This window comes from Ignavibacteriota bacterium, from assembly GCA_016212665.1.
GTDB lineage: Bacteria > Bacteroidota > Ignavibacteria > UBA10030 > SZUA-254 > FW602-bin19.
The window spans coordinates 115343-168258 of the sequence record JACREZ010000023.1 but is presented as its reverse complement, the minus strand read 5'-3'; the positions used below and the strand labels follow the sequence as shown (position 1 = coordinate 168258).

General features: G+C 45.0%; 54 protein-coding genes (1 of these 54 cut by a window edge). 33 read left to right on the top strand and 21 right to left on the bottom strand.

The genetic code is table 11. The features are described 5' to 3' along the window. The first annotated feature begins 240 nt into the window (after positions 1–240). From HY960_07730 to HY960_07655, 16 genes are all read left to right on the top strand, one after another. Positions 241–723, top strand: coding sequence for an adenosine-specific kinase (locus HY960_07730; GenBank protein ID MBI5215630.1), 483 nt, complete (start codon positions 241–243; stop codon positions 721–723). 206 nt (positions 724–929) lie between these two features. After that, on the top strand, positions 930–1319 hold the full coding sequence (locus HY960_07725; protein MBI5215629.1) for a deaminase: 390 nt from the start codon (positions 930–932) through the stop codon (positions 1317–1319). Between the two features lie 36 nt (positions 1320–1355). Beyond that, complete coding sequence (gene hutU / locus HY960_07720; protein MBI5215628.1) at positions 1356–3005, top strand: urocanate hydratase; 1650 nt, start codon at positions 1356–1358, stop codon at positions 3003–3005. Positions 3006–3068: 63 nt separating this feature from the next. Next, positions 3069–3530: a toll/interleukin-1 receptor domain-containing protein gene (locus tag HY960_07715; protein MBI5215627.1), complete on the top strand. Its 462-nt coding sequence runs from the start codon at positions 3069–3071 to the stop codon at positions 3528–3530. Positions 3531–3532: 2 nt separating this feature from the next. Further along, positions 3533–4060, top strand: coding sequence for a hypothetical protein (locus tag HY960_07710; protein MBI5215626.1), 528 nt, complete (start codon positions 3533–3535; stop codon positions 4058–4060). Positions 4061–4153: 93 nt separating this feature from the next. Beyond that, positions 4154–4249 carry a hypothetical protein gene (locus HY960_07705; GenBank protein ID MBI5215625.1) on the top strand — a complete coding sequence of 32 codons (96 nt, stop codon included), beginning with the start codon at positions 4154–4156 and terminating at the stop codon, positions 4247–4249. Between the two features lie 29 nt (positions 4250–4278). Then, positions 4279–5988: a hypothetical protein gene (locus HY960_07700; protein MBI5215624.1), complete on the top strand. Its 1710-nt coding sequence runs from the start codon at positions 4279–4281 to the stop codon at positions 5986–5988. Next, positions 5985–7106, top strand: coding sequence for a hypothetical protein (locus tag HY960_07695; GenBank protein MBI5215623.1), 1122 nt, complete (start codon positions 5985–5987; stop codon positions 7104–7106). Before HY960_07700 ends, HY960_07695 begins: the two co-directional genes overlap by 4 nt. A 74-nt stretch (positions 7107–7180) precedes the next feature. Continuing rightward, positions 7181–7654, top strand: coding sequence for a GNAT family N-acetyltransferase (locus HY960_07690; protein ID MBI5215622.1), 474 nt, complete (start codon positions 7181–7183; stop codon positions 7652–7654). A gap of 87 nt (positions 7655–7741) precedes the next feature. Next, positions 7742–8986, top strand: coding sequence for an imidazolonepropionase (locus HY960_07685; GenBank protein MBI5215621.1), 1245 nt, complete (start codon positions 7742–7744; stop codon positions 8984–8986). 86 nt (positions 8987–9072) lie between these two features. Continuing rightward, on the top strand, positions 9073–9678 hold the full coding sequence (locus HY960_07680; GenBank protein ID MBI5215620.1) for a leucyl/phenylalanyl-tRNA--protein transferase: 606 nt from the start codon (positions 9073–9075) through the stop codon (positions 9676–9678). A gap of 3 nt (positions 9679–9681) precedes the next feature. Then, on the top strand, positions 9682–10131 hold the full coding sequence (locus tag HY960_07675; protein MBI5215619.1) for a nuclear transport factor 2 family protein: 450 nt from the start codon (positions 9682–9684) through the stop codon (positions 10129–10131). A 16-nt stretch (positions 10132–10147) separates the two neighbouring features. Beyond that, positions 10148–11074, top strand: a complete 927-nt coding sequence (locus tag HY960_07670) for a phosphoribosylaminoimidazolesuccinocarboxamide synthase (GenBank protein ID MBI5215618.1) — start codon at positions 10148–10150, stop codon at positions 11072–11074. A 91-nt stretch (positions 11075–11165) separates the two neighbouring features. Continuing rightward, positions 11166–12338: a pyridoxal phosphate-dependent aminotransferase gene (locus HY960_07665; protein MBI5215617.1), complete on the top strand. Its 1173-nt coding sequence runs from the start codon at positions 11166–11168 to the stop codon at positions 12336–12338. Between the two features lie 113 nt (positions 12339–12451). Then, entirely contained in the window at positions 12452–13138 is a 687-nt protein-coding gene (locus HY960_07660; GenBank protein ID MBI5215616.1) for an ABC transporter ATP-binding protein, read from the top strand. After that, positions 13135–14598, top strand: coding sequence for an ABC transporter permease (locus tag HY960_07655; GenBank protein MBI5215615.1), 1464 nt, complete (start codon positions 13135–13137; stop codon positions 14596–14598). The genes HY960_07660 and HY960_07655 overlap by 4 nt, the downstream gene beginning before the upstream one ends. A 43-nt stretch (positions 14599–14641) precedes the next feature. Here HY960_07655 and HY960_07650 read toward each other — a convergent pair whose 3' ends face one another. From HY960_07650 to HY960_07610, 9 genes are all read right to left on the bottom strand, one after another. Beyond that, positions 14642–14815 (bottom strand): hypothetical protein, encoded by a 174-nt coding sequence (locus tag HY960_07650; protein MBI5215614.1) that lies wholly within the window; start codon positions 14813–14815, stop codon positions 14642–14644. Between the two features lie 66 nt (positions 14816–14881). Continuing rightward, positions 14882–15292: a hypothetical protein gene (locus HY960_07645; protein MBI5215613.1), complete on the bottom strand. Its 411-nt coding sequence runs from the start codon at positions 15290–15292 to the stop codon at positions 14882–14884. Positions 15293–15391: 99 nt separating this feature from the next. Continuing rightward, on the bottom strand, positions 15392–15973 hold the full coding sequence (locus tag HY960_07640) for a GNAT family N-acetyltransferase (protein ID MBI5215612.1): 582 nt from the start codon (positions 15971–15973) through the stop codon (positions 15392–15394). A gap of 6 nt (positions 15974–15979) precedes the next feature. Further along, positions 15980–16636, bottom strand: coding sequence for a hypothetical protein (locus tag HY960_07635; protein ID MBI5215611.1), 657 nt, complete (start codon positions 16634–16636; stop codon positions 15980–15982). Between the two features lie 88 nt (positions 16637–16724). Continuing rightward, a complete protein-coding gene (locus HY960_07630; GenBank protein ID MBI5215610.1) occupies positions 16725–18344 on the bottom strand; it encodes a CTP synthase in 1620 nt (539 codons plus the stop codon). A 4-nt stretch (positions 18345–18348) separates the two neighbouring features. Next, positions 18349–18975 carry a DUF502 domain-containing protein gene (locus HY960_07625; protein MBI5215609.1) on the bottom strand — a complete coding sequence of 209 codons (627 nt, stop codon included), beginning with the start codon at positions 18973–18975 and terminating at the stop codon, positions 18349–18351. Next, on the bottom strand, positions 18972–19754 hold the full coding sequence (gene kdsB, locus HY960_07620) for a 3-deoxy-manno-octulosonate cytidylyltransferase (GenBank protein ID MBI5215608.1): 783 nt from the start codon (positions 19752–19754) through the stop codon (positions 18972–18974). Before kdsB ends, HY960_07625 begins: the two co-directional genes overlap by 4 nt. Before the next feature lie 178 nt (positions 19755–19932). Continuing rightward, a complete protein-coding gene (gatC, locus tag HY960_07615; GenBank protein MBI5215607.1) occupies positions 19933–20220 on the bottom strand; it encodes an Asp-tRNA(Asn)/Glu-tRNA(Gln) amidotransferase subunit GatC in 288 nt (95 codons plus the stop codon). A gap of 1 nt (position 20221) precedes the next feature. Continuing rightward, positions 20222–20923 (bottom strand): 1-acyl-sn-glycerol-3-phosphate acyltransferase, encoded by a 702-nt coding sequence (locus HY960_07610; GenBank protein ID MBI5215606.1) that lies wholly within the window; start codon positions 20921–20923, stop codon positions 20222–20224. A gap of 279 nt (positions 20924–21202) precedes the next feature. Between HY960_07610 and HY960_07605 the strand changes: the two genes are divergently transcribed. Then, complete coding sequence (locus tag HY960_07605) at positions 21203–23119, top strand: hypothetical protein (GenBank protein MBI5215605.1); 1917 nt, start codon at positions 21203–21205, stop codon at positions 23117–23119. A 1-nt stretch (position 23120) separates the two neighbouring features. Next, positions 23121–23549: an ATP-binding protein gene (locus HY960_07600; protein MBI5215604.1), complete on the top strand. Its 429-nt coding sequence runs from the start codon at positions 23121–23123 to the stop codon at positions 23547–23549. A 63-nt stretch (positions 23550–23612) separates the two neighbouring features. Here HY960_07600 and HY960_07595 read toward each other — a convergent pair whose 3' ends face one another. From HY960_07595 to HY960_07560, 8 genes are all read right to left on the bottom strand, one after another. Continuing rightward, on the bottom strand, positions 23613–23948 hold the full coding sequence (locus HY960_07595; GenBank protein MBI5215603.1) for a hypothetical protein: 336 nt from the start codon (positions 23946–23948) through the stop codon (positions 23613–23615). 5 nt (positions 23949–23953) lie between these two features. Further along, positions 23954–24391 carry a Fic family protein gene (locus HY960_07590; GenBank protein MBI5215602.1) on the bottom strand — a complete coding sequence of 146 codons (438 nt, stop codon included), beginning with the start codon at positions 24389–24391 and terminating at the stop codon, positions 23954–23956. Then, complete coding sequence (locus HY960_07585) at positions 24388–25407, bottom strand: DNA-binding protein (protein MBI5215601.1); 1020 nt, start codon at positions 25405–25407, stop codon at positions 24388–24390. The genes HY960_07590 and HY960_07585 overlap by 4 nt, the downstream gene beginning before the upstream one ends. Before the next feature lie 167 nt (positions 25408–25574). Then, positions 25575–25970, bottom strand: a complete 396-nt coding sequence (locus tag HY960_07580; GenBank protein ID MBI5215600.1) for a hypothetical protein — start codon at positions 25968–25970, stop codon at positions 25575–25577. Between the two features lie 185 nt (positions 25971–26155). Further along, positions 26156–28672 (bottom strand): TonB-dependent receptor, encoded by a 2517-nt coding sequence (locus HY960_07575; protein ID MBI5215599.1) that lies wholly within the window; start codon positions 28670–28672, stop codon positions 26156–26158. A gap of 185 nt (positions 28673–28857) precedes the next feature. Further along, the gene (carB, locus tag HY960_07570; GenBank protein ID MBI5215598.1) at positions 28858–32094 is read right to left on the bottom strand and encodes a carbamoyl-phosphate synthase (glutamine-hydrolyzing) large subunit; all 3237 of its coding nucleotides are present in this window, start codon (positions 32092–32094) and stop codon (positions 28858–28860) included. A 136-nt stretch (positions 32095–32230) separates the two neighbouring features. Next, positions 32231–33319 (bottom strand): glutamine-hydrolyzing carbamoyl-phosphate synthase small subunit, encoded by a 1089-nt coding sequence (carA, locus tag HY960_07565; GenBank protein MBI5215597.1) that lies wholly within the window; start codon positions 33317–33319, stop codon positions 32231–32233. Continuing rightward, the gene (locus HY960_07560; protein MBI5215596.1) at positions 33316–34500 is read right to left on the bottom strand and encodes an aspartate aminotransferase family protein; all 1185 of its coding nucleotides are present in this window, start codon (positions 34498–34500) and stop codon (positions 33316–33318) included. Before HY960_07560 ends, carA begins: the two co-directional genes overlap by 4 nt. Before the next feature lie 71 nt (positions 34501–34571). Between HY960_07560 and HY960_07555 the strand changes: the two genes are divergently transcribed. From HY960_07555 to argH, 7 genes are all read left to right on the top strand, one after another. Continuing rightward, positions 34572–35636: an N-acetyl-gamma-glutamyl-phosphate reductase gene (locus HY960_07555; protein MBI5215595.1), complete on the top strand. Its 1065-nt coding sequence runs from the start codon at positions 34572–34574 to the stop codon at positions 35634–35636. Next, positions 35623–36837 (top strand): bifunctional glutamate N-acetyltransferase/amino-acid acetyltransferase ArgJ, encoded by a 1215-nt coding sequence (gene argJ / locus HY960_07550; protein MBI5215594.1) that lies wholly within the window; start codon positions 35623–35625, stop codon positions 36835–36837. The genes HY960_07555 and argJ overlap by 14 nt, the downstream gene beginning before the upstream one ends. A gap of 6 nt (positions 36838–36843) precedes the next feature. Then, on the top strand, positions 36844–37623 hold the full coding sequence (locus HY960_07545; protein MBI5215593.1) for a hypothetical protein: 780 nt from the start codon (positions 36844–36846) through the stop codon (positions 37621–37623). A 119-nt stretch (positions 37624–37742) separates the two neighbouring features. After that, the gene (gene argB / locus HY960_07540) at positions 37743–38534 is read left to right on the top strand and encodes an acetylglutamate kinase (protein ID MBI5215592.1); all 792 of its coding nucleotides are present in this window, start codon (positions 37743–37745) and stop codon (positions 38532–38534) included. Further along, positions 38531–38980, top strand: coding sequence for an arginine repressor (gene argR / locus HY960_07535; GenBank protein ID MBI5215591.1), 450 nt, complete (start codon positions 38531–38533; stop codon positions 38978–38980). Before argB ends, argR begins: the two co-directional genes overlap by 4 nt. Continuing rightward, positions 38977–40203 (top strand): argininosuccinate synthase, encoded by a 1227-nt coding sequence (locus HY960_07530; protein ID MBI5215590.1) that lies wholly within the window; start codon positions 38977–38979, stop codon positions 40201–40203. Before argR ends, HY960_07530 begins: the two co-directional genes overlap by 4 nt. A gap of 6 nt (positions 40204–40209) precedes the next feature. Then, positions 40210–41610 carry an argininosuccinate lyase gene (argH, locus tag HY960_07525; GenBank protein MBI5215589.1) on the top strand — a complete coding sequence of 467 codons (1401 nt, stop codon included), beginning with the start codon at positions 40210–40212 and terminating at the stop codon, positions 41608–41610. 106 nt (positions 41611–41716) lie between these two features. Here the strand turns inward: argH and HY960_07520 are convergent, their stop codons facing one another. The 4 genes from HY960_07520 to HY960_07505 are packed head-to-tail and all read right to left on the bottom strand — an operon-like array spanning position 41717 to position 44865. Continuing rightward, entirely contained in the window at positions 41717–42547 is an 831-nt protein-coding gene (locus tag HY960_07520) for a hypothetical protein (GenBank protein ID MBI5215588.1), read from the bottom strand. A gap of 58 nt (positions 42548–42605) precedes the next feature. Next, entirely contained in the window at positions 42606–43463 is an 858-nt protein-coding gene (locus HY960_07515) for a DUF4097 family beta strand repeat protein (protein MBI5215587.1), read from the bottom strand. A 47-nt stretch (positions 43464–43510) separates the two neighbouring features. Continuing rightward, complete coding sequence (locus tag HY960_07510) at positions 43511–44341, bottom strand: HEAT repeat domain-containing protein (GenBank protein ID MBI5215586.1); 831 nt, start codon at positions 44339–44341, stop codon at positions 43511–43513. Between the two features lie 2 nt (positions 44342–44343). Next, positions 44344–44865, bottom strand: a complete 522-nt coding sequence (locus HY960_07505; protein ID MBI5215585.1) for an RNA polymerase sigma factor — start codon at positions 44863–44865, stop codon at positions 44344–44346. 211 nt (positions 44866–45076) lie between these two features. Here HY960_07505 and HY960_07500 point away from each other — a divergent pair, with 211 nt between their 5' ends. The 8 genes from HY960_07500 to HY960_07465 all read left to right on the top strand — a co-directional run. After that, entirely contained in the window at positions 45077–45349 is a 273-nt protein-coding gene (locus HY960_07500) for a type II toxin-antitoxin system HicB family antitoxin (protein ID MBI5215584.1), read from the top strand. Next, entirely contained in the window at positions 45327–45557 is a 231-nt protein-coding gene (locus HY960_07495) for a type II toxin-antitoxin system HicA family toxin (GenBank protein ID MBI5215583.1), read from the top strand. The genes HY960_07500 and HY960_07495 overlap by 23 nt, the downstream gene beginning before the upstream one ends. Before the next feature lie 120 nt (positions 45558–45677). Next, a complete protein-coding gene (locus HY960_07490) occupies positions 45678–46832 on the top strand; it encodes a 1-deoxy-D-xylulose-5-phosphate reductoisomerase (GenBank protein ID MBI5215582.1) in 1155 nt (384 codons plus the stop codon). A gap of 9 nt (positions 46833–46841) precedes the next feature. Continuing rightward, a complete protein-coding gene (gene rseP / locus HY960_07485) occupies positions 46842–48158 on the top strand; it encodes an RIP metalloprotease RseP (protein ID MBI5215581.1) in 1317 nt (438 codons plus the stop codon). A gap of 113 nt (positions 48159–48271) precedes the next feature. Further along, positions 48272–49393, top strand: coding sequence for a hypothetical protein (locus HY960_07480; GenBank protein MBI5215580.1), 1122 nt, complete (start codon positions 48272–48274; stop codon positions 49391–49393). A 14-nt stretch (positions 49394–49407) separates the two neighbouring features. Further along, the gene (locus HY960_07475; GenBank protein ID MBI5215579.1) at positions 49408–50106 is read left to right on the top strand and encodes a FecR domain-containing protein; all 699 of its coding nucleotides are present in this window, start codon (positions 49408–49410) and stop codon (positions 50104–50106) included. Positions 50107–50158: 52 nt separating this feature from the next. Continuing rightward, on the top strand, positions 50159–52615 hold the full coding sequence (locus tag HY960_07470; GenBank protein ID MBI5215578.1) for a hypothetical protein: 2457 nt from the start codon (positions 50159–50161) through the stop codon (positions 52613–52615). A 79-nt stretch (positions 52616–52694) separates the two neighbouring features. Further along, on the top strand, positions 52695–52916 hold the 5' portion of the coding sequence (locus tag HY960_07465) for an AbrB/MazE/SpoVT family DNA-binding domain-containing protein (GenBank protein MBI5215577.1). It continues 21 nt past the right edge of the window; the window shows 222 of its 243 coding nt (coding positions 1–222); the start codon lies at positions 52695–52697; its stop codon lies beyond the right edge, outside the window.

The following is a 52916-nucleotide window of genomic DNA, read 5'->3' as shown; positions in this document are numbered from 1 at the left end:
GGTACTATTTGTATTCGCATCAATGTGAAAAGTTCTATTTTCCTGATATTTCACCCATCCGGTGAATTCGTCTAACAGTCATACGCGTTATTGTTCAATAGGTTACATGATTATTGGGGTGTCTATAGCGGGGATAAGGATCAAAAGTATTTTCTTTCGGGAATTTGTTTTTCGGAATAATTTGGCGAAATTTTCCCCCACACGCTTATACTGTTGAAAATCAATTCAAAAAGGAACGATATGGACATCAAACTTATCCCGGTAGAAAAACCTGCAGACATGAATTTCATTCTCGGTCAGTCGCATTTCATCAAAACCGTGGAGGATATTCATGAGGCAATCGTCTCAACGAATCCGAACATGAAGTTTGGCGTTGCGTTCTGTGAAGCGTCAGGTCCGTGTCTCGTCCGGTTTTCCGGCAATGATGAAAAACTGATTGCGCTTGCGAAGTCGAACGCGTTCTCTCTTTCGTGCGGACATTCATTTATCATTTTTATGGAGAGCGGGTTTCCGGTTAACATTCTTAACACCATCAGGAACGTTCCTGAAGTTTGTGGAATATTTTGCGCAACGGGAAATTCCGTACAAGTCATCGTTGCGGAATCAGAACAGGGACGCGGAATTTTGGGAGTAATTGATGGAGAGAAATCGAAAGGAATCGAAACGGAAAACGACATTAAGCACCGGAAAGAATTTCTCAGGAAGATAGGATATAAACTTTAAGCTGTGAGATGAGAGCGTAGGGCGTAGAGCAAAGAGCAGTAACTCTCTACTAACCACTCACTACTCACCAATCACAAATTACAAATGACGATTGACAAATGACATTAAACAAAATATTTCCATACATAATGATATGTGTGATAGTGATTGGATGCGCGCCGAGCAAACAACAAATTCAAGAGGTGATAAGAGAAGAACTTGCATCCATGATGGAGCAAAGAGCAATCACCGATGCGAAGACAATAGGACCGTACAGCCCGGCGCAGCAGGTCGGGAATTTTCTTTTTGTTTCAGGTCAGATTGCCTTGAATTCCGAAACAGGAAAACTCGAAACCGCCGACATCGAAACGGAAACAAAACAAGCATTACACAATCTGATGAATATACTGAAAAGCGCAGGCTACGATTCAAGCGATGTCGTTTCGACAACAGTTTATCTCAAAGACATCAACGATTTTGCAAAGATGAACGCTGTGTACGCCAAGCATTTTCAGGAAGGAAATTATCCTACACGTGCAACGGTGCAGGTTGCCGCGTTGCCAAAAGATGCGCGAATTGAAATTTCCGCCATCGCTTACAAATCAACCAGCAAATAACAAAGAATCAAAACTCAACACCCGAAACTCAAAACAATGAACAGAACAATAATAAGTCCGCGAGGAACACAACTCAATTGCAAGGGCTGGATTCAGGAAGCCGCCTTGCGTATGTTAATGAACAATCTTGACCCAGAAGTTGCCGAGAAGCCGGACGAACTCATCGTCTATGGCGGAACCGGAAAAGCCGCTCGCAATTGGGAATGTTTCGATGCAATTGTAAGCACACTGAAAAAGTTAGAGAACGACGAAACACTTCTCGTCCAGTCAGGAAAGCCGGTGGGCGTTTTCAAAACGCATACGGATGCGCCGCGCGTTCTTATTTCCAATTCGATGCTCGTTCCGCATTGGGCGACGTGGGATGAGTTTCGCAGACTCGAAGCGCTCGGTTTAACAATGTACGGACAAATGACCGCCGGCAGTTGGATTTATATCGGTTCACAAGGAATTTTGCAGGGAACCTATGAAACGTTTGCCGCGTGTGCAGAAAAATATTTCGGCGGCTCGCTTGCAGGGAGATTGCTCGTCACCGCCGGACTCGGCGGTATGGGTGGCGCACAACCGCTCGCCGCAACGATGAACGGAGCCGCATGTCTTGCCATCGAAGTTGACCGATCGCGTATCGAAAAGAGATTGAAGACAAAGTATGTTGATGCAATTGCTGAATCGCTTGATGAAGCGTTGGCGATTCTTCAAACAGCAAAAGAGTTGAAAGAACCGAAATCAGTTGCACTGCTCGGCAATGCGGCGGAAGTTCTTCCCGAACTTGCCGCACGCAATATTCATGTTGATGTGTTGACCGACCAGACATCCACACACGACACGTTGAACGGTTACGTTCCCGCTCACATGAAGTATGAAGAAGCGCTGGAACTAAGAAAATCAAATCCTGAACAATACAAGAAACTTGCACGAGCATCCATTGTTGAACATGTTCAGGCGATGCTTGCGTTGCAAAAGCACGGAGCGGTAACATTCGATTATGGAAACAATATTCGCGGCGAAGCATTGGCAAACGGATTGACCAACGCCTTCGATATTCCCGGCTTTGTGCCAGAGTATATTCGCCCGTTGTTCTGCGACGGGAAAGGTCCGTTCCGCTGGGCGGCTCTCTCAGGAGAAGCGGAAGATATTTACCGAACAGACAGAGCAGTGCTTGAAACATTTCCGGAAAACAAACCGCTGTGCCGTTGGATTGAAAAAGCACAAAAGGAAGTCAGTTTTCAGGGATTGCCGGCGCGTATTTGTTGGCTTGGTTACGGAGAGCGTGCAAAGATGGGAAAAATCTTCAATGAACTTGTTGCGCGTGGTGAAGTGAAAGCGCCAATTGTGATTGGTCGTGACCATCTCGATTGTGGTTCGGTTGCATCGCCAAATCGTGAAACGGAAAAGATGAAAGACGGTAGCGATGCGATTGCCGATTGGCCCATCCTCAACGCGTTGCTTAATGCTGTAGGCGGCGCAAGTTGGGTAAGTGTGCATCATGGCGGCGGAGTCGGAATCGGAATGAGTATTCACGCGGGAATGGTTGTCGTTGCTGACGGAACAAAAGAAGCGGAACGACGGCTCGATCGCGTATTAACGTACGACCCGGGAATGGGAATCGTTAGGCATACTGATGCAGGATATGAACGGGCGATTGCGAATGCAAAGAAGTTTGATGTGAATATTCCGATGTTAAGTTGAAAAAAGAAGCATTGTTTCTTAAATTGTCAATGAATATATTCAAGAGAAATAAGGATAAACTTGATGTCTTACACAACATTTATAAGCTATGATACTTCCCCGACAGAACAAGTTGTTGTTTATCGGCTCCAAACATTAGCATCTGTCAATGGAATAAATGTTCTGCTACCTCAGCGAAACGGTGTTCGAATAACGGATGAAACAAAACATCGAATAGACATTTCTGACAGTGTTCTGGTTTTTCTTACTTCCAAGTTTACACCGCAAGTAAGGGAAGAACTTGCTTATGCTGAAGGAAAGGGAAAACTCGTGATCCCTATTTATGAAAAGGGTGTAAAACTCTCCTCGGTGAAAAACAGAGACCAGTGGGTTGAGTTTAACCCAAACGAATTACAATTAGGAATTATCGAAGACCATATTGTACAACTGTTGAAAACGAAAAAGAAAAAAAAGGCAAATGAGCAAGCGTTGCTTTTGGCTGGACTCGGGATAGTGCTCTTTGCAATGTTAGCATCGAAAAAATAACCGTGGAGAAGAATCTACCGACTGCAGTCATTGATACCTCTGTACTTATTGGTCTTCATCATCTAAACCTTTTATGGGAGCTCACAAATCTGTTTCACAGAATTCATGTTCCTGTATCAGTTCGGAATGAATTTATCGAAAGGAACGAACGGACAAATCTTCGCGATGCGATAAGTGAATTGATTTCCGGGAAATTCTTTTTACCTTGTGATGATTATGATTCAGCAGAGGTCGAAATACTTCGTTTGGCAGGTTTGCACTATGGAGAATCTGAAGTCATTTCACAAGCGAAGCAACTTGAAGCAACAGTTATACTCATGGATGAGAAAAAGGGAAGAAAAATTGCCATGAGAGAAGGAAGAAGTGTGAAAGGAACAATTGGGCTCTTGGCGATATTTGAAACTCTCAAAATAATTGTTTTGAAAGATGCGGTGGAAAAATTGATTTCAGAAAAGAAGTTCAGAATCACTGAAAAAATAATCGAAGAAGCAAGAAGGGATGCACGTCGCTATTTCGATAACGAATCGTGAACCCTCGCGATGGACAACTGGTATTTAAATAAAATTATTTTGAGCAGATTTGGTCGTACAATTATTGTTTAAACAAAAAGAGAAGAAGCACGAATTCTTAACTATTTGAAAGCAACAGGTATGCGAGTAGGTTTACTTATCAATTTTGGAAGCACGGGGAGACTCGAATGGAAACGATTTATCTATTAAAACAAAAACTGACAACTTGGTGCCTCTTTGTGTCCTTTGTGGTTGCGGTTGTTTGCTCAGATGCACCCGCACAAGAACGGGTTTGGACGATGGTCGGAATGGAAAACGGAATGCACGAAGTACTTCGCAGTATAGATGGTTCATTCGGAGCGACAAACCTTCCATTCACAATTTCCATCTGGCTGTTTGATGCTGAATCAAAACAATTATATATACCGGAACAACTTCTATCAAGTGAATGTGTTGCCTCGTTGAAAAAAGGTTATTTACCAATCTCAATATTTTCTTATCCTGCCGGAAACTTCAGTGTCGAGACACATCTCTTTGTCAACTCGCACGGCGACGTTGATGAGGATGCAGTTGCCTATTGCCGTATCATCGTACAAAACAATTTACCGACCCAAGCAAATGCAAAACTTGTTCTTGTGCTTCGTCCGACCTTAGTAGATGGTAATGCGGGCGCAGTCAGTTCTGTTCTTTTTGATAAAACATCAATGTCGGTGAGTGTGAATGATTCGCTCACAATGTTGTTTGATGAAGCGCCGGATGTATTTTTTGAGTTGTCTCGGGACGACTCGTCAATGTTAAGCAAGGTGATACAATCAAACAAACGAAATGATTCTTTGCAGATAGAAACATTGAGTAGTCGGCAGAACAATGTTTCGTGCGCGTTTGTATTTCCTGTTTCCTGTTCGGAATCGAGAAGGCGCTGGCAAACGACAGTGCAAATTCCGATGTCGTTCAAAAAATCAAAAGAGGAAATGACGCGCCTGCGAAGGTTGAATGCTGAGTCGGAAGAAACGGATGTCGCACGATATTGGGAGCGGCGTTTGAGAAAGGATGCGGTGAATATTTCGTTGCCTGATGAACGTGTCGAAAACTCCTACTTCGTTTCGCTTGCGTATCTTCTGATTGACATGGACAATGAAATGTTGCAAAGCGGTCCCGTCCCGGATGAAAAAGGTGAAGCATTCGATTATTCACAGAGCCTTCAAGCGCTGCTGCAATCCGGCTTCAATGAAATTGTCAGGCAGAATTTGATGAACCCTTCTTTCCAATCAGAACAATACATTTCACAAGCGGCAACGTTTTATCGTTTCACACGGGACATAGATTTTTTGAAGTTGGCGTGGAAATCAATCCTCGCCGTTGCTGAACAACACCAAAACGATTCCCTGTTTATCAATGAATTACATGAGGCTGTATTTCTTGCGCGACAACTTGAGGAGCGGGACGATGTGAAACGATTTAAAAACGCACTCAAGAAATTGGAAAAACACGCTCCAACTGCCGACAAAACCAGCAAAATTGACACGAATTCAATCTATGCTACAAACGGTGTCATTCATTCAAGCAATGCGGCGGCAAGCACGATGTGCGTAATTCGCGCTTGTCTCTTGTATGAAGAAAAAGAACGGCTTATTCTTGGCGCGGGGATTCCGAAAGTATGGTTACATGCAGGAGAGAAAATTCAAATAGAAAACATGCCGACTCATTGGGGAACGATATCATATACAATTCTTGTTGGCAAAGACGGAAAGAAAATTTCGTTTAAACTTTCGGGCGATGTTGAACCACCGGATGGATTTGTTCTCCGGCTTCCGTTCAAGGAAAACGAAATTGAACGAGCGACACTCAACCGTCGCGAAACCGCTGTTGAAGATTCGGGTGACATCGAATTTGAAACAGGAACCCGCTCCATTAGCATTACGTTGAAGAAGCCGTTACCAAAACAGTGAACTATCTACATCCATATTTTTTTCTCAAGATTATTTCTTTTGTTGTTGTTGTTTCCTTAGCACAATCTCAGGAAGAACAATTTGATGTTGACCTGATGATTGATTACGCATCGGCGGAAGAATGTATCCGGTTGTACGAAGACCAGTTCGTGAACACGGGAGAGATTGCATCGCTACGCGGGAACACGATTGCAACATCCACAACGGGAATGATTGAATCGAAGGGAATCGGCGCGTATTTGTTGAAGAACAACCTCGACACGTTGAAACACCGTCTCTATTTTCAAACGGATGTTTATAATCTTGAAGACGCAAAACGAAACGTTACCGCAATCAGGGAGATGCTTGACGCTCTGAAACGGAGAAACTTCAGCAGGAGAGTTATGGCGACGGTTGAGCAAATTTTCCCGCGCGATGTGGAAGTTTCGGCAAGAATCCCGGTGTTCATTGTTGCGCTCGGACATGAAAATGTCGACGCGTATGTTCGAAGAATTGCCTGGGATGGTGATATGCCAAGGTTTGTCGGTGAGGATGAGGGTGAGTTAACAATTGTCATCAATCTTGCTCAGGCAGTAAAGTATTCTGATAATCTTGAAGAACGATTTATTGAACTGCTCGGCGTCGTTGCGCACGAAGTATTTCATGCGGCGTTCGGCGTGTATAAAGAAAATTCACCCACGTGGAAACTCTACGAACGAACTCACCAACGCCCAATTGATATTTTACTCGACCTGACACACAACGAAGGAATTGCGTATTATCTTTCGCTTGAGCAACAAGGTCGCGGACGCTTGCCGCACGATTGGGATTCGCGAATGCGTGAAGTCTTCATGACATTCAACAAGAACGCGAAAGAATTACTTTCTCCGCGCACGTCCGGCTCACGGTTATCCGAGTTGATTCGCTCGGCAAACCTGAGCGGCTTTTGGGAGAGTTACGGTTCGATGACAGGAATGTATATCGCAAGAACGATTGACAAAGAACTTGGCCGCTCATCTCTCATAGAAACACTCTCGCTCGGACCGATGGATTTTTTTTCCAAGTATATCGAATTGACAAAAAATAACGCGGCATTTCCGAATCTGAACGCCGCGTTGGAACAGGAAATCTCTAAATAAATTCGCGAAGATGAGTTTCCGACATCATGCAAATCATCCCTGAAACTGCAACCCGAACTACGGTACAACTAACCATGACAAAAAAAACATTACAATCAACCATTTACATTCGTCCGGCAACAAAGAGCGACAGCAAAATATTTCTCACACTTCTTGACGCGCTTGCAGACTACGAGAAACTCAAACGTCCGACACGCACGGCAAGGCTACGTCTCATCGAAGACGCGTTCGGAAAACGGAAACGCTTCGACGCGTTCCTAGCTTTTGTTGATGACAAACCTGTCGGCTACGCTATCATCTTTGAAACATATTCATCATTTCTTGCCAAGCCAACACTCTACCTCGAAGATATTTTTGTTCTCGAAGAGTACCGTCGTTTTGGCATTGGCAAAAAATTTTTCGACGTGTTGGTCAAAGAGGCGCGTAAACGAAAATGCGGTCGCGTGGAGTGGACGGTGTTAGATTGGAATACACCTGCAATTAATTTCTATGACAAACTCGGTGCGAAGCAGATGAAAGAATGGCTCTTGTACAGAATTGTGTTGTAACGGGTTGATTGTAAAACCTTTCCTTTTTCAGTATCTTTGCTCAGTTTTTAATCCGAAATAGAAAATTCGCAATCCGAAATCAAAAGAATGAATCTCGCTCTCACCAACATCAAACAACTTGTCACAGTCGCATCGCATGGAAAACGTGTAAAGATTGGTGCAGAGATGCGCGATCTCGGCATCATCGAAAACGGCGCGGTGCTGATTGAAGACGAAACAATAATCTGGGTCGGTCGGATGGAAGACTTTTCGACGGGAGACATGAAGGAAACGGATGTTGTTGATTGCACGAACATGGTCGTCATGCCCGGTTTTGTTGATTCGCACACACACCTTGTATTTGCGGCAAGCCGCGAAGAAGAGTTTGCGATGCGTTCTGCCGGAGCGACATATCAGGAAATTGCGGAACGGGGCGGCGGAATTCTCAACACAGTTCGTCGCGTTCGCGCCTCATCCAAAAAAGAATTGAAGAAACCCGCACGACGATACATCAACAATATGTTGAAGCAGGGAACAACAGTCGTCGAAATAAAGAGCGGCTACGGACTCGATATGGATAACGAAATCAAAATGCTCGAAGCGATTACCGAACTCGGCAGAGAAGAAGTGATGACCGTTGTTTCGACATTTCTCGGCGCACATGCAGTTCCGCCGGAGTTCAAAGAAAACAAAGGCGAATATATCCGGCTCATCACGGAAAAAATGATTCCGTACATCGCCGGACGGAACCTTGCTGAGTTTTGTGATGTCTTTTGTGAACGCGGATATTTTGATTTACAGGAAACGGAGACGATTCTTTCTTCAGCCAAGCAAGCCGGGCTGGCGTTGAAACTTCACGCGGAGGAACTTTCTCCTCTTGGCGGCTCGGAGTTGGCGGCACGGATGAACGCAATCTCCGTTGACCATCTCGAACATATTTCCGATACAGGCATCAAAGCGTTGGCGGATTCTCAAACGGTTGCTGTGTTGTTGCCCGGTGTTTCATTCTTTTTGAATCATCAATATGCGCCGGCAAGAACTATGATTGATGCAGGAGTTCCTGTAGCAATCGCTACTGACTTCAATCCCGGTTCCTGCATGTCGTACAGTATGCCCATGATGATGACGATTGCCTGCACACACATGAAGATGACGCCGGAAGAAACCATCACGGCGACAACACTTAACGCCGCCACCGCACTCAACCGTTCGCACGAGTACGGAAGCATTGAAGTTGGTAAGAAAGCCGATGTAGTGATTTTCGATATTCCCGATTACAAATTTTTACCGTATCACTTCGGTGAGAATCATGTGTATCGAACAATCAAGCATGGAGTTGTTCTTGAGTTTTGAGTTTTGAGTTTTGTGTTTTTTGTTGAACGAGATTACCAATGACCATAAACTAAAACTAGAAACTACAAACAAACAACTGACAATCAATGGCTACGAATACCAAACCCTCACTCAGGATTCTCGACCCTGAACTTTTGCTGAACGCATACGCGAAGGGTTACTTCCCGATGGCTGATTCCTGTGAAGGTGAAATCGGTTGGTACTCGCCTGAAGCGCGGGCGATATTCCCGTTAGACAAATTCAACGTGCCGCGAAGTCTCCGGCAAACAATCAATAAGAAGACATTTGAAATCAGAATCAACACACAGTTTGAAAAAGTAATGCAGTTGTGCAGCGAACGGAAGGAAACATGGATTTCAAAAGAAATTATTTTGAGTTACACACTGCTTCATCATCTGGGATTTGCACACAGTGTTGAAGCATGGAAAGAACATTCGCTCGCAGGCGGACTGTACGGAGTTGCGCTCGGCGGAGTGTTCTTCGGTGAATCAATGTTCAGTCGGGTGCGTGACGCATCGAAGGTCGCATTGGTTGCGCTCGTTGAGCGGCTGAATCAACAAGGATTTGAACTGCTCGATACGCAATTTATGACTCCACATCTCGCACGGTTCGGAGCAATCGAAATTTCGCGTAATGAATATTTGAGACTCTTGAAGAAATCCATTAACAAACAATGTAATTTTATTGAATAACGTATGAAGACTTTACCATTTCTCTTTCTTTTAATCGCGCTAACGACAGATGGTTTCTCACAAGGAAAGAAAGACGCAGAAGAACTTTCTTCCGTCCGCTCCGTTCTTGATGAGCAAGTAACCGCATGGAATGAAGGCGACCTTGATGGCTACATGCATGGCTACTGGAAATCAGACAGTTTGCTGTTCACGAGCGGAGGGAACATCCAACGCGGGTGGAAAGCAACAAACGAGAAGTATAAAAAATCGTACGACACAAAAGCGAAGATGGGAACGCTGAAGTTTTCCAATCTTGAATTCAATATGCTCTCGAAGGAAGCGGCGTGGGTGTTCGGCTCGTGGGAGTTAACACGTGAAAAGGACAATCCCAAAGGTGTCTTCACACTTGTGATGCGAAAGTTTGATGACGGATGGAAAGTCGTTCATGACCACACATCTTCAGTTCAAAAGTAAAAAGGAAAAAATTAAAATGTCAACACCCACATCTCATATCTCACATCTCACATCTAAGGGAACTGTGTACGAAACATCTTTTTCAAATCTTCAATTCTTGAAACGCGGGAAGGTTCGCGACATGTACGACCTCGGCGAGCATTTCCTCATCGTAGCAACGGACCGGCTCTCCGCATTCGATGTCGTGATGCCACAACCGATTCCTCTCAAAGGAAAAGTGCTGAATCAGATTTCCAACTTCTGGTTTGAACAGATGAAAGAAATCATTCCCAATCATCTTGTTGCAACGAAGGTTGAAGATTTTCCTTCCGAATGTCAACAGCATGCTGAAGAACTGCGTGGCAGAAGTATTGTCGTAAAAAAGGCGAAACCGCTTCCTGTTGAATGTATCGTACGCGGGTATCTTGCCGGTTCGGGTTGGAACGAATACAAGAAAACAAACACTGTTTGTGGAATTTCATTACCGCGGGGATTGGTCGAATCATCAAAATTGCCGGAGCCGATTTTTACTCCCTCAACAAAAGCAGATGTCGGGCATGACGAAAATATTAGTTTCGAGCAAGCCGTTTCGATGATAGGAAAAGAGACGGCGGAACTTGTGCGTGATATTTCTCTCGCCGTGTATCAACGAGCGAGCGAGATAGCGGAACAACGCGGCATTATTCTCGCCGATACAAAAATGGAGTTCGGTTTCTTCGATAACCGGCTCATCATTATTGATGAACTTCTCACACCGGATTCTTCACGTTTTTGGTCAACCACGAACTATCATCCCGGCAAATCGCAGGATAGTTTTGACAAACAATTTGTGCGCGATTACCTTCTCTCCATTAACTTTAACAAGCAACCTCCCGGACCAATAATGCCGGAAACTATCATTCAAAAAACTTCCGATTTGTATTGCGAAGCATTGATGCGGTTGACCGGAAAGAACGTAGAATAGTTACCCGTTACAGTTTTTTCTGTTAGATTTTACCGCAATGGATTGAGGTATCAGAATTGTTTCGTTACAACTTCCCCGTACGTTTGTGCAGATGAATTTTAGTACAAGAACAAACTGGCATCGCCAACCAAATGCTCTCCACCGTCTTCTGGAACAGAAGAAAACAAACGGAGAAACAATCCTTGACCTCACTGTTTCCAATCCGACAGAGTGCGGCTTCGTGTATCCTGAGCAGAAAATTCTTTCCGCACTTTCAGATGCTCGAACACTGAGTTATGAACCGGATGCACGCGGACTTCTTTCTGCCAGAGAAGCAATAGTTGAATATTATTCAGTCCGGGGCATTGCAGTTGACTCATCAAACATTTTTCTCACGGCAAGCACAAGCGAATCGTACTCGCTTCTTTTCAAGTTGTTGTGTAATGGAGGCGACAATGTTCTTGTTCCTCAACCATCGTATCCGTTGTTTGAGTATCTCGCGCAAATTAATGACGTACAACTTCGTCATTATCATTTGCATTACAACGACGATTGGATGATTGACATTCAATCAATCCGCGATGCTATCACTCCACAGACAAAAGTAATTGTCCTCATCAATCCGCACAACCCGACCGGGAGTTTTCTCAAACACCACGAGTTAGAATCAATCAAACAGATTGCACATGAACATTCCCTTGCATTGCTCGTTGATGAAGTGTTCATTGACTACCCTTTTCGTTCTGAACAAGAGATAATTTCAACAGCAGGAGAATCGGAAGTTCTCACGTTCACACTCAATGGAATCTCGAAGATGTGCGGACTTCCTCAAATGAAATTGGGATGGTTCGTGGTTGGCGGTTCGAGGTTCGATGTTAAAGAAGCAAGTGGACGGTTAGAAGTTTTATGTGATATGTTTCTTTCCATCAACACACCAGTACAAGTAGCGCTTCCAAAACTGCTTCAATGCGGTGAAACCATTCGTCAACAAATTCAAACCCGAATCAAATCAAACTATCGTTCTTTGCAATCCCTAACTAACCACTCACCACTCACTACTCACCAAAGCGAAGGTGGCTGGTACGGAATTCTCCACGTTCCTCAAACTAAGACAGATGAAGAATGGGCAATTGAGGTGTTAGAGAAAAGAAATGTCCATCTTTTTCCGGGTTACTTTTTTGATTTACAAACAGAGGGCAATCTCGTTGTAAGTTTGTTGGTTGAAGAACAAACGTTTCGCCGAGGCATCGAAGAGCTAAGAACTTATGTTACCTCCAATCTCTGATGATGCCTGAAACTTTGTTCTCAAATAGTCGTTTAGGTTAGAAAGCATTTTTCACTTTTAACTTTAAACTTTTAACTCCGTTCGCTATGTCGGACAACGCTTACCTTAAAACAATGAATCTCTGTCGTTACTACAAACGGGGAAGCCACGAGGTGCGTGCATTAGACGATGCTTCCATGATTGTCCAACGCGGAGAGTTTCTCAGCATCGTTGGTTCTTCTGGCTCAGGCAAAACTACCATGCTGAATCTCCTTGCCGGGCTCGATACGCCAACATCCGGCGTGGTCGAATTCGAAGGAATGTCGTTGACAGGAATGACGAGACGCGAACGTTCTGCGTACCGCGCACACAAAGTCGGGATGGTGTTTCAGTCATTCAATCTGATTGCCCACTATACTGCATTACAAAACGTGGAAATGGCGTTGCTCTTTAATGATACTCTGCCGAAAGAACGCCGCCGTCTTGCAATCAAAATTCTTGAACAATTGGGTTTGTCGGACAGAATCACACATCACCCTGCAGATTTATCCGGCGGCGAGCAACAACGTGTTGCGCTTGCCCGTGCAATCGTGAAGCAACCGGAAATTCTTTTTGCCGATGAACCAACGGGCAATCTCGATTTTGAAAACACTCAACAAATAATTTCTCTCCTCACCTCGCTGAACAAGAACGGCTTAACGATTGTGTTAGTCACACACAATCTTGAAATGGCGAAAGCAAATGCTCATCGCATCATCAGAATGCAGTACGGGAAAATCGTTTCCGATGAATCACAAACAGTACAAGGGGTTCAAGCATGACCTTCCATGATTTGCTGGTTGTCTCTTCGGGAAATATGTGGCGGATGAAACTCCGTACGATTCTGACAACGTCCGGCGTTCTCATCGCGATTGCCGCGTTTGTTTCTATGCTTTCCTTCGGCGCGGGAAATCAGGCGTACATTGAAAACGAGTTCAACAAACTCGGACTCTTCTCAACGATGCAAGTCTATCCGAAAGAGAAAGAAAACGGGACCGACACAGTACCTCCGGCAAAACTTGATAACGCGGCAATCGAGCGCATCGCCGCTGTTCCGGGCGTCAATCTTGTCTATCCGTACGATGCTTTCTCGGTGAAAGTTCACTGTAACGATACAACAGTTGAATCGAAAGCGCAGGCATTGCCAATCAGCGCAACACGGACAAAATTATTTTCCACCTTTGTCGCCGGTTCATCATTCAGCAGTGATAGTTCGAAACAAGCAATTATTTCGGATGAGTTGATGAAAGAGTTGGGATGGACTTCTCCCGAATCTGCAATCGGCAAATCCGTTACGGTCTCTGTCAGCGTCTCGGTTGTTGATAGCGGACTCGTTCATATTCTTGTTGATAATGGAGAAACTATCATTGACCGGCTAAAGCGGATTCATTTTGATTCGCTGTTTCACAGTCGCTACCGGAGTAACCTTATCAGGACGGAAGCAAACGAAGCGCTTCAACGATTTCTGAACGGCTTTCTCCACGCTCGGGAAACCATCAGCGACACGCTGACAATTTGTGGCGTGCGCGAACCGACACGCGGGCGTCGTCTGAAAATCGAACAGGTTATTATTCCGTCCGGCACCGCAACACGATTCAGCACCGGCGGTTTGGGTGGAAGTCCGACCGAAATATTTTCCGCAATGAGTTCCGGAACACTTTTTTCAAATCCTGAGAACACCGACGTAAAAACCTTTTCCAAACTCACGATTGATTTCGACCCGAAAGTCATGTACAAAACGCTCAGCGATTCGATAGAAGCGATGGGATTCAGGACATTCAGTTTTGCGGCAGAGTTTGAGGAAATTCAGCGAGCGTTTTTTTATTTTGATTTGGCTCTCGGTGTCATCGGATTGATTGCACTTGTCACCGCTTCGCTCGGCATTGTCAACACGATGTTCATGTCGGTGAACGAACGGAGGAAAGAAATCGGAATTCTGAAATCGCTTGGAGCTGATGAACGGGAAATCCGTTCGTTGTTTCTGGTTGAGTCAGGCGTCATCGGAATTCTTGGTTCCGCGGCGGGGATTGCGTTCGGCTGGGGAATTACGCGCGTCGTTTCCGCTGTTGCACAAAGTTATATGAAAGATGAAGGCATCACGCCAATTGATTTATTCGCGCTTCCGCTCTGGCTGATTTTGATTGCGCTTTCGATTGGAGTTGTCGTCAGTCTTCTTGCGGGATATTTTCCTGCTTCCCGCGCCGCTCGAGTTGACCCGGTTGCGGCGTTGCGGAATGAGTAACAGCATTTGAAACGAGCAATCAAAAAATACAATGTAAAAACAACTATGCCATTACTTCTTCTTTATTCGTTTTGATGGGGTTGTCTATCATAACCTGATCAATCCGGGCTTCTTTCTCTTTTGCTCTTTCAAAAATTTCCTTGAAATCAAAATGACTTTCTTCCTCTATCGTTAAACGAATTATTCGAACTTCTTCAACTATAGGATCTATTTGCATATTATATCTCCATTAATTCTTCCGGCGTACATAAAACGGGAGTGTGTAAATTACGTTTAGAGTTTATCAAAGAGAGTATTTTCTGTACCCGACCACTTGCGATATGTTTACAATTCCAACTGGCAACAAAATCAATTCGATACCACGATGCCATGGCAAGGTGTGCCGCATCAATTTTGCAGAACTCGGTATCTGAAGAATCTCAAAATAGATTGCCGCTAATTGCCGAATCTCTTCATTTGCCCGAAGCACGGTGGCTTCGTTAATAAATGATAATCTCCGTTTTGCAGATTCCTCATCGCCGCGTTCTATCTCCTGAACTACAAATGCAGAAATATAACAGTCATACTTAGGGCGTATATCTTGCCACCACTCATGAGTAATTTGTTGATGTCCTGCAATAATTAAATCTTTGCTCGGTTTTGATGCGAGGTAACTGAAAATCGTAGTTTCAATATATACAGACGGTTTCTGCATTTACTTTTTTGCTCTTGAAAAGTAACAAAAGCATATCTTAATTCCTAACTGAAGTTGGGCAACAGCGGAAAACAAGGTTGCGAGCCGGTGAGCGGCTTTCTATTTCATTTTCTCTTCAAGCTTCCGTTTTACATTTTGCCACTCGGTTTCGATGATGCTGAAATAGACCGAGTGCCGGTAACGTCCGCTTGGAGTTATCATGTGGTTACGAAATATACCTTCTTCCTTTGCTCCAATGCGAAGCAGTGCGTTGCGTGATTGTTGATTGAGCGAGTCTGTTTTGAATTCAACACGAATGCAACCAAGCGTTTCAAATGCGTGAGTGAGAAGAAGAAGTTTTGTTTCTGTATTGATTGATGTTCGTTGCCATTGCCTCGCAATCCACGTCCATCCGATTTCCAAGCGTCTGTTCGCTCTTTCAATATTTCCGTAGCGCGTACTCCCGATTGCCATGTTTGACTTCTTTTCAATGATTGCAAACGGCAGAGCAGTTCCTTCTGCTTGCCACTTCATCGCAGTTTCGATGTATGACTTCATATTGTCGGGAGTTTTCATCACAGTCATCGTCCATTTCCAGAGTTCATCATCCAACCCGATTTCACAAAGTTGTGAGTGATGGTACATTGAGAGAGGTTCAAGACGGACATGAGTGCCTTCAAGTGTAACAGTTTGAGTATTCATCCTTGACTAAAAATTCAAAGAAAGAGAAATGCTCGGCGAAAGGATTAAATGCCCGACAGAATCATAATTGTTAAGTTGAAATATTCCCGTCATTTCTGCATTAATCTGAAACACCGAAACTCCATAGAGAGCAACTCCTGCATTTGTGATGATCCCCAAGCCCCACGAACTATGCTTTTTTGATTCAGACGCGTACAAATTTCTAATGCCAATTGCCGGTCCTATTGCGGCATAAACTGAAACATGGTTAGAAGGTGGAAACCAAAAAATGACCGGCACCATACCGCCACCACCACCAACTTCTTTTTCATCCCAAACAAATCCTTCAATCGAACCCAAACCGATTCTCGTCGCGCTTGTTGAATCATTGAGCATGAAAATTGCACCAAATGATAACCCGCCTCTTCCTTTTGCAACATTATCAGAACCATCTTTCCAAATTCGTAATTGTCCCGATATTGAATTGCTGAATCCAAAGCGAGCCGTACCCTGTGTCCCCCAACTTATTTTCTGTCCTGCGTCATCAGGTCTCGTTTCTGGAAGTCCGATAAATCCATAATTCAACTGAATATTATTTTTCCCGACTGATTTTGCCGGCAAATCTAATGATGGACTGTACACAAAACTTGGCGCACAACCAGCGACCATTAGCACTATTGCCATCAATAAAAAATAACAACCTGGATTAATTTTATGAAAGTACTTCATGGTCAATTATTACTCCTCTTTTGATTTTCAATGTATATGTTACTTATTTCTTCCCCGCTTGATACACCAACGCCTCCAGCACAAATTCTTTAAACAGAGGATGCGGCTTTGTTGCGCGTGAGCGGAGCTCGGGATGAAATTGTCCGGCGACAAACCACGGGTGGTCGGGCAATTCGATTATCTCCACCAAATTATTTGTCGGGCAGATGCCGGTGAACATCATTCCGTGCTTCTGTAAAATTTCTTTGAACGCGTTGTTCACTTCGTACCGGTGGCGATGCCGCTCGTTGACAAGTTCTTTATGATACGCAGAGAACGTCTTTGTTCCTTTCACAATCTTGCAGGGATATGAACCAAGGCGCATTGTGCCGCCGTACGCTGTTACTTTTTTCTGTTCGAGCATGAGGTCAATTACATTTTGCTCGGTCTGGACAAATTCGGTGCTGTGAGCATTTGCCAATCCGCAGACGTTGCGGGCGAATTCAATCACCGCACATTGCAAGCCGAGACAAATCCCGAAGAACGGAATTTTATTCTCGCGAACATATTGCACCGCTTTGATTTTTCCCTCGATGCCCCGCTCGCCGAATCCCGGCGCAACGAGTAAACCACTACATCCGGCAATGTGTTTCTCAGCCCCTTCCTCTTCGATATCTTCTGCACGAATCCATCGGATGTTCACCTTTGCATTATTTGCCGCGCCCGCGTGGATGAACGATTCGGAAATACTTTTGTACGCATCCTGATGCTCGGTGTATTTTCCGCAAATGCCGATGGTGACTTCCCGTTCAGGATTTTTCAGGTTGTGAACATACTTTTTCCACAATGCGAGATTCGGTTTCGGGCAAGTCAAATCAAGTTTATCCAAAATAATTTCGTCGGTTCCTTCCTGATAAAATTGGAGCGGGACTTCATAAATCGTCGGAACATCGTGCGCGCTTGCCACCGATTCGACATCGAGATTGGTGAAGAGGGCAATTTTCTCCCGCACGTCTTTCGAGAGCGGCTGTTCGGAACGGCAAATCAACACGTCGGGCTGAATCCCGATTTCAAGCAGCGTCTTTACGCTGTGTTGCGTCGGCTTCGTCTTGATTTCTCCCGCCGCTTTGATGTACGGAACAAGAGTGACATGAACGCTCAGCGCATTCTTCTTTCCTTTCGAGTGCATGAACTGACGAATCGCCTCGAGGAACGGGAGACTTTCAATATCGCCGACTGTGCCGCCGATTTCCGTAATCACGACATCGTACTTTCCGGTTTTCGCCAGCGCTTCAATCCGCCGTTTGATTTCATCCGTGATGTGCGGAATGACTTGCACCGTCGCTCCCAGAAAATCTCCTTTCCGTTCGCGTGTAATTACTTCATGATAAATTTGTCCGGTCGTCGTGTTGTTCGACTTTGACATATTCTCGTCGAGGAATCGTTCGTAATGTCCGAGGTCGAGGTCGGTCTCCGCGCCGTCATCCGTCACGTACACTTCTCCATGCTGGAACGGGTTCATTGTTCCCGGGTCAACGTTGATGTACGGGTCAAATTTTTGAATCGTCACGCGAAGCCCGCGCGATTTTAAGAGTAATCCAATCGAAGCGGCGGCGATACCTTTTCCAAGGGAAGAGACCACTCCGCCTGTAATGAAAATATATTTTACTTTATCTTTTGCCATAATGTTATTTTGTCGTTAATGTTCCCGATGTAACAATTCCACCTGAAAGCACAAGTTTCAATCCTTCTTCCACACTCATATCCAATGTTTGAACGCTCGCGACCGGTACCAGTACCATCACGCCAGATGTCGGGTTTGGCGGGTTCGGAATATAAACGCTCGCCATCTGTTCCGCTACTGCTGTGCGTTTCACTTCGTGTTCATTTGTCATAAATCCAATCGTGAACATTCCTTCCCGCGGGTACTCGACCATCACGACGCCGCGAAACGATTGTCCCTTGCCGCCGATTTGAAACGCGCCCATTAAATCTTTCATCGAACTATAAATAGAGCGCGCTACAGGAATGGACGAAAGTATTTTTTCAAACAATCGAAACAAGCCGCGTGCAAGTAAATTCCCCGACAACGCACCGACAATAAGAATCAGCACAATCATCGTGATGAATCCGAGTCCGAGAATTTTTCTTCCGAGGATTTCATAATAAATCGGTCCCATGATTCCGTCCACCGTTTCAAAGAGAAAGCGAAGCACCCAAAACGTAATGACGACGGGAATCATCACAACAAGACCACGTGCAAACATTTGCCGTAACGCCTGCCAGATTGTTTCTTTTTGTTCAATGTTGCTCATAATTTTTCCTTTTGTTTGATGATGGTTCGAACTCGTTCAGCATCTTCGGCGGTATCAATCGGGATGCTGTCAAATTCCGTGACTGCCGCTTTGATACGAACGCCATGCTCTAGAATCCGTAACTGTTCAAGTTTCTCTGCCTGCTCAAGTTTCGATTCTTGCCATGAAGAATATTCAAGCAGAAACTCTTTTCTGAAAACATACAAGCCGATGTGTTTATAGTATTGATGCCGTGTGTGCCAATCATCCTTCGTCGTACTTTCGCGGAGATACGGAATCGGCGAGCGGGAAAAATAGAGCGCGAATTGGTTTTCATCAAGCACAACTTTGACAATGTTCGGGTTTAGCAATTCATCGGCAGTTTCGATTTTTCTTATAAGAGTTCCAACCTGAGTCGTTGAATCCTGAATCAGCGGGCGAACGGCTTGGTCAATCATTTCCGGCTCAATGAGCGGTTCATCCCCTTGTATATTCACAACAATGTCAGTCTCAATTTCCCGCGCAACTGCTGCAACGCGGTCGCTTCCCGAACGTAATTCGGGAGAAGTCATCATCACTTCGCCTCCAAACGATTTCACAACATGCGCAATCGCTTCGTTATCGGTTGCAACAATCACTCTTGTCAGCAACGTGGCTTTTTTCGCCTGCTCGTACACGCGTTGAACCATCGTCTTGCCGCATAAATCAACAAGCGGTTTTGCGGGCAAACGGACGGAGGTATAGCGAGCGGGAATAACCCCTAAAACGGTTTCGGGTTTCGGGTTTCGGGTTTCGGGCATTAATGTTTTTGGTTGTAGTTTTTGGGTTTGGTTTCAGATTTTAGGTTTCATTTTCACATACCGCTCAAGTGAGATAAACATCCTATAGATCGAACAACAACAATCACTAATGACCAATGACAATTGACAGATGACAAACGCATATCAAATATCTCACATCACTGGGGCAAATCACTAATCACTTGATGACTTTGGGTACTTTAAAGAATTTCTCATTCTTCGATGGTGCGTTCTTCAACATTTCTTCTCTCGGAGGAGATGGCTCAACAGTATCTTCACGGAAAACATTTTGCAGTTCAATGACGTGCGAAAGCGGCTCGACGTTCGACGTGTCAAGTTCATTTAACTTTTCCATGTACGCGAGAATGTCGTTCAATTGGTGCGTGAAAGTTTCTTTTTCTTCTTCTGTAAATTCGAGCCGCGCCAGATTTGCGACACGTTCAACTTCTTTGATAGTGACTGACATATTATTGTTTGATATAATTCTGTTGGATTGATTGATACACTTCTTCCATGAGTTGAAGTTCGGATGCTTTCCCGTCTTCCGCTGGTGGTAAAATCGGTTTACTGACGGTCAATGTAATTTCACCGGAACGAATCCGGAAAGAACTTTTCGGCATAATTCCATAACTTCCGTTAATCGTAACCGGCACGACAGGGATTCCGGCTTTCACAGCAATATTAAATGCACCGCGTTTGAATTGCTGAAGTTTTCCATCCGTTGTTCGTGTTCCTTCTGCAAACAGTAACACTGATTCACCGTTCTTAATCCGTTCGATTGCTTTCTCTAAACTCTGTTGCGCTTCCATTCCCCGTCCGCGATTGATGGGAATATAAAACCGTGTCCACTTCATCGCCCAACCGAACACCGGAATTTTCTGCAATTCTTTTTTATACATGATGCGAATGAATCTGTCAGGAATGCCGGTCATCACCGATGGGATATCATAGTAACTGGCATGATTGGCAACATAAATATAGTTGCGGGAAACATCAATCGCTTCGAGTCCGAGGACGTTTACCTTCACGCCGCTCAACACCAAAATTCCCGAATAGAAAAATCGGACAAGCGTATCAAATAATTCCGGGCTTCGGGTCAGAACAATTGCAACCGTAGTGATAATAGACATCACCACCGTAAACGGGACAATCAATAATATTTTTACCATTGAGGAGAACATTTGCCGAAATTACGATAGAAGATGAAGATTGGATGCGGGGAGATAATGATACGGAGACAGAAAACGGTTGCGGGAACGTTTAAGCCTCTTCATCGGGCGTACACTTGGAGAAATACATGCTGCATACGCATGGCAAAGTACGAAATGAGAAAGAGATAACCAAACCTCAATCTAGCACCCGGGTTGACGAAAAAAAACGAGTCGAACAAAAGATCGTTCATTGAGTGATTGTTAATTGCCGACAGATTCTCTATAATTGACCCGGTTATGAAAGCCATAGTACAATATCGTTTGTTGTGGATGAGCCTGTTCCTCGCTCTGTTATCCTTTCCATCGGTTGCGCAGGTAAATCAGGAAACTTCTGCTTCGGATTTTCACATACCAAATCAAGCATCCATCGGCTTTGATAAGTTACTGAACCGATACCACTGGGACACACGACTCAATTATCGAAACATGTTCGGTCCGCTTGCTGTGAGTTTCAACCAGAATTTTCGTTCGTCATTAATCCGGACAGAGAAACAATTCATCCGGGATGAACAAACAGTAGATTTCAAACTCAGACATCCGTTTGTTCCGCGTCTCCATGGAACGTTTCAGGCAAATTCATTTTCGCTTTCCGATAATCAAACCATTGCACTTGGGAATGCAGGTTCACATTCGTTCATGTACGGCGTTGAGTATGTTCCTGTAGAACGATTCTCGCTTGAACCGATGGTCGGCATTCGCTATGATAATCAGGCAGGGTTGTATGACAACGGTCTGGTCTATTCGTTGGGATTGAACTCAAATGATTTGCAACTCGGCGGTTACGGGTTCAGTCTCAGGGGAATGAACGAGCGGGCAGAGTTGTATCCGCGAACACTGGAAACATTCCGTGATACGCTTGGCGTGAGTAAATCATTTTTTGAAAAATCACGCGTGCAGTTTGATTTTTCGTTTCTGAGGAATAAACGGGATTTTTACCTTGGCGAACATCAATCCTCATCTGCAAGGAACTCACAGTCAAATATTGAAACACGGACAGAAAATATTTTTGCATTCAGCAATACGTTTGAGTATTTATCCTCGAACGTCTTGAATTTCGATGTGCAAAGTCGGATTATTTCCCGTGATGTCGGGAGAACGACCCGCGGGCAACCGTCATCTCAATCAATACTCACGATGATTTCTCCGACGATTGAAGAACTGAGGATTGAAGGAGACGCGGGAATGAAATTTTCACCAACAAATAAATTTTCTGTTATGGCACGGCTTGGCTATCTCGAACGGGAAGAGCGTCACGGCGTAACGGAACAGGAAAGTGTTTCGCGCATCAGTATTGATTCCGCGTTGGGAATTCAGGAGCGAAAAAATAATCAGGCGCGGCGCACATCGTTGTTGGGTGATGTTTTTTTCGCACCAACGTTCTCCGATACGTTCCGGCTTTCGTTTTCAAACAGTATTCTCCATTACGATACCCCAAGTCTGCTCAATGATGATGACAGGGACGAACTGCGACACAACATCCGCTTGACGACGGCGCATCAAATCAACAGGTATGTTCATCTTCAAACAACTGCTGAAGCAAGCCTGATTCATCTTGTCTATCTCATACGCACGCGCAGTTCGGATAATACATGGAACAGGATTTTCCGGTTATCGCCGCGCCTGCTGTACAATCCCGGCAGTTCATTCACATCCATGAATACATTTGAAGTGCTGGCAAATTATACCACGTACGATTTTGAATATCTTTCCTCCTCCGTACGAAGTTTTACGTTCCGGCAATTTGCGTGGATTGATTCATCGGTTGTTCACGTAACCAAACGCATTTCGCTCGATTGGTTCAGCAACATCCGCTTCTATGAACGTGGCGAATTACGGTGGGAACAGTTTTCCGAACGACCGTTAACTTCCATTGACGAAAACACGTACACCGGTGCAGTCCGTTATCGTGTAAATGAGTTCTTGTTTTTTTCGGTAGGGATTCGTTATTTTAGTCAGTCTCGTTTTGCATACGCGGGCGCGGAGAAGAAACAGGAATATGTTCTTCGTAGCATCGGACCGACGACAGCAATTGATTGGTCGGTTGGTTCCGGAACGCGGTTGCAGGTGAAAGGCTGGTACGAACATCTTCGCCAGACCGGTCAGCAACAAACCTCCAACGCAAACATGACAATGGAATGTTTATTACAACTTTGATATGCCCAGAACTCAGCAACGACATTTTGTTCTTTTATTAAAATCACAACCACAACAGGTTGCGAAAGTTGAACCGTTTCTCCGCCGCATCAACAGGCTTGCGCGGCTGAACAAAGAAAAGTTCAACAAATTATTGGTTGTTACCACCGAAGCGGTAAACAACGGCATCCTTCACGGCAACAAGCAAGACCCGGAAAAGCACGTCACACTCACCTGCGATTGCGATGAGAACAAGGAAACATTGACAATCCGCATTCATGACGAAGGTCCCGGATTTAATCCCGAAGAACTTCCCGACCCGCTCGCCCAGGAAAATCTTTTCCGTGAACACGGGCGCGGCGTCTTTCTCATGCGCTCAATGATGGACAGTGTTTCCTTCGAGCGAAACGACGAAGGTTCGGATGTGGTTATGACGCTACGGATTGGATAACATGAATTGTTTCAGTCCGATGCAGTGAACTGCAATACATGTCGTAATCTATTGTGGTTGCTTTCAAGCAACCGATTGAAAAGAAAAATTTGTTGGAGAATCAGTCGCTTCATACCTTCCCACCAATTCCTCTTTGATTGTCAGCCGTTCCATCTTCTTATCAAGAGCAGAATACTCGTCATAAAACCTGCTCTTGAACTCCTCAAAATCTTTTTCCGAACGCCACATATCAATTGTGAGATAGATTGAAACATTCGAGGTATCGCGCAAAAGCATCGTCCCGATGTACGACGGAGATTTCCGAAACAACTCAGCCCAACTTCCGTTCGGACCGTAATGCTGTTCAAACTCTTCCTTGTTTGATTGTTCTATTGTGAATTTCCAGATGATGGAGTGCATCTGTGTTATGAGTCTTGAATTGCGTTGAGTATTTTTAGTTTCAGTTCTTCGGAGTAGTCGGGTTGAGAGAGAATGGATGTGATTATCTCCTTGAGTAACTCCTTATCAATTCTTCCGGCGGCTACATGATAACTGATATTTTCCATCTCTTGGATAAATCGGGGAACGATAAAAACATATCCGTTGAACAAGAGAAACTGAGCGCCCAATGCAATGGAAATTCTTTTGTTGCCATCTTGAAATGAATGGAATTTGTTTGCAGCAAAAACAAGGTGAGTTAGTTTATCTTCGAACGTTGGATAATAATCGTCGTTCTGAATATGTTCAAGAGCGCTTTCCAAATATCCGATATTCAGAATCCCATCACTACCGCCGCCACTTACTAGGACGGTTAATTTATGGGTTGCAATTGCTTGTGCGATATTGATGTAAACAATTTTCACTCGCGAACTTTTAAACGTTTGAATACTTCCGACATTTCTTCGAGGCGTGCAGAAAGGTCTTTACTTTTTTCTCCAAGAAAACGTTCAAAGTCGTCGGTCGGGATAGCGCCGATATATTCTTTCAACCGGATGTGGAGGGCGTCTCTGAATCCAAGGTCACGACTTGCCATTTTAGTACGGATGTCTTCAATTTGCGGAACCCACAGCCTCTGTGATTCAAATTCAGCATACAAAGCGTCAACTTCAAAAGGAGTTAATTTTCGTTCGAGTTTTTTGTACTGATTCTGTAATACCTCAGCAAATCCTGCTTCAAAACTTGAAATGACGAGGAGGACTTCTGCATACATTGTGTCCCGAACATTCTCTTTGCTGTGGAGTTTGAGAATTTGTCTGTACTCCTGCGTGTTCTCTTTGAAGATGCTTTTATAGATTTTATCAGTATAGATAGGATATTTCGCTTTCCCCATATCAACAACATCGCGCAAAGCATCTGTGAACTCCTTGCGGTAATCCTCTCCCCGAAGGTAATTGACGATAAAATCTTCGTCGCGCTGGTTGATATATTTGGTTCCGCCGCCGGTTTTCTTGTTGATAGTATCAATGACAATATCTAATATTACGCCGCGGAGGGTTTTTGCACGCTCACTTTCCGTGAGTAACATCGCTAAGTCTAAGAAAGAACGGAAGTTAAAGATTCCGATCTGTGGAACTGTGTTAAGGACATTCATGTCCTTAACATCCCCTGTTTTGATAGCTAACTTGAATTCCTGCAAGCGTTTACCACGTAAGACCTCGTAACCGTTTTTAGACAACTCATCCGAATGTGTTTCTAAGTAACGATTGACTGTTCGAACATCCACTTCAAAAAACGAGGCAAGTTGGTCTTTGATAAATTTTATCTCACCATTAAATACAATTCCTGTTATTCCGGCTGCCGTCTGGATTTCTTCAACAGCATACGGATTATTTAAGATGTTTTGTCTGTCTATTGCAGAGGATGTTAAATCTTTGCTCATATTTATCGTTTGTTCTCAGCAGTTCATTTCGCTTGAGTGAACTGCAATGGATGTTGTTTTTGACATTTATTGCAGGTGGTTTTCACCGACTGTAAATTGCAATTACTGAATGTAAAAATATTAGTGTCACGGGGAACGACCATGACACCCCATAATAAAAATAAAAGTTATTGCACGTATATAAAATCTGATGATTCTAATTTAGATTTTAAGCCAAGATCCTGTCGCATGCTTACTAATAGCTTGCCAAGAATGTCTTGACCGATCACTAAAGGAACTTTACTGCTCTTTATTATGGATAGTAATTCATTGGCAGATCGGATTACGTCGTCTGAAGCATGAAGCCACAAAAAAGAATATTCATAATAGAACAACTCAATATTTTCTGTTTTTTGTTCACTTAAACTTTTAATACACAATAGAAGATTACGATAATGTTCCCTTTTATCCATGTAAATTCGTGTTTCGGACTCACTTCGTTTATCTAAGACGTACTTTGCCATGTAACCTATGACTCCTCCAAATAATCCAATAATAATCGGAATAATGATTTCCCAGTTCATAACAGTTTCTCCTAATAATCATTTATTGCGGGCATTGAGTCCGGCGAGAGTATATATTAAATGGCATTGTTGTTTTAAAATAGTCTTGTATTTCATCACTCAGAAGTTTACCAAAAATATCGTTCAATATCAACAAGAGCGTATGAGTTGGACTACACCTGCAGGTGTAGTCCAACTATTCAACCTCAATACTCCACCTCCACCCCCAGCACAGGGAAGAACGAGAACTGATACACAGTTTCAATCGTTCCGTCGCTTCGGTGGTTTTCGAAAAAGACGTTCTTCGTGTTAAAGACATTCATCAGCGCGAAATAGGCGTTGATGTTGTAGCCCTTCATGTAAAAGCGACTGAGCCATTGCAAATCAAGACGACTATAATCCGGGTAACGTTCGGTGTTGGTGTTGTTGGTCGAAATCCATGAACCGCGAGACCAATGTATGCCTCCCTCGCGGTCTTGCTTCCACGTGACAAATTCTTGTGGCGTGTACGGTCTCCCGGATTGGTAACGATATTTGAAACTGATTTCCATTTCATCAGAAAGCGGAAGAATGTACGACGGATATTTCAAATAAAACGGTGCGTCATCTAACCACGAGCGAATGCCTTTCACAACTTTACCGCCAATAGCAGTAATGATAACCGGATAATCATAATCGGAATTGTACCAATCAACAAGCGTAGGAATGCGCGGGTCTTTCTCTTTTGTTTTGGAGAGAGAAACACTCAGCGTTCCGAATAAATCTTCTACCTGCTTCTGCTCAATGAAAAATTCAAGTCCGTACGATTGTCTCTCGCCAATGGTTCGCCGCTCATCCGACCAGAAAAGTTGGTTCGCCGAGTAAATAAAATCATCTTCCACAGCGATTTGGTCATACGTTTTGTAGTACGTTTCGAGACTCATCTTCAAACCATGTTCAAAAATATGTTCGTAACCAAGAACGTAGTGGAATGCTTTCATTGGCTCAAGATAATGGTTGTACCCGATGTTTCTTCTATCGCCATAATAGGGAAGCGGATGCGACTGTGCATATTCGCCGACTGCCAACGTAAGCGTTCCCGTAGCAGGCACAACCTGATACGAAAGATTTGCACGAGGTGACAATCTTCCTTTCCCTGAGTAGGTGAGATGGTCGTACCGCAAACCAAGTGTGAGGGCGAGACGCTGTGTGAGCATATATTTATCGCTTGCAAAAAGATAATACTTGCTTGCATTCCCGAACGGAAATTCCTGCGTGATGAATCCTTCGGGAACGACAAACGGTCCGGTTTCGTACGTGCCGTTTCTGTCAAAATCAAACCGGGAAGTATCAGCGCCGAGATAAACGTTATCGTACCATCGCTGGACGGTGAGAAGTTGTCCTCCGAGCGTCAGTGAATGTTGCGGATGAATCTGATAGAACATTTCATACTTCCCGCCGATGAACGATTCAAACATGTGATTGGAAAAAACATTTTGTGAGTTAAGAATATTGTATGATTGCACTTCTCCTTCTGCATCACGTTGACGTACTGCAAAATCTTCCCGCACGTCCATATCGGTTGCCGTGCCGGAAGAATAGAGTGTGAGCATCGAGTACCCATCTTTCCCAAACAAACTTCGCAGGCTTAGACCTGTTGCATATTGTTTTGTGATTGGGAAGAGTGTATGCACGCTCGATGAATCAAGCACATTTTTCCTCAGTTCATCTTTTTCCTTCGGGTCTCCTTCGATGTTGATGCGGCTGTCGCCGTAGAGAATGTTGAGACTCAGTTTCTGAGAAGGGGAAAGGTCGTAGGTGAACTTGGACTGCGTGTCCCAATACTTCGGAATTGCCGTGAGCGAAATTGTTGAAATGCCGACAATCCTATCAATAAGTTCGAGCAGACTGTTTCGTGCAGAGAAAATGTACGAGCCTTTACCTTCAGCAAAGCCGCCTTCGAGCATCGTACCGATTCCCGCCATGTTCATGTACGATTTTGATGCGAATGCCCGGCTCCTGTCTCCTTCGCGCACGGTCATGCTCATCACCGATGAAGATTTGTCTCCGTACTGTGCAGGAAAACCGCCGGAAGAAAACTGCACGTCCTCAATCATGTCGGCGTTCACCATGTTAATCGGTCCGGCAGAGTTGAATTGGTTTGAGTAATGATTGATGGACGGAATTTCCATACCATCCATGATGGTCAGATTTTCGTACGGTGCGCCGCCACGAACAATTAACTCGTTGATGTTATCAGTAGAACTTGCAACACCGGGAAGATTTTGTGCCACGCGCTGTACGTCCTGAATGCCGCCGGGAGAACGAAGAACTTCCGACCGAAGGATAACGTTGGAACTGACAGGACTCATCTGCTGTGCACGACTGAAGTAACTTGCCTGCGCCGTTACTCCTTCCACCTGAATTGCCGCTTCTTCCAGTTTGATGGCAACGGGAGTTGCGCGACCGGTGGTTATAACCACGTTGGTCACGACTTGTTGCTGATAGCCAAGTGCAGAAATGTTGAGACTGTATGTTCCTACTTCCAGTCCGGTAATTTTGAATGTTCCGTCAAGTCCCGAAGTCGTTCCGGTTGTTGGTTTTTCGACAACGACAATATTGACCGAGGGAATTGCTTCCATTGTTTGTGCATCAACGACGTTGCCAGTGAGGTCCCCCTTGTGTTGCTGAGCGAATGAAAAATAAGTGAAAAAAAGAATGAGAAATAGAATGTTTTGCTTCATAGATCCTTGAAAATAAAGTGAATGTAAAAAGAAAGAACAGTCTCCGCTCATGATGAAAAGCGATGGAAAATTGTACGAAGGAGAACAAAAAAAGATTCAGGTGCCTATCCCCGGTAACCCCAAACCCGAAACCGGTAACTAAGAATGTATCCGGTAACAGGAAAAAGAAGAGAGCAAACTATCCACTAATACTCTCTCCAACTTTTCACCTGTAAATCCTCAAGGTTCGTTCGTGCAAGCGCCTCCACAAACCGCATGGCAATTTGCCTGTTTGTAATCAGCATGACGTTGTGGTCAACCGCAGTGCGGCGAATGATGTAATCGTTATTCAATTCATCTTTATGAAGTGTTTTCGGAAGATTGATAACCAAATCAATTTTTCCTTGTTGAAGATATTCTACCGCGTTGGGTTGATGTTTATCGAGGGGCCAATACAATACTTCTGTGTGAATGTTGTTTGATTTCAAGAAGCGCGCAGTGCCGAGTGTTGCATACAATCGTATTCCCATCTGAGAAAGAATCCGAACAGAATCAAGCAGTTCCGCTTTTGATTCAATCGAACCGGTGGAAAGAAACACGCTCCGGATCGGAAGCCGGAAGCCGACGGAAATCAACGCTTTCAGATACGCTTCATCAAATGTATCGCCGAGACACGCGACTTCTCCTGTCGAAGTCATTTCAACTCCAGTTACCGGGTCAGCGCCATCGAGACGTGTGAACGAAAACTGCGGCGCTTTCACGCCGACATAATTCAACTCGAACACCGATTTATCTACCGCGTAAATCGGTTCGCCCATGATTGCCTTCGTTGCAAGTTCGATGAAGTTGAGTTTGAGAACTTTCGAGACGAACGGAAAACTTCTTGACGCGCGCAGGTTACATTCAATCACAGACACTTCATTATTCTTTGCAATGAATTGAATGTTGAATGGTCCGTTGATGTTGAACGCAGAAGCAATCGTTTTGGCAATCGCACGGATTTGCCGCATCGTTTCGAGATATGTTCGCTGAGCAGGAAAGACAAGCGTCGCATCGCCCGAATGAACGCCCGCATTTTCCACATGCTCGGAAATTGCATAGACGACGACGTTGCCATGCTGTGCAACTCCATCAAACTCAATCTCCTTCGCGTTTTCCATAAACTTGCTGATGACGGTCGGATGTTCGGACGATAAATCTGTTGCGCGTTTGAGGAAGCGAAACAGTTCCGCATCAGTCGAGGCAACCGCCATCGCCGCGCCGCTCAGCACATACGAAGGACGAATCAGCACAGGATACCTGACACGATGCGAAAATGCTTTTGCATCTTCCAATGTCGTAACTTCCGTCCATTCCGGTTGCGCAATGCCAAGCGAATCAAGCAGAGAAGAAAATTTGTGCCTGTCCTCAGCGCGGTCAATATCACTTGCAAGCGTCCCGAGAATTTTGACTCCCGCTTTTTGAAGCGGCAACGCGAGCGTGTTGGGAATTTGTCCCCCCATCGAAACAACCACGCCAAGCGGATTGAGTTTGTGAACAATTTCAAGAACAGTTTCCAAACTGATTTCATCAAAGATGAGTTTATCAAACTCGTCGTAATCCGTGCTTACTGTTTCGGGATTGTAATTCAGCATTACTGCGCTGTGACCAAGTTCCCGCAGCGTCATCCCCGCGTTTACACAACACCAGTCGAACTCGACGCTGCTTCCTATTCGATACACTCCTGAACCGAGAATTAACACGGGCTGAGTTGAGGCAGGGGTGCGCTGGTGCGCGGGTGCGGCGGAGATGTCGTCGTGCGATGAGTTGTAGGTGAGATAGATGTAATTTGTTTTTGCAGGATACTCTGCGGCGAGCGTATCAATTTGCCGGAATGACGGATGAATGTCAAACTTGTGTCGGCGTTGTCGAATCGTTTCTTCTTTTGATTCTGTGGCTCGTGCGATTTGTTTATCGGAGAAGCCAGCGCCTTTTGCTTTGCGGAGAAGTTCCTCGCTAAGAGGTTTTTGTTGTGCTCGTTCCAGTTCCAGTTCGATGTCAACAACGTTGTTGATTTTGTGAAGAAAGAAATTATCAATGTGCGAGAGTTGATGAATACGCTCAACCGAAATGCCTGACTTCAACGCCTGAACAACAGCAAAGATGCGCTCTTCGGTCGGCTCTTTCAATTCTTTTTCTACATGCTCGAACTGAAAATTTGAATTACCGACCAAGCCGTTCGCTCCGATGTCGAGCATCCGCAATCCCTTCTGCAATGCTTCCTCGAACGTTCGACCGATTGCCATCACCTCGCCCACCGACTTCATCGAAGAACCGATGCGGCGGGAAACGAGACGGAATTTTCTCAAATCCCATCGGGGAATTTTCACCACGACATAATCTAGTGCCGGTTCAAAAAACGCTGTGGTTGATTTTGTTACCTTGTTCGGCAAATCAAACAAACCGTAACCAAGCGAAAGTTTTGCCGCAACAAATGCAAGCGGATAGCCGGTCGCTTTCGATGCAAGTGCGGAACTGCGCGAAAGCCGCGCGTTCACTTCAATCACGCGGTACTCTTCCGATGTTGGGCTGAGCGCGTACTGAATATTGCACTCGCCGACAATTCCGAGATGACGAATTGTCCGGATTGCAATCTCGCGCAACATGTGATATTCTCGGTTCGTCAGCGTCTGACTTGGCGCTACAACAATGCTCTCGCCCGTGTGAATTCCCATCGGGTCAACATTTTCCATGTTGCAAACCGTGATGCAGTTGTCGTACTTGTCCCGCACGACTTCATACTCGACTTCCTTCCAACCTTCCAAATATTCTTCAACGAGAATTTGACTTGTGTGCGAGAGCGCTTTCGTAGCAATCTTCAGCAATTGCTTTTTGTTTCGACAGACGCCGGAGCCAAGTCCGCCGAGCGCATACGCGATGCGAATGATGACAGGAAAACCGAGTTCCTCAGCCACCCGCACGGCTTCATCAATTGAGGAAACTGCTTTGCTGCGACACGTCTTCACCCCGATTTCATCGAGCCGCTTGTTGAACAACTCCCTGTCTTCCGTGTCAATAATTGTGGAGACCTGCGTTCCGAGAACGTTGACATTGTGCTTTTTCAGAATTCCGCTTTTGTAGAGAGCGATGCCTGTGTTGAGCGCGGTTTGCCCGCCGAAACCGAGCAAAATACCGTCCGGCTTTTCTTTGACGATAACCTGCTCGACGAAGTGCGGATTGACCGGAAGAAAATAGACTTCATCTGCAAGATGCTCGCTTGTCTGAATCGTCGCGATGTTCGGATTGACGAGAACCGTTTTGATTCCCTCTTCCTTCAGCGCTTTGATTGCCTGACTTCCGGAGTAATCGAACTCGCCCGCTTCACCGATTTTCAGCGCGGCGCTTCCGAGGATAAGAACTTTCTTTGGTAACACCTTCTTGGTTTGTTGTATTTCCTTGTGCATCAATTTCAAAATTCTAATATCTAATTGCTAAACAAATTCTAAACTCAAATACGAATGGTTTAATGTGGAGAATAATCTCCCACGCACCCTTGTTCCTCTGCCCCCGTGCAACGTTAGTAAACCCTTTGCTTACCACCTATAACCTACGACCTTTCACCTTCGTCAGAAATTTATCAAACAAAAATTCCGTATCCACCGGACCCGGAGTCGCTTCCGGATGAAACTGCACGCTGAAAAACTTTCCCGATTTGTGGGACATTCCTTCATTCGTTCCATCATTGAGATTGGTGAAGAGCGGCTTCCAATCTCTTGGAAGAGTTTGTTCGTCAACTGCGAAGCCATGATTTTGAGAAGTGACAAAGCACTTATTTGTCCCGATTTCTCTCACTGGTTGATTCTGACTTCGATGCCCGTACTTCAATTTGTACGTGTTCGCTCCTGCCGCCCGTGCAAGCAACTGATGACCGAGACAAATTCCGAATATTGGTTTTTCCCGTTTGATTGCTTTACGGAGTTGCCTGATTGTTTCTTCACACTGTTTCGGGTCGCCCGGTCCGTTCGAGATAAACAATCCATCGTATTCAAGTGCATCGAGATTGGTGTTCCACGGAACGCGAAGCACTTCGATTTTTCTTTTGATGAATGAACGAATGATGTTGTGCTTGCATCCGCAATCAACCAGCACGACGCGATATTTTCCTTTACCGAGCAACTGCGGTTCACGCGTGCTGACTTCCGCAACAAGATTTCTCTGATTCGGGTCTTCAAATTCAACCTCATCGTTCTCGAAAACAATCTTGCCAAGCATCGTTCCTTCCTCGCGGAGTTTCTGCGTCAGCGTTCGTGTATCAATTCCGGAGAGTGCAGGAACACGATGTTCTATCAACCATTCCGACAAACTTTGTTCAGCATTCCAATGACTGTGCTTGTGTGAATAATCTGCGACGAGCAATCCGGTAACTCTGATTTTCTCGGATTCAAAATTCTGACTGATGTTGTTGATGATTTGGTTGGAAGGGACTCCGTAATTCCCGATGAGCGGATACGTGAGTGTGAGAATCTGCCCGGTGTATGACGGGTCGGTGAGCGATTCAGGGTAGCCGACCATTCCCGTGTTGAACACAACCTCGCCTGCTACGGATTTTTCAGAGCCGAACGAATTTCCGAAAAAAATACTTCCGTCTTCTAATATTAGTTTTGCCTGATTCGGTTTTCGTTTTGTCATGCCTGTTTATGAGTTGAAAATATTTCACGTAGCGCTGAAACTGTTTCGGTACAATGTTCTTCTTGAATGATGAGCGGCGGAAGAAATCGAAGAACGGTTTGTGCTGTGCAGTTGATGAGAATATTCCGCTCGCGCATCGCAGTAACGATTGTTTCTCCATCGAATGTCAGTTCAACGCCCAGCATCAAACCCAAGCCGCGAACTTCTTTGATGAGCGAAGGAAATTCATCTTTCAATTTGAAGAGTTCCGATTTGAAAAATCTTCCGACTGTGTCAGCGTTTTGCATTACTCCGCTCTCGAATATCTCACGCATAGCCGCGAAGCCCGCAGAGCAGGCAACCGGATTTCCGCCGAAGGTTGTGCCGTGCACTCCGGGTGTGAATGTTTCCGCAATTTCCCCGTTGCTGAGAATTGCACCGAGCGGAAGTCCACCTCCAAGCGGTTTTGCAACAACTACAATGTCGGGTTGAATATTATAGTGTTGGAACGAAAACGCTTTTCCCGTCCTGCCAAGTCCTGCCTGAATTTCATCAGCGATTAGGAGAAAGCCAAACCGCTCTCTCAATTGTTTAATTTCATCAACAAACTCCTGTGTTACCGGTCGGACGCCCCCTTCTCCTTGAATGAATTCAAGTATCAGCGCGACAGTTTTTTCTGTTACTGATTCTCTTAGTTGCTGAAGGTTATTAAATTCAATGGATGTACAGTTTTGAAGAAATGGTTCGTACCCTAATTTGTATTTTTCATGGTCCATCAACGAAAGAGCTCCAAACGTTCTTCCATGAAATGCATTGGAGAATGAAATGATTTCTGTTTTTCCTTTTGATGAACCCCACTTCCGTGCAAGTTTCATCGCACCTTCAATTGCTTCCGTTCCGCTGTTGGAGAAAAATACTTTTGAATAGCCTGAAATCTTCGTCAAATATTCTGCAAGCCGAATCTGCGGTTCCTGAAGAAAATAGTTGGAAAGATGAATGTACTTTCCGCTTTGTTCCTGAATCGCCTGAAGAATTGCCGGATGTCCGTACCCCAGCGCATTGACCGCAAGCCCGGCAAACATATCGAGGTACCGTTGCCCGTCCTTTGTGTAAAGATACACGCCTTCTCCCTTTTCAATTTCAAGCGGGAGACGTTTGTAGGTATGGAAAAAGTTCTGTTCTTCGCGTTCAGAGAGAGTCATGAGTGAAAAATATTGTGTTGAGACATGTGTTGCATAATAATACGAAGAAATGTATATTTATGCAATTCTAAATGACGACACAAATCAACGTATCTATCATCGGCGCGTCCGGGTACTCCGGCGGCGAACTTCTTCGGCTTCTTTCTTCGAGAAATGATATTTGTATCAACCATGTTACCGCTCATACTTCCATCGGCAAGCAGGTGGAGGACGTGTTTCCGCAGTTGGCGGGAAGAGTGGAATTGGAATTCGAATCGTTTGAAGCGGGCAGGAATGGAGACAGCGATGTTGTGTTCATTGCATTGCCTTCCGGCGAAGCGATGAACATTGTACCTCTATTGAAATCGGGAGAACGCATCATTGATCTTGGCGGTGACTTTCGTTTATCATCGGCAGAAGTGTACGAACAATTCTACCGTCATCATCATACATCATCTCATCTCCTCACTCAAGCCGTGTACGGACTTCCGGAACTCAACAAGGAATTGATTGCTCAGGCGCGTCTCGTTGCGAATCCGGGTTGTTATCCCACAAGCGCGATTCTTGCATTGTTGCCCGCGTTGCGGTCCAATCTCGTAGCGTCAACGGGAATTGTCATCAATTCGTTATCGGGGACGTCCGGAGCCGGAAAATCTGCTTCATTGGAGATGAGTTTTAGTGAAATTAACGAAAATATCCGTGCCTACAAAATAGGAACGCATCAGCATATTCCTGAAATCGAGCAGGCGCTATCGCAGGCATCGGGCAAAACGGTTTCCGTCAGTTTTGTTCCGCACCTCGTACCAATGACGCGAGGAATTTACACAACTATTCATGCCGACCTTCAACAATCAATTGATGAGCAGGATTTGTTTGCTCTCTATAAAGAGTATTACGCTCGCGCTCCGTTCGTCAGAATCAAACAGCACATTCCGCAAATCAAAGATGTCGCGTACACAAATTTTTGTGACATTGGATTCGTAATCGAAAAACGGACGAAGAAACTTATCATCATTTCTGTGCTTGATAATTTATTGAAAGGCGCGGCGGGACAAGCAATGCAAAATATGAATATCATGTTCGGGCTTCCCGAAACGGAGGGATTTTTTCCATCATCAATTACCAATAAACTCGTTGAGGAGAATGTGTATGTTTGAAGATTGTAAAGGCGGAGTAACCGCACCGCAAGGATTTCAGTCCGCGGGAATTCATTGCGGAATCAAAAAAGCGAAGAAAGACCTTGCTCTTATTTATTCAAGCGTGCCGGCAAATGCCGCCGCAGTTTTTACGACGAGCAAAGTTCAGGCGGCGCCGATACTTGTGAACAAACTTCAAATGAAACGCTCTTCGCGGTGCAGAGCAATTATTGTGAATAGCGGAAACGCGAATGCCTGCACCGGCGAGCGCGGATTGAACGACGCGTGGGAAATGGTAAACGCAACCGCACATGCACTGAACATACCGGAAGAGGAAATTCTCGTTTCTTCCACAGGCGTGATTGGACAATATCTTCCCCTGTCGAGAATTCAATTCGGCATACCCGAAGTTGTGAAGGCGTTGAGTGATGAAGGAAATCTCGCGGCGGCGGAAGCAATCATGACGACAGATACGTTCAGCAAGGAAACCGCGCTCCGTTTTGAATTGGAGGGAAAGCAGGCTACCATCGGCGGCATGGCAAAAGGTTCGGGAATGATTGCGCCGAACATGGCAACAATGCTCGGATTTCTCACCTCCGATGTGAACATCCATCCGACGCTTCTGCAAAAAGCATTGAAGCAAGCGACCGACCGCTCGTTCAACAGAATTTCTGTTGATGGCGACACCAGCACGAACGATATGGTGACAATTCTCGCAAACGGTCTGGCAGAGAATGATGAGATTGTAGATGAATCTGACTCAGCATACCAACTCTTTTATGAAGCGCTCGAAGTTGTGTGCGTGAAACTCTCGAAGATGATTGTTGTGGATGGGGAAGGCGCAACGAAATTTGTTGAAGTGCAAGTACAGGGCGCCGCATCGGAACAACAGGCAGTGCAAGCGGCAAAAGCGATTGCCAATTCCAATCTTGTGAAAACGGCGATTCATGGTGAAGATGCAAACTGGGGAAGAATTCTTGCGGCAATCGGTTATTCGGGAATTGAGTTCACACCGAAAGATGTGGAAATATTTTTTGGTGATGTTCCGATACTTCGACAGAATTATGTCATTAACTTTTCGGAACAAGCGGCAAAGAAAATTCTGATGCAAAAGGAAATCATCATTACCGTTGACTTGCATCAGGGAAACGAGTCAGCGTCATTCTGGACGTGCGATCTTTCCAAAGAGTATGTTGCTATTAATGCGAATTATAGGACGTGAAGAAATATGAACTTAAGAACAGCCACCAACTTTAACAATGGTTATTTCAAAATCAATCGTGAGGAAAGAAATTTAGCAGCGATTTTTTATCACACTTTATTATTGGATGATAATCTCAAAAGATTTCTTGATAAGATTGGCTGTGAACTTCCTATCATAGAAAATGAGGTGGGAATATATTTTGAATACGCCTACATCCGGGATTTGTGGAGCAATATAAAACAAGGTAATGAGTTTAAAAAGAAACTAATACTTGATATGTTACGCCCTACAAATCGAGAAGAGTTAGAAAAAAAGTCTGTAATAGAATTCAATAGTTATTTTGGTGCCAATAGAACTCTTTCGGCTGACCATATTGCAAGTCCGGGAAATTGGAGTATTAGATACTATCATAAAAACATTATTGACAATTCTGAATTTTTGAAAGTAAGCAAATTCAAATGGTGTTTTAATGCAAAACCAGACATTGTTATTCATACGACGCACAATCATGCAGTTTGTATTGAGGCAAAATTTGAAAGCGGGGAGGGAAAATATCCTTCAAATGATTTTGAAAAAGCAATATTTGACAATAGGAGGATAGAACATGTTGGACAGCTTTCCATTCAGAAAAAAATTATGGAGGAACTTTTAGGTATTCAATCGAAATATATTTTCCTAGTGCAAAAGAAATCTGAAACTGCTACTCATGAAGCGTTTACTTGGAAGGAAGTGTTTGAATGTTTTGACACAACAACATGTCCATATTTTATTAAACAATGGCTAAATCGCTCCGACATCAACTAAAATCAGCCGAGTAGCAATTGAATAAAATTTCAGATAAAACCGAAATCCTCATCGAAGCACTTCCGTACATCCAACGGTACGAAGGGAAAACATTTGTCATCAAGTACGGCGGCGCGGCGATGATTGATGATGAACTCAAAGCAACGTTCGCACAGGATGTAACCCTCTTGAAGAAAATCGGAATTAAGATTGTGATTGTTCATGGAGGCGGAAAAGAAATTACCGAGATTGCCAACAGGCTTGGCATTGAGTCGCGCTTCGTTGATGGACAACGCTACACCGACGAAGCGATGATTGATGTTGTGCAGATGGTGCTTGCCGGCAAAACAAACAAAGACATCGTTGCCCGCATTAACCAATGCGATGGAGAAGCGGTTGGCTTGTGCGGCATTGATGCCGGCGTTCTCCTTGTCAAAAAATTTTCCGCCACGGCGGACAAGTCGGAGAATGCAACTGATTTGGGTTTCGTCGGTGAGGTTGTCGGCGTGAACACTTCATATCTCAATTTACTACTCAACAATTCCATCATGCCGGTCATTGCGCCGCTCGGTGTTGATGCAAACGGGCAAGTGTATAACATCAACGCGGATGTTGCCGCCGCGAACATCGCCTCAGCGCTTCAGGCGGAGAAACTTGTGTTCCTCAGCGATGTCGAAGGGGTGTTCGCTCAGGGAAATCTTATTCACAGCATGACGCTGGAAGAAGCTAATCATCTCATCACAACGCGCATCATCAGTAACGGCATGATTCCGAAAATCAATTCTGCGTTTAACGCGCTTAAAGCAGGCGTTCAAAAAGTTCATTTGATTGATGGACGGGTTACACATTCTCTTCTGTTGGAAATTTTCACCAACGAGGGAATCGGGACGGAGCTTGTTCATTCATCAAACAACGAAATGGAATTTGCATGAATAAAATCGCACGGCAATACGCCATCAAAGAAATTATCAACTCAATGCCGGTTGCCAACCAGGATGAACTGCGTCTTCAACTGAAAAAGCGCGGCTTTAATGTTACGCAGGCAACGCTATCGCGCGACATGCAGGAACTCGGACTTGCGCGCGTTGCATCGGGAGATGGAGCGCGGTACGTTCTTCAACCCGAAGCGGAAGTGCAAATTCTTCGTCCGCTTGTCGGTGCAGAAGTCATTTCCATTCAGTGCAACGAAAGCATGGTTGTCATCAAAACGCTTCCCGGTTGTGCAAGCGTAGTTGCGGAATTTCTCGACGCGCAAAAACATCCGGGCATCATCGGCACGCTTGCGGGGGACAACACATTGCTCGTCATTCCCGAATCACAAAAGAAAACTCAATCATTACTCAACTATCTCAAAGAAACATTAATCGAAGGAAAATAATCATCATGAAAATTGTTGTTGCATACTCCGGCGGATTGGATACATCCGTCATGGTCAAATGGCTGATGCAAAAGTATAACGCGGAAATCATAACCGCGAGCGGAAATCTCGGTCAGGAAAAAGAACTCATCGGCGTGCAGGAAAAAGCGCTGAAGACCGGCGCGACGAAAGCGTACGTCGAAGACCTCACAAAAGAATTTGTCGAGTTGTATATTTTTCCCGCGCTCAAAGCGAATGCGCTCTATGAAAAATCGTATCCGATGGCAACATCGCTCGGTCGTCCGTTGCTCGCGAAGATGCTGGTTGATGTCGCCCGGAAAGAAGGCGCAACGTTTATTGCGCACGGTTGCACAGGAAAGGGAAATGACCAGGTACGGTTTGAAGTATCGATTGCCGCGCTTGCGCCGGAGTTGAACGTGATAGCGCCGCTACGTGAGTGGGAATTCAAATCGCGGGAAGAAGAAATGGCGTACGCGAAACAACACGGAATTCCCGTTGCGGCAACAGCGTCAAGTCCATATTCGATTGATGAAAATATTTGGGGAACGAGCATCGAGTGCGGAGTTTTAGAAGACCCGATGGTCGAGCCGCCGGAAGACGCGTACCAGCGAACAGTCTCTCCCGAACGTGCGCCGGATGAATCGGAATATATCACGATTGAATTTGAACAAGGAATTCCCATCGCGCTCGATGGAAAAGAAATGGATTCGGTCGAGTTGCTTCGCAAGTTAAATACAATCGGCGGGGTTCACGGAATCGGCAGAATTGATTTGGTGGAAAATCGTTTGGTCGGAATTAAGTCGCGGGAAATTTATGAAGCGCCCGCCGCAACGATTCTCCATTTCGCACACACGGAACTTGAGCGGCTCACGCTCGACAAGTCGGTGTTCCACATGAAGAATCAATTATCGAACGAGTACGCGAATCTTGTGTATAACGGATTGTGGTTCTCGCCGCTCCGCAAAGCGCTTGATGCGTTCATCAACGAAACACAAAAAACGGTTTCGGGAACGGTGAAAGTAAAACTCTTCAAAGGAACGGTCGCGATTGCAGGAAGAACATCTCCGCACTCGCTCTACAACGCGAAGTTAGCAACGTACACAAGCGAAGACCAGTTCGACCACAAAGCATCGGAAGGATTCATCAAAATTTTCGGATTGCCTCTTAAGACGTTTCATCAGGTTCAAACCGGCAACGTGTATCAACACGAATCAATTTCCTGAGGAGTTATGAAAGTCTGGAACGGACGATTTAAGAAACCGTTGCATCCCGAAGCGTTGAAGTTTTCTTCTTCGCTTCCGGTTGATAAGCGATTGTTTGAGGAAGACATCGAAGGAAGTCTTGCTCATGTTGCGATGCTGGCGAAACAGAAGATTATTGCAAAAGCGGATGCGGCGAAGATTCAAAAAGCGCTGAAGGAAATTCGGATAGAAATTCGTTCGGGCAAGTTGTCTTTCGGAAAAGAATTGAACGGCAAGAATCGTTTCGTCGCTGAAGATATTCACATGGCAATCGAACAGCGATTGCTCGAAAAAGTCGGTGACCTTGGCGGGAAACTTCACACGGCGCGCAGTCGCAACGACCAGATTGCACTTGATGAACGATTGTATCTTCACAAGGTAATCGTGCATATCAAGAGGGAAATCAGACAATTGCAAAAAACGTTTCTCCGCAAGGCAGAGCAATATCAACAGGTCGTCATGCCGGGGTACACGCACTTACAACACGCACAGCCAATTCTGCTTGTGCATCATCTGCTGGCGTATGTTTCCATGTTTGAACGGGATGGCGAACGGTTTGATGATTGTTTGAAGCGCGTGAATCGTTCACCGCTTGGCGCTGGTGCGTTGGCGGGAACATCGTTTCCGATTGACCGTGCGTTCTTAGCGGATTCACTTGGAATGATTGGGATTATTGATAACAGTATTGATGCAGTGAGCGACCGCGATGTTCACATCGAGTTTCTTTCTGCGTGCGCAATTACGATGATGCACCTGAGCCGGTTCGCTGAGGAAATGATTCTCTGGACTTCGCGTGAATGGAACTTTGCAGAAATCGGAGATGAGTTCACGACGGGAAGCAGTATCATGCCACAGAAAAAAAATCCCGACATGGCAGAACTTGTGCGAGGAAAAACCGGACGCGTGTACGGCAATTTGGTTGCGCTTCTCACCGTGATGAAAGGACTTCCGCTTGCGTACAACCGCGATATGCAAGAAGATAAAGAACCGCTCTTCGATTCTGCCGATACGCTTTCCGACTGCTTGAAGATTTCCTCAGCAATGTTGAAAACTGTCACGTTCAACAAAGAAAGATTCGAGTTGGAACTTCAAGCGGATTTTACCTTAGCGACTGAACTTGCAGATTATCTTGTGAGAAAAGGATTGCCGTTCAGGAAAGCGCACGCTGTTGTCGGCGCGATTGTTCAGAAGTGTTTGAAAGAACATAAAACGCTCAACCAACTTTCACTGAAAGAATATCAAACATTCTCCAAGGAATTTAAGAAGGATGTTTATCAAATTCTCGAACCGGAAACTTCGTTACAGTTGAAGAAGTCGTTTGGCTCGACGTCTCCAAAAGAGGTGAGGCGTGCGATTGAGAGATGGAAGAAAAAATTTAACCACGGATAACACAGGAAAACACTGATTGGCACTGATTTGAACAGAAACTATCTGTGAAAATCCGCGCTGTTTCCGTGTTATCCCTGTCTGCGGCAGGCAGGTGTGGTAAATGTTTTCACTTCCCCTTCCTGATAAAAATATCCCCGTTAAAATTCTTGAAGAGAATATCAACACCGCCGCCATTGAGGGAGCCGGTCATCATTTTTTCCATCGAGATTTTTTTCTTCCCAATTTTCCCGCGTGACTTATCTTCGACTTTTGATGCCGAGTAATCCATCTTGATTTCGAAATCGCTGTAGATTTCTCCCATGTCGTTCTTCAGCCGCATCGTCGCTTTTACATCCGGCGGGAAGGTAACATCAATATCGCCATTCATCGAACTGAACGACATGCTTTTCTTCTGATCAATTTTAGCAAACGAAACTGTGATGTCTTCGTTCAGAGCGTCCACCACGGCAGAACCGGAAAGTTGTTCGATTGAAACCGAGCCATTGAGATTGCTCACTTCCACATCACCGGAAACATTTTCAACTTTGATGTCTCCGTCATTCAACGTGCTGAGTTTCATTGAGCAATTTGTCGGAACCTGCACCGTGATATTGACGGTGCGACCTGACGCCATTGCGCTCGTACTGATTGTTACTTCGTTCTCTTCTTCTTCAACCGTTAAGCCGGTGCTCATGTTTGGGATGCGTTTCAGTCCGCGCTTCTTTTCATTCTTTCCATCGTGGTCTTCGTCGGATTCCCGAATCCGTTCTTCGACAATCACTTCGTTGCCGGAATATCCTTTCACCGTGATTCCGCCGTTAAGAATGCTTACTTTCAAAAACACCGGGCGCGATGGGTCGCTGAGAGGAACAACGATTTTGTCATCGCCTGCCGTTTGGCTGAACGTGAACGCAGTGAATACAAGAATGAAAATTGCAAGAAAGATTTTAGTGTTCATAATTATCCTTTGAAAATATCTTTTTTTAAATCCCCTCTTGAGAGGGGGTTGTGGTCTGTTACTCATACTTAGAAACATAAATATCGCCGTTCAAGGTATCGAACGAAAGTTCCGGTCCGCCGCTGCCGACACGCACAGAGAACGAGTCGCCGCTTCTATACACTTTCATCCCGTTTCGTCGTTTCATCGTTGGAGATTTGAGCGGAAGCGATTGTACATCAAAATCGGAATAGACTTCTCCGTTCATCGTTTTAAATTCCAAAACGGCAGAGAGGTTTTCCTGAAGTCTGACGGTTACTTCGCCGTTGATAGTCTTGAACGATGATTCTTCGGTCGGATTTTTCTTGAAACTCACTTCAACATCGCCGTCGACTGTTCGCGCTTTCCCCGAACCGCTGACATCGCGTAACCGCACATCGCCATTCACGTTCTCGACGACAAAGGCTCCCTCAACATTTGTTACTTTGATGGTTCCATCATTAATCGTTTTCAAACGAATGTCAACTTTACGTGGGACTTTCAACACAAAATCACATTCAACTTCATACCCATAATAATCGTAGCCACGGTAATTTGTCGAGCCGTCTTCGCATCGCCACGGCGCATCAACGAAGAGAAGAATTCTATCTCCCTCTTCTTCGATATCAACACGCACTTTTTGTTTTGCTTCTTCAATCTTCCGCTTCGATTCAGCAGTGATAGTTTCATGAACTACCAACTCCACAACATCGCCGTCGTATCCTGTCACTTCAATCGAGCCATTGATGTTATCAACAAGCAACGAATTATTCGCATCGTTCGCGTTGATAAACTTCAGCGACCGTCTGATTTCCAATTTCTCAGTCAACTCTTCACTTTGAACAGTAAGAGAAGGAATTGCAATCAGCATCAACAACGAAACTATTACATTCTTCATAAATTACTCCAATATATTTTTACTTTTTCATTTTGAATTTTGAATTGTCAAGAGTTCATCTCCTGAATCCCCAACTCTATCCGTTCCTTGACCGCTTTATTTACATCAGGATTGTTCAACATCCGATTGAGAATGTTGAGCGATGTTTTTTCTCGTACCTGAATGAGCCAATCCACGATTTCAATCTGCACGAGCGGCGAAGATTGTTTGGGAAGCGATTCGAGTAATTCCTTTTTGATTGTCTGTTCCCCGTCATTTCGAACGAGCGCATCGAGCGCGGCAAGACGTACATTGACATTCGGGTCATATTTGAGCGCCTGAAGAAGCGCCGCCGTGATTTCCGGGTCGGATCCTTCGGAACGGTAGCTCAAACTGACGCCCTTCAAACGCTCGCTTGCAGATTGCTGTTGAAGAAGCGATACCGTCAACAGTCGGTTCATCATCATCACTTCTTCGTGAAGTTGTGTTAATTCTGTTTTGTTTTCGGTCTGAACAATCTGCGGCTCTTGCTTCATCACGTAGCCAACGAAACCGCCGAGAACGATGAGGACGAGTGCAAAAGCAAATCGTCCTGCAACCTGTTGCGGGAAAAGAAATTCGAGCCAATTTCGTTTCGGCTTTTGATGCGCGTATGTTTTCAACCGTAGTGTCGCTTCTATTTCTTCCTGCAACACTTTGTAAAACTTTTCGCGTACTTCTTCCGATGGTTTTTCATTCGGAAGTTGTTCGAGCGCAGTCCACCACGTGTTCAGCAATTCATATTCTTTCCTGCATGGTTCGCACGAGGCAAGATGTTGTTGCACCGATGTTTCCGTTGGTGTGTCCAAATTGTTGTTGATGTATTCAAGCAAGTATTCTTTTATATGATTGTTGTTCATAGTCATTCTCCTGCAAGTTGGAAATAATATTTTCTCAAATCATTCATCGCACGATGAACACGAACCTTGACCACTTCAACCGTACAGCCAAGCAGTTCTGCAATGGCGGTATATTTCATTTCCTGATAGCGGCTGAGGAGTAACACTTCCCGTTTTTCCGGCGATAGTTTTGCGAGTGCTTTTTGCAACATACCGACATTTTGCAATTGCTCGACGTGTGCGTCGGGAATCGGGTCGTCACCGATTTGGTCGTGTGTTTCTTTATCGAGTTTTGTTTCCCGTCCCCATTTCCGTGCGTGGTCAATCTGCACATTGCGGGCGATGTGATACATCCACGGAAGAAACTCCCCTTCGCCGCGAAACGTGTGGCGGTATTTCATGATGCGGAGAAACACTTCCTGCACGAAATCTTCGCTAAGGTCGCGGTCGCCAGTTTGCCGAACATAATAATTATAGAGAGCGACATGATGCCGCTCGAACAAGAGTGCGAGCTTATGCAACTCGCCGTCCCGAACCTGTATCATAATTTGAGTATCCGATGAAAAACTCACAAAGTATCGAAATAGTTGAAGGATCCGTTATCTAATAAACTCAGTATGGGCTGAAAGGTTACAGGAATATTGGAAATGACTTGGTGACTTCAAAGTTAGGGGTCGCAGGGTGTCGGGCAACGGTGGATATTCTTGGAAAATTCTTTTTAGTTCTCTATGTTAGTTCTGCAATTTTCAAACAACTATGACGACAACATATATCCTCAGCGAGTATATTGAGCAGGCAATGGCAATGGCGCTCTACGACAAACTCGAAGATAATTCATATAGCGGAAGAATTCCTCTGTGCAAAGGAGTAATAGCGTTTGGGAAATCACTCAAAGAATGTGAGAATGATTTACGTTCGACGCTTGAAGAATGGATTCTTCTTGGTCTAAAATTACGTCATCCGTTGCCCGTCATCAATAACCTTGACCTCAACAAGGAACCTGAACTTGAGCCGGTGGGCGCCTTGTAAACGACAGGATTTTATCAGGCGACTTCGTCGTCTCGGTTTCGAGGGACCATACAGCGGAACCAAGCATCAGTTTATGCTTTTCAACCATCATCGTCTTGCTATTCCTTCCAATGCTGAATACACAATTCCACAGTTACGAATGATGATGAATGAAATTGAATCTATCACAGAAAAGGAAATCTCTCTTGAAGAGTGGAGCAGACTTTAGTATTTGAGTTTTCAAGTTTACTTTACAATCCACACATCGTTTTTCCCTTTGCAATCCTCTCAAGATTTCTGTACCTTGTTTCTGTCCTCTTCGAACATTTGAAGGGGATTATGCTTTTTAATGGGTAAAACAAAGAATATTTGCATCCTCGGCTCGACAGGCTCGATTGGGAAAAACAGTCTCGAAGTGATTGCCCGGTTTCCTGAGCGTTTCCGTCCGACTTCTCTCACAACCAATTCAAACATTGCTCTACTTGAAGAGCAGATTGCGAGATTCAAACCGGAGCGCGTTGGTGTGATGAATGAATCTGCAGCGGCATCGCTTAAACAACGGCTCAATGGTTCGGTGGAGTTGTTCGTAGGCGAAAACGGATTGCAGGAACTTGTGCAAATTGAAACGAGCGACATCGTCATTAATTCGCTCGTCGGATTTGCGGGATTGAAGCCGACCATTGAAGCAATCAAACAAGGAAAAACAATTGCGCTGGCAAACAAGGAAACGCTCGTTGTTGCAGGCGCGTTGATTACGGCTCTATTAAAAGAGTATAACTCGACACTTGTTCCTGTAGATAGCGAACACAGTGCTATTCTTCAATGTTTATCGGGAGAAGACGCCCGGCATATTTCCAAATTGATTCTCACGGCATCGGGCGGACCGTTCCTTCATCTCGACAAATCGAAGTTTGAAACTATTCGGGTGGAAGATGCGTTGAAACATCCGAACTGGAACATGGGAAACAAAATCACCATTGACTCGGCAACGATGATGAACAAAGGTCTTGAAGTGATTGAAGCCCACTGGCTGTTCAATCTTCCGCCGGAAAAGATTGACGTGGTGATTCATCCGCAATCCATCATTCATTCGATGGTGGAGTTTGTGGACGGTTCGGTGAAGGCGCAACTCGGCGTCCCTGATATGAAAATTCCGATTCAGTACGCGCTCACGTATCCCGAACGATTGCCCGCTCCGCACCCGCGTGTGGATTTTGCCCAACTCCGCGAAATGACATTCTTTGAACCGGACACGGAGAAGTTTCCGTGTTTGAATCTTGCGTATCAGGCATTGAAGCAAGGCGGAACTGCACCGGCAATTCTCAACGCGGCGAATGAAGTCGCAGTGGATTTATTTTTGAAGAAGCAAATTCGCTTCACACAAATTCCACAACTCATCGAACAGGCGTTGGATTCGGTTCCGCACGAGACGAACGCATCGCTCGAAGCAATCATTGAAGCGGACAAACAAGCGCGTGCGTTTGTTCTTTCATCAATCAAATAAAAAGAAACTATGGATTTTTTGAACACAATTTTATACACAGGTATTACGCTCGGAGTGTTAGTATTCATTCACGAGTTCGGACACTTCATCGCCGCAAAACTGACAGGGATGAGAGTGGACGTTTTCTCCATCGGATTTCCGCCGCGTGCGTTCGGGAAAAAAATCGGTGAGACAGATTATTGCATCTCGTGGCTTCCGCTCGGCGGCTATGTGAAAATCGCAGGCATGGTGGACGAAAGTTTTGATACGGAGTTCGCGAACGCTCAGGTACAACCATGGGAGTTTCGCGCAAAGCCGTTGTGGATGCGTTCGATTGTCATTTCCGCCGGAGTGATTATGAATCTTCTCCTCGCAATCGGAATTTTCTGGGGAATTCATTATTCACGCGGGAAGTACATCGAAGAGACAACGGAAGTCGGATACGTTGTTGAAGAAAGCGCCGCCGCGCAAGCAGGATTTCAAATCGGCGATAAGATTATCTCGGTGAACGGAAAGAATGTTGCACATTGGGGAGAAGTGAACGATGCAGTCTATCTTGATAACATCGGGAAAGATTTACAGATTGCGGTTCAGCGTTCGGGAAGTCAGCAAATGTTGATGGTCTCTGCAATCAACCCAAATGATACCCTCCGTGACGGAATCGGTATCGTTGAAGCGTTTACTGTACCGGTTATTCAGGCAGTCGAACTTGGCAAACCCGCCGAGAAATTGGGGCTTGCACCGGGCGATGTTATTACGGCAATCAATGAGACAAAAATTTATTCCGACCATCAAATCATAAAAATCATCCGCGCCAACGCGAACAACACGCTCAACGTCGAATGGAAGCGGAAAGACTCAACGTATTCCGGCGCAGTGACGGTGAACGAATCGGGACGCATCGGCATCAGCATCGGAAGAATGTACACAGGACCATCGAAGCGGATTGAATATTCGTTCTTCGAGGCGATGGGACAGGGTGTGCGGGAAGTCGTTCGGGTTGTTGATTTGATAATTCAATCGGTGGGAAATATTATTTTCGGGAAAGCAACGGTGAAAGAATCATTCGGCGGTCCGATTCGCATCGCACAGATGGCGACGCAATCTGCCGAGTACGGACTCGGAAGTTTTCTCACGTTCATGGCAATGCTCAGCGTCTCGCTCGCCGTGCTGAACATTCTCCCGATTCCCGCGCTCGATGGCGGACATCTGACGCTGATGATTTATGAAAAGATTACGCGCCGGGAAATTCCATTGAAAGTGAAGTTAGGAATTCAAAAAGTCGGATTTGTTCTGCTTCTTGCTTTTATGGCGTTTGTGATTTATAATGATATCGCGAGTTTTTGATTTCGCTTCCTGTTCCGTTGCATGAAGCACGGTGAGAACAATCACCCGAACTTTTCAGAAAATTTCGTTTTTTATGCACTATGTATTGTAGCATTCAATTAAAAGGAAACACAATGTCTCCACTCTTAAAACGATGGTTACCCATCTTCATCTCTTGTTTCGTTCTGTTCTTATTCGGTGAACAGGCGAAGTCTCAGCAACTTCGTTTGAACGAAACCCATGCCGATATCAATCAACTTACTATCGGCGATATAGATTTTGAAAATTTCGGAAGTCAGAACTGGTTTTTCACGCTCGACATGAGTTGTGAAAACTGTCTGCCGCTCACAACAGTACGATTGTTTGTGAACGTTGATATCGCTCTTGCCGATGCTCAATATATTGATGCGGTTCGATTCAACACAGAGTCGTTTCAACTTCCGAAGAGTATCAGCAACACCGACATTGGTCGTGATGGTTCGGTAGCAATTCAAACGGGAACGTTCGTGTTCAGTCAGGAAGCGAAAGATAAAATTCAGAACCTTGCACTTGCAACCGGAAAACTTCCCGACGGAACGTACACATTTCATTTACGAATTGAAGATGTAAATCCAATTACGCCGGCCGTTTATGATTCACGTGAAATCGTTCTCACTATCAGAAGTTTTTCGCGCATCGAACTCCTCAGCCCTTTGGACAACAGCGATATTTCAACGCCTTTCCCGTTATTTCAATGGGCGTTTGATGGCGAGCAAGTAGAACTTTCCATCTATGAAAAAATGACGCATCATCAATCGAACGAAGAAGCATTGAGCGGAACGCCGTTGCTTGTCGTTCGTACGGGCGATGCAGGATTACCAGTCGGTGTGCAGACTTTTCAATATCCGACGGCAGGTGTGCGTGCGTTGGAACTCGGCAAATCATACGTGTGGGTTGTTCGTTCGCTTTCAACAGGAACAGGCGGAAGCGATGCCGGATTGAATAGTGAAGTCTGGAAGTTCACAGTTTCTCAATCGGGCGGCGGAACGACCAATAATCTCGCAGAAGAATTTGTCTCAACGGAGAGGTTATCAAGCATTCTCAATGATATTCCGGGGATGGATGCCGGAGCGTTACAACGATTACTGGAAGAATATCAGATGACCGGCGAGATTTATATCAACGGGCAAAAAATATCGGTGATGGAATTACGACTGATACTTGAGGAGCTCATGAGAAACCCAGACCGTATTATTGAAATGAAAGTGATTGAGTAAGAGAAGGAGTAACTATGAAAAAGATATTAATAACAATTTCCATTCTTGCCATTGGTTTGATATTCGGCTTCATGATGACTGCCGGAGAAAAATCAATTGCGCTCGCAGTGAAAGTCATACGCGAGGTTTCCCGAAGAACCGAGACGATTGATTGGGCATCGGTGAAAAAGGGAGAACTGATGTATTCAGGCGATAAAGTGCGCACAGGTGACCGTTCGATTGCGATTGTGAAATTTACCGACAACAGCATTCTGCGCGTGCGGGAGAAATCGGAACTCCAGATTCTCGGCGAACAGAAAGAAGGCGCGCTTGAAAAGAATGTTCATCTCACACGCGGTGAGTTCTCGTTTGATATTCAAAAGCAAGAGAATGAAAAATTTATTTTTACTTCACCGACTTCCGTTGCGGCAATCCGCGGAACACGCGGAACAATGGTGCGACTCGATAGCGGCGATGTTGTTGTCGTTCTTGAAGGATTGGTGAACCTGCTGAATTCAATTTCCAACACAGGAGTTGATGTCGGTCCGGGACAGACCGGAATTTCCTACACCGACGGACGAGTGTTTGTCCGTGATGCAACATCAAACGAAACGGACGATGCCCGCCGTTCTATCAACGCCGGAAGCGGGACAGGTCGGGAAAATCTTCTCGATATCGAACTGAAGGATGACGGCAACAACAAAAAGCGTTTACGCATCCGCTATCGCGATTGAGCCGCCGCTTCACATACTTCATAAATGACCACACATAATTTTTGAAACTGCCATGATGAATTTGTTTCTACGAAAAATAGTTCCTGTTTTCCTGCTCATGATGTTGAGCGTTCCGATGTTCGCGCAAGTGAGCGATAAAATTCTCTCCATCAACACAAGCGAAGGAAGAGAAGGCGAACCGGTTGAAGTCAAGGTTGACCTGACGAATGCAATCAGTGTCAACCAAATGTTTTTGAACTACAGGACGCCAGGCATGAGTGACTACAAACGAGTCGAGATGACGCTCACCGGAAACTCTGCTACAGCAACAATCTCCGGCGAGGAAGTTGTCCCGACCGAAATTGAATATTATTTCGTGATGACAATAATGCTGAAAGATGGTTACGATACGTATCCTGCGGAAAATCCAAAGAACAATCCATTGCGGCTCGTTGTTCATCCTGCATCGCCGAAAGAACGGATGGTGGTATTCCTCAGCCCCGATACAGGTCGCGCGGTTCCCGCAGATGAGTTGATGATTGCGCTCGCACTGAAAAATGTCAGCCCGCTGGTTGATATTTCGACGATGAAATTATTTATTGACGGGAACGATGTAACAAAAATCGCTTCCATTGCCGACAGCCTGATTACTCTTGACCCGCAGAAAGTTCAACCCGCCCTTGAAGACGGGAACCATGTGTTTCGCGTTGATTTGTTCAGCAAAAAAGGGCAACTCTATTACACACAGACATTGAAGTTCAGTCAGGGTCCGCTCTTCTCGTATGAAGAAGAACCGTCGAAGTTTTTGTACAACCTTAGCGCAAAGGTTGAATCTCGCCATGAACGATTTACCAATTCATGGAAGCCGTACAATCGCGGATGGCTCAATCTTTCAACCCAACGAGGCGCGTTGACATTGAGCGGGAAGGTCTTTGCAAGCAGTGAAGAACAAACCGACCGTCAGCCGGTGAACCGTTACTTCATCGAGGCAAAAACGCCCTGGTTCCGCATCGGGTATGGCGATGATTATCCCGTGTTTCCAAGTATGATTATGAGCGGCAAACGACTACGCGGCGTTTCATCAAATCTGAAATTAGGTTTCTTTAATGTTGATGTTGCAAGCGGCGATGTCATTCGGACAATCGAAGGAGAAGCGATTCGCATTTTCTCTAAAGATAGTCTGACGTTCGTACAGAACGACACAACGCGCCCGAACCCGACCGGCGCGTTCGGCCCGTACGATACGACGAACGGAAATAATTTCTGGGCGGAATACCGCTACGGAACATTCAAGCGACAACTGACGGCAGTGCGACCGAGTTTTGGCGGCGGTGAATCGTTTCAACTTGGTTTCACCTATTTGAAATCAAAAGATGATGTTGGGTCGCTCAAGTACGGAATCAAGCCGCAGGAAAATCTCGTCCTCGGCTCCGACATCTTCATCGGCATGTTCGATAGAAAATTGCAACTCACAGCGCAAGGAGGAGCGAGTGTATTCAATTCAAACATTCAAAAAGGAAACATCACCGATGCTCAAATTGATTCGCTCTTCACAGATGCCGACTCGGCTGACAAGCGGAAAGATTTCAAAGACATCCGGGACATCGTTTCCAAATATATCACGGTGAACGAAAATCTTGTGCCGCTTTCTATTGATAAAATCAGTTCCATCACGTCGTACGAAGGCGGGATTGCACTTGATATGTTCGATAACTATTTGAAAGGGACGTATCTCTTTCATGGAAGTCAGTACCAATCGTTTGGGCAGACATATTTCAGAAAAGATGTGAAGGGCTTTAACGTGTTCGACCGCCTGCGGTTGATAAAGAATCAACTTTTCCTCACCGGTTCGTTTGAACAGTTGAAGGATAACACAGACGAGACAAAACTTGCAACAACGACCTTCACCAACTGGAACGGAAGCGTTGCATATTATCCGCGCTTCAACTTCCCGAACATCACCGTGGGGTACGGACAAAATACAAGTTCAAACGGATTATACACGCTTGATCCGAACGGACCCGACAGCACAAAAGCGCGAAGTGCTAGAGAAGATTTAACAAGTCGTTTGTTCGTTCAGTTGGGATATGATTTCAATGCAGTTGCACGACACAACGCGTCGTTCAGTTTCAGCACGAGCAACACCGATGATAAGACATTCAGAAGTTTCGACACAAAAAGCACGATTGTTACAACGATGTTGATGTCCACGTGGAAATTCCCGTTGCAGTCCACGGTCGGTTTATCCTTCAGCAACAGCAAACTTCCCGGGCAGACAGCATCGGTTCAAAGAGATTTCAACTATACAACGCTCACGCTTGGAGCGCGGTATCGTTTGCTTCAGGAAAAACTCCGTCTCTCCGGAACGTTCGTCCCGACCTTTGGCGATGTACAGCGCTCGGTCATTTCGTTCGTTGCTGATTACAGTCTGCTTACCAATCTCGTCGCCTCGTTCGATGCAAGCCTAATAGATAACACAAACGGTTCGACAGACTCGATTGTGAGCTTTTTGTTGAAGTATAATATGTAGTTTTCACTAGCACATAAGACTCTTTCGATTTTCTGAAAGAATATGTATCTTTCTTGTAGAAACAAAAAGAAAGTCACGTATGCGTATCAAAATTCAAAAGTGGGGAAATAGTTTAGCGTTAAGAATCCCCAAAGCATTTGCTTTCCAATCAAGAATCAGACAGGATGAGTTTGTTAATCTTACATTGGAAGATAATAAAATTACCGTCGAGCCGATTGAGGAGAAGAAATTTACTTTGGATGAATTGATTTCAGGAATAAAGAAATCCAACCTTCACAGGGAATTTGATTCGGGGAATAGG

Coding starts and splice junctions, on each gene's coding strand:
- HY960_07645 (MBI5215613.1), bottom strand. CDS start 15,292: ATGCAGAAACCGTCTGTATATATTGAAACTACGATTTTCAGTTACCTC.
- HY960_07480 (MBI5215580.1), top strand. CDS start 48,272: ATGTCTCCACTCTTAAAACGATGGTTACCCATCTTCATCTCTTGTTTC.
- carB (MBI5215598.1), bottom strand. CDS start 32,094: ATGCACAAGGAAATACAACAAACCAAGAAGGTGTTACCAAAGAAAGTT.
- HY960_07675 (MBI5215619.1), top strand. CDS start 9,682: ATGAAGACTTTACCATTTCTCTTTCTTTTAATCGCGCTAACGACAGAT.
- rseP (MBI5215581.1), top strand. CDS start 46,842: ATGGATTTTTTGAACACAATTTTATACACAGGTATTACGCTCGGAGTG.
- HY960_07595 (MBI5215603.1), bottom strand. CDS start 23,948: ATGCACTCCATCATCTGGAAATTCACAATAGAACAATCAAACAAGGAA.
- hutU (MBI5215628.1), top strand. CDS start 1,356: ATGAACAGAACAATAATAAGTCCGCGAGGAACACAACTCAATTGCAAG.
- kdsB (MBI5215608.1), bottom strand. CDS start 19,754: ATGCCCGAAACCCGAAACCCGAAACCCGAAACCGTTTTAGGGGTTATT.
- argJ (MBI5215594.1), top strand. CDS start 35,623: ATGTGTATGTTTGAAGATTGTAAAGGCGGAGTAACCGCACCGCAAGGA.
- HY960_07670 (MBI5215618.1), top strand. CDS start 10,148: ATGTCAACACCCACATCTCATATCTCACATCTCACATCTAAGGGAACT.
- HY960_07730 (MBI5215630.1), top strand. CDS start 241: ATGGACATCAAACTTATCCCGGTAGAAAAACCTGCAGACATGAATTTC.
- HY960_07545 (MBI5215593.1), top strand. CDS start 36,844: ATGAACTTAAGAACAGCCACCAACTTTAACAATGGTTATTTCAAAATC.
- argH (MBI5215589.1), top strand. CDS start 40,210: ATGAAAGTCTGGAACGGACGATTTAAGAAACCGTTGCATCCCGAAGCG.
- HY960_07520 (MBI5215588.1), bottom strand. CDS start 42,547: ATGAACACTAAAATCTTTCTTGCAATTTTCATTCTTGTATTCACTGCG.
- carA (MBI5215597.1), bottom strand. CDS start 33,319: ATGACAAAACGAAAACCGAATCAGGCAAAACTAATATTAGAAGACGGA.
- HY960_07630 (MBI5215610.1), bottom strand. CDS start 18,344: ATGGCAAAAGATAAAGTAAAATATATTTTCATTACAGGCGGAGTGGTC.
- HY960_07510 (MBI5215586.1), bottom strand. CDS start 44,341: ATGAACAACAATCATATAAAAGAATACTTGCTTGAATACATCAACAAC.
- HY960_07610 (MBI5215606.1), bottom strand. CDS start 20,923: ATGGTAAAAATATTATTGATTGTCCCGTTTACGGTGGTGATGTCTATT.
- argR (MBI5215591.1), top strand. CDS start 38,531: ATGAATAAAATCGCACGGCAATACGCCATCAAAGAAATTATCAACTCA.
- HY960_07725 (MBI5215629.1), top strand. CDS start 930: ATGATGGAGCAAAGAGCAATCACCGATGCGAAGACAATAGGACCGTAC.
- HY960_07640 (MBI5215612.1), bottom strand. CDS start 15,973: ATGAATACTCAAACTGTTACACTTGAAGGCACTCATGTCCGTCTTGAA.
- HY960_07660 (MBI5215616.1), top strand. CDS start 12,452: ATGAATCTCTGTCGTTACTACAAACGGGGAAGCCACGAGGTGCGTGCA.
- argB (MBI5215592.1), top strand. CDS start 37,743: ATGATTGATGATGAACTCAAAGCAACGTTCGCACAGGATGTAACCCTC.
- HY960_07625 (MBI5215609.1), bottom strand. CDS start 18,975: ATGAGCAACATTGAACAAAAAGAAACAATCTGGCAGGCGTTACGGCAA.
- HY960_07715 (MBI5215627.1), top strand. CDS start 3,069: ATGTCTTACACAACATTTATAAGCTATGATACTTCCCCGACAGAACAA.
- HY960_07650 (MBI5215614.1), bottom strand. CDS start 14,815: ATGCAAATAGATCCTATAGTTGAAGAAGTTCGAATAATTCGTTTAACG.
- HY960_07600 (MBI5215604.1), top strand. CDS start 23,121: ATGCCCAGAACTCAGCAACGACATTTTGTTCTTTTATTAAAATCACAA.
- HY960_07505 (MBI5215585.1), bottom strand. CDS start 44,865: ATGATACAGGTTCGGGACGGCGAGTTGCATAAGCTCGCACTCTTGTTC.
- HY960_07560 (MBI5215596.1), bottom strand. CDS start 34,500: ATGACTCTCTCTGAACGCGAAGAACAGAACTTTTTCCATACCTACAAA.
- HY960_07635 (MBI5215611.1), bottom strand. CDS start 16,636: ATGGCAATAGTGCTAATGGTCGCTGGTTGTGCGCCAAGTTTTGTGTAC.
- HY960_07490 (MBI5215582.1), top strand. CDS start 45,678: ATGGGTAAAACAAAGAATATTTGCATCCTCGGCTCGACAGGCTCGATT.
- HY960_07555 (MBI5215595.1), top strand. CDS start 34,572: ATGACGACACAAATCAACGTATCTATCATCGGCGCGTCCGGGTACTCC.
- HY960_07475 (MBI5215579.1), top strand. CDS start 49,408: ATGAAAAAGATATTAATAACAATTTCCATTCTTGCCATTGGTTTGATA.
- HY960_07515 (MBI5215587.1), bottom strand. CDS start 43,463: ATGAAGAATGTAATAGTTTCGTTGTTGATGCTGATTGCAATTCCTTCT.
- gatC (MBI5215607.1), bottom strand. CDS start 20,220: ATGTCAGTCACTATCAAAGAAGTTGAACGTGTCGCAAATCTGGCGCGG.
- HY960_07685 (MBI5215621.1), top strand. CDS start 7,742: ATGAATCTCGCTCTCACCAACATCAAACAACTTGTCACAGTCGCATCG.
- HY960_07665 (MBI5215617.1), top strand. CDS start 11,166: ATGAATTTTAGTACAAGAACAAACTGGCATCGCCAACCAAATGCTCTC.
- HY960_07580 (MBI5215600.1), bottom strand. CDS start 25,970: ATGAACTGGGAAATCATTATTCCGATTATTATTGGATTATTTGGAGGA.
- HY960_07575 (MBI5215599.1), bottom strand. CDS start 28,672: ATGAAGCAAAACATTCTATTTCTCATTCTTTTTTTCACTTATTTTTCA.
- HY960_07690 (MBI5215622.1), top strand. CDS start 7,181: ATGACAAAAAAAACATTACAATCAACCATTTACATTCGTCCGGCAACA.
- HY960_07500 (MBI5215584.1), top strand. CDS start 45,077: ATGACGACAACATATATCCTCAGCGAGTATATTGAGCAGGCAATGGCA.
- HY960_07585 (MBI5215601.1), bottom strand. CDS start 25,407: ATGAGCAAAGATTTAACATCCTCTGCAATAGACAGACAAAACATCTTA.
- HY960_07655 (MBI5215615.1), top strand. CDS start 13,135: ATGACCTTCCATGATTTGCTGGTTGTCTCTTCGGGAAATATGTGGCGG.
- HY960_07680 (MBI5215620.1), top strand. CDS start 9,073: ATGGCTACGAATACCAAACCCTCACTCAGGATTCTCGACCCTGAACTT.
- HY960_07470 (MBI5215578.1), top strand. CDS start 50,159: ATGATGAATTTGTTTCTACGAAAAATAGTTCCTGTTTTCCTGCTCATG.
- HY960_07605 (MBI5215605.1), top strand. CDS start 21,203: ATGAAAGCCATAGTACAATATCGTTTGTTGTGGATGAGCCTGTTCCTC.